This is a genomic window from Streptomyces sp. NBC_00572 (assembly GCF_026341815.1).
In the GTDB taxonomy this organism is placed as follows: Bacteria; Actinomycetota; Actinomycetes; order Streptomycetales; family Streptomycetaceae; genus Streptomyces.
Genome location: NZ_JAPENX010000001.1, coordinates 1,480,083 through 1,537,753 on the forward strand (window position 1 = coordinate 1,480,083; position 57,671 = coordinate 1,537,753).

At 72.5% G+C, this 57,671-nt stretch carries 47 protein-coding genes (2 of these 47 cut by a window edge); 28 read left to right on the top strand and 19 right to left on the bottom strand.

Annotated features, from left to right (window positions below):
* Positions 1-281 carry the 3' portion of a GNAT family N-acetyltransferase gene (locus tag OG514_RS06800; RefSeq protein WP_266891896.1) on the top strand. Its footprint begins 949 nt before the window's first position, so 281 of the gene's 1,230 nt are visible here — the last part of the coding sequence; the start codon falls outside the window, past its left edge; the stop codon is at positions 279-281.
* Between the two features lie 31 nt (positions 282-312).
* On the opposite strand, the gene OG514_RS06805 is transcribed toward OG514_RS06800, so the two are convergent.
* Positions 313-1,122, bottom strand: a complete 810-nt coding sequence (locus OG514_RS06805; protein WP_266891898.1) for an Fpg/Nei family DNA glycosylase — start codon at positions 1,120-1,122, stop codon at positions 313-315.
* On the bottom strand, positions 1,122-1,616 hold the full coding sequence (locus tag OG514_RS06810) for a ribose-5-phosphate isomerase (RefSeq protein ID WP_266891900.1): 495 nt from the start codon (positions 1,614-1,616) through the stop codon (positions 1,122-1,124). Before OG514_RS06810 ends, OG514_RS06805 begins: the two co-directional genes overlap by 1 nt.
* A 196-nt stretch (positions 1,617-1,812) precedes the next feature.
* Between OG514_RS06810 and OG514_RS06815 the strand changes: the two genes are divergently transcribed.
* Positions 1,813-3,273: an amino acid permease gene (locus OG514_RS06815; protein WP_266891902.1), complete on the top strand. Its 1,461-nt coding sequence runs from the start codon at positions 1,813-1,815 to the stop codon at positions 3,271-3,273.
* Between the two features lie 74 nt (positions 3,274-3,347).
* Here the strand turns inward: OG514_RS06815 and OG514_RS06820 are convergent, their stop codons facing one another.
* The gene (locus tag OG514_RS06820; RefSeq protein WP_266891904.1) at positions 3,348-3,944 is read right to left on the bottom strand and encodes a biotin transporter BioY; all 597 of its coding nucleotides are present in this window, start codon (positions 3,942-3,944) and stop codon (positions 3,348-3,350) included.
* A gap of 255 nt (positions 3,945-4,199) precedes the next feature.
* Here OG514_RS06820 and OG514_RS06825 point away from each other — a divergent pair, with 255 nt between their 5' ends.
* The 3 genes from OG514_RS06825 (at position 4,200) to OG514_RS06835 (ending at position 7,937) form a co-directional block, all read left to right on the top strand.
* Complete coding sequence (locus OG514_RS06825; RefSeq protein WP_266891906.1) at positions 4,200-5,573, top strand: amino acid permease; 1,374 nt, start codon at positions 4,200-4,202, stop codon at positions 5,571-5,573.
* Between the two features lie 116 nt (positions 5,574-5,689).
* Positions 5,690-7,108, top strand: coding sequence for an amino acid permease (locus tag OG514_RS06830; protein ID WP_266891908.1), 1,419 nt, complete (start codon positions 5,690-5,692; stop codon positions 7,106-7,108).
* Positions 7,109-7,292: 184 nt separating this feature from the next.
* The gene (locus tag OG514_RS06835; RefSeq protein WP_266891910.1) at positions 7,293-7,937 is read left to right on the top strand and encodes a superoxide dismutase; all 645 of its coding nucleotides are present in this window, start codon (positions 7,293-7,295) and stop codon (positions 7,935-7,937) included.
* Between the two features lie 143 nt (positions 7,938-8,080).
* Here the strand turns inward: OG514_RS06835 and OG514_RS06840 are convergent, their stop codons facing one another.
* Complete coding sequence (locus tag OG514_RS06840) at positions 8,081-8,716, bottom strand: DsbA family protein (protein WP_266891912.1); 636 nt, start codon at positions 8,714-8,716, stop codon at positions 8,081-8,083.
* 172 nt (positions 8,717-8,888) lie between these two features.
* Here OG514_RS06840 and pepN (OG514_RS06845) point away from each other — a divergent pair, with 172 nt between their 5' ends.
* Both pepN (OG514_RS06845) and OG514_RS06850 read left to right on the top strand, forming a co-directional pair.
* Positions 8,889-11,450 carry an aminopeptidase N gene (gene pepN / locus OG514_RS06845; protein ID WP_266891914.1) on the top strand — a complete coding sequence of 854 codons (2,562 nt, stop codon included), beginning with the start codon at positions 8,889-8,891 and terminating at the stop codon, positions 11,448-11,450.
* Positions 11,451-11,629: 179 nt separating this feature from the next.
* A complete protein-coding gene (locus tag OG514_RS06850) occupies positions 11,630-12,634 on the top strand; it encodes a hypothetical protein (RefSeq protein ID WP_266891916.1) in 1,005 nt (334 codons plus the stop codon).
* Positions 12,635-12,650: 16 nt separating this feature from the next.
* Here the strand turns inward: OG514_RS06850 and OG514_RS06855 are convergent, their stop codons facing one another.
* The 5 genes from OG514_RS06855 to OG514_RS06875 form a co-directional block, all read right to left on the bottom strand.
* Entirely contained in the window at positions 12,651-13,802 is a 1,152-nt protein-coding gene (locus tag OG514_RS06855; protein WP_266891918.1) for a serine hydrolase, read from the bottom strand.
* A gap of 116 nt (positions 13,803-13,918) precedes the next feature.
* The gene (locus OG514_RS06860) at positions 13,919-14,386 is read right to left on the bottom strand and encodes an NUDIX hydrolase (RefSeq protein WP_266891919.1); all 468 of its coding nucleotides are present in this window, start codon (positions 14,384-14,386) and stop codon (positions 13,919-13,921) included.
* A gap of 9 nt (positions 14,387-14,395) precedes the next feature.
* The gene (locus OG514_RS06865) at positions 14,396-14,953 is read right to left on the bottom strand and encodes an HPP family protein (RefSeq protein WP_266891921.1); all 558 of its coding nucleotides are present in this window, start codon (positions 14,951-14,953) and stop codon (positions 14,396-14,398) included.
* Between the two features lie 72 nt (positions 14,954-15,025).
* Positions 15,026-15,931: a pyridoxamine 5'-phosphate oxidase family protein gene (locus tag OG514_RS06870; protein ID WP_266891923.1), complete on the bottom strand. Its 906-nt coding sequence runs from the start codon at positions 15,929-15,931 to the stop codon at positions 15,026-15,028.
* A 16-nt stretch (positions 15,932-15,947) separates the two neighbouring features.
* Positions 15,948-16,403 (bottom strand): VOC family protein, encoded by a 456-nt coding sequence (locus OG514_RS06875; RefSeq protein WP_266891925.1) that lies wholly within the window; start codon positions 16,401-16,403, stop codon positions 15,948-15,950.
* Between the two features lie 131 nt (positions 16,404-16,534).
* Here OG514_RS06875 and OG514_RS06880 point away from each other — a divergent pair, with 131 nt between their 5' ends.
* The 3 genes from OG514_RS06880 (at position 16,535) to pepN (OG514_RS06890) (ending at position 20,979) form a co-directional block, all read left to right on the top strand.
* A complete protein-coding gene (locus tag OG514_RS06880) occupies positions 16,535-17,077 on the top strand; it encodes a CGNR zinc finger domain-containing protein (protein ID WP_266891927.1) in 543 nt (180 codons plus the stop codon).
* Between the two features lie 103 nt (positions 17,078-17,180).
* Entirely contained in the window at positions 17,181-18,200 is a 1,020-nt protein-coding gene (locus OG514_RS06885; RefSeq protein ID WP_266891928.1) for an aspartate-semialdehyde dehydrogenase, read from the top strand.
* A 184-nt stretch (positions 18,201-18,384) separates the two neighbouring features.
* Entirely contained in the window at positions 18,385-20,979 is a 2,595-nt protein-coding gene (gene pepN, locus OG514_RS06890) for an aminopeptidase N (protein WP_266891930.1), read from the top strand.
* Positions 20,980-21,047: 68 nt separating this feature from the next.
* On the opposite strand, the gene OG514_RS06895 is transcribed toward pepN (OG514_RS06890), so the two are convergent.
* The 5 genes from OG514_RS06895 to OG514_RS06915 all read right to left on the bottom strand — a co-directional run bounded on the left by OG514_RS06895 (position 21,048) and on the right by OG514_RS06915 (position 26,901).
* Entirely contained in the window at positions 21,048-22,772 is a 1,725-nt protein-coding gene (locus OG514_RS06895; RefSeq protein ID WP_266891932.1) for a VCBS repeat-containing protein, read from the bottom strand.
* Between the two features lie 128 nt (positions 22,773-22,900).
* A complete protein-coding gene (gene alc / locus OG514_RS06900; RefSeq protein ID WP_266891934.1) occupies positions 22,901-24,031 on the bottom strand; it encodes an allantoicase in 1,131 nt (376 codons plus the stop codon).
* A 59-nt stretch (positions 24,032-24,090) separates the two neighbouring features.
* Complete coding sequence (locus OG514_RS06905; RefSeq protein WP_266891936.1) at positions 24,091-25,017, bottom strand: LysR family transcriptional regulator; 927 nt, start codon at positions 25,015-25,017, stop codon at positions 24,091-24,093.
* Between the two features lie 10 nt (positions 25,018-25,027).
* Positions 25,028-25,948, bottom strand: coding sequence for a DMT family transporter (locus OG514_RS06910; RefSeq protein ID WP_266900769.1), 921 nt, complete (start codon positions 25,946-25,948; stop codon positions 25,028-25,030).
* A gap of 11 nt (positions 25,949-25,959) precedes the next feature.
* Positions 25,960-26,901: an EamA family transporter gene (locus OG514_RS06915; protein ID WP_266891938.1), complete on the bottom strand. Its 942-nt coding sequence runs from the start codon at positions 26,899-26,901 to the stop codon at positions 25,960-25,962.
* A gap of 134 nt (positions 26,902-27,035) precedes the next feature.
* On the opposite strand from OG514_RS06915, the gene OG514_RS06920 reads away from it, so the two are divergent.
* Positions 27,036-27,554, top strand: a complete 519-nt coding sequence (locus tag OG514_RS06920) for a MarR family winged helix-turn-helix transcriptional regulator (protein WP_266891940.1) — start codon at positions 27,036-27,038, stop codon at positions 27,552-27,554.
* Positions 27,555-27,680: 126 nt separating this feature from the next.
* Here OG514_RS06920 and OG514_RS06925 read toward each other — a convergent pair whose 3' ends face one another.
* Genes OG514_RS06925 through OG514_RS06935 form a run of 3 tightly spaced genes read right to left on the bottom strand, consistent with a single transcriptional unit; the run spans position 27,681 to position 30,227 of the window.
* A complete protein-coding gene (locus OG514_RS06925) occupies positions 27,681-27,908 on the bottom strand; it encodes a hypothetical protein (protein WP_266891942.1) in 228 nt (75 codons plus the stop codon).
* Between the two features lie 20 nt (positions 27,909-27,928).
* Positions 27,929-30,028 carry a 4-alpha-glucanotransferase gene (gene malQ / locus OG514_RS06930; protein WP_266891944.1) on the bottom strand — a complete coding sequence of 700 codons (2,100 nt, stop codon included), beginning with the start codon at positions 30,026-30,028 and terminating at the stop codon, positions 27,929-27,931.
* 1 nt (position 30,029) lies between these two features.
* A complete protein-coding gene (locus tag OG514_RS06935; RefSeq protein WP_266891946.1) occupies positions 30,030-30,227 on the bottom strand; it encodes a hypothetical protein in 198 nt (65 codons plus the stop codon).
* A 237-nt stretch (positions 30,228-30,464) separates the two neighbouring features.
* On the opposite strand from OG514_RS06935, the gene OG514_RS06940 reads away from it, so the two are divergent.
* Positions 30,465-33,656: a beta-N-acetylglucosaminidase domain-containing protein gene (locus OG514_RS06940; RefSeq protein WP_266891948.1), complete on the top strand. Its 3,192-nt coding sequence runs from the start codon at positions 30,465-30,467 to the stop codon at positions 33,654-33,656.
* A gap of 76 nt (positions 33,657-33,732) precedes the next feature.
* On the opposite strand, the gene OG514_RS06945 is transcribed toward OG514_RS06940, so the two are convergent.
* Positions 33,733-34,296: an HNH endonuclease gene (locus tag OG514_RS06945; RefSeq protein WP_030325842.1), complete on the bottom strand. Its 564-nt coding sequence runs from the start codon at positions 34,294-34,296 to the stop codon at positions 33,733-33,735.
* Positions 34,297-34,551: 255 nt separating this feature from the next.
* Between OG514_RS06945 and OG514_RS06950 the strand changes: the two genes are divergently transcribed.
* The 14 genes from OG514_RS06950 (at position 34,552) to OG514_RS07015 (ending at position 53,711) form a co-directional block, all read left to right on the top strand.
* On the top strand, positions 34,552-35,613 hold the full coding sequence (locus tag OG514_RS06950) for a mechanosensitive ion channel family protein (protein WP_266891951.1): 1,062 nt from the start codon (positions 34,552-34,554) through the stop codon (positions 35,611-35,613).
* 237 nt (positions 35,614-35,850) lie between these two features.
* A complete protein-coding gene (locus OG514_RS06955) occupies positions 35,851-37,065 on the top strand; it encodes an ROK family transcriptional regulator (protein WP_266891953.1) in 1,215 nt (404 codons plus the stop codon).
* Between the two features lie 89 nt (positions 37,066-37,154).
* Positions 37,155-38,501, top strand: coding sequence for an ABC transporter substrate-binding protein (locus OG514_RS06960; protein ID WP_266891955.1), 1,347 nt, complete (start codon positions 37,155-37,157; stop codon positions 38,499-38,501).
* Between the two features lie 133 nt (positions 38,502-38,634).
* Positions 38,635-39,516: a carbohydrate ABC transporter permease gene (locus OG514_RS06965; RefSeq protein ID WP_266900770.1), complete on the top strand. Its 882-nt coding sequence runs from the start codon at positions 38,635-38,637 to the stop codon at positions 39,514-39,516.
* A 3-nt stretch (positions 39,517-39,519) separates the two neighbouring features.
* On the top strand, positions 39,520-40,410 hold the full coding sequence (locus OG514_RS06970; protein WP_266891956.1) for a carbohydrate ABC transporter permease: 891 nt from the start codon (positions 39,520-39,522) through the stop codon (positions 40,408-40,410).
* Between the two features lie 7 nt (positions 40,411-40,417).
* On the top strand, positions 40,418-41,683 hold the full coding sequence (locus tag OG514_RS06975; RefSeq protein WP_266891958.1) for a 6-phospho-beta-glucosidase: 1,266 nt from the start codon (positions 40,418-40,420) through the stop codon (positions 41,681-41,683).
* Entirely contained in the window at positions 41,674-42,663 is a 990-nt protein-coding gene (locus tag OG514_RS06980; protein ID WP_266891959.1) for an N-acetylglucosamine kinase, read from the top strand. The genes OG514_RS06975 and OG514_RS06980 overlap by 10 nt, the downstream gene beginning before the upstream one ends.
* A 257-nt stretch (positions 42,664-42,920) precedes the next feature.
* On the top strand, positions 42,921-44,348 hold the full coding sequence (locus OG514_RS06985) for a hypothetical protein (protein WP_266891961.1): 1,428 nt from the start codon (positions 42,921-42,923) through the stop codon (positions 44,346-44,348).
* A gap of 11 nt (positions 44,349-44,359) precedes the next feature.
* On the top strand, positions 44,360-45,391 hold the full coding sequence (locus OG514_RS06990; RefSeq protein ID WP_266891963.1) for a glutamate ABC transporter substrate-binding protein: 1,032 nt from the start codon (positions 44,360-44,362) through the stop codon (positions 45,389-45,391).
* 121 nt (positions 45,392-45,512) lie between these two features.
* A complete protein-coding gene (locus OG514_RS06995) occupies positions 45,513-46,790 on the top strand; it encodes a hypothetical protein (RefSeq protein ID WP_266891965.1) in 1,278 nt (425 codons plus the stop codon).
* Positions 46,791-46,866: 76 nt separating this feature from the next.
* Positions 46,867-49,371, top strand: coding sequence for a serine/threonine-protein kinase (locus tag OG514_RS07000; protein ID WP_266900771.1), 2,505 nt, complete (start codon positions 46,867-46,869; stop codon positions 49,369-49,371).
* 2 nt (positions 49,372-49,373) lie between these two features.
* Positions 49,374-50,801: a PP2C family serine/threonine-protein phosphatase gene (locus OG514_RS07005; protein WP_266891967.1), complete on the top strand. Its 1,428-nt coding sequence runs from the start codon at positions 49,374-49,376 to the stop codon at positions 50,799-50,801.
* Positions 50,802-50,862: 61 nt separating this feature from the next.
* Positions 50,863-52,194 (top strand): VWA domain-containing protein, encoded by a 1,332-nt coding sequence (locus OG514_RS07010; RefSeq protein WP_266891968.1) that lies wholly within the window; start codon positions 50,863-50,865, stop codon positions 52,192-52,194.
* A 41-nt stretch (positions 52,195-52,235) separates the two neighbouring features.
* Positions 52,236-53,711: an FHA domain-containing protein gene (locus OG514_RS07015; RefSeq protein WP_266891970.1), complete on the top strand. Its 1,476-nt coding sequence runs from the start codon at positions 52,236-52,238 to the stop codon at positions 53,709-53,711.
* On the opposite strand, the gene OG514_RS07020 is transcribed toward OG514_RS07015, so the two are convergent.
* The gene (locus OG514_RS07020) at positions 53,712-54,710 is read right to left on the bottom strand and encodes a methyltransferase domain-containing protein (protein ID WP_266891972.1); all 999 of its coding nucleotides are present in this window, start codon (positions 54,708-54,710) and stop codon (positions 53,712-53,714) included. It lies immediately after the preceding gene.
* 85 nt (positions 54,711-54,795) lie between these two features.
* Here OG514_RS07020 and OG514_RS07025 point away from each other — a divergent pair, with 85 nt between their 5' ends.
* Together OG514_RS07025 and OG514_RS07030 are read left to right on the top strand one after the other, a co-directional pair.
* The gene (locus tag OG514_RS07025) at positions 54,796-55,200 is read left to right on the top strand and encodes a globin (RefSeq protein ID WP_266891974.1); all 405 of its coding nucleotides are present in this window, start codon (positions 54,796-54,798) and stop codon (positions 55,198-55,200) included.
* Between the two features lie 360 nt (positions 55,201-55,560).
* A protein-coding gene (locus OG514_RS07030; RefSeq protein ID WP_266891976.1) for an FtsX-like permease family protein crosses the window boundary here: on the top strand, positions 55,561-57,671 show its 5' portion. 1,240 nt of this gene lie beyond the right edge of the window; the window shows 2,111 of its 3,351 coding nt (coding positions 1-2,111); its start codon is at positions 55,561-55,563; the stop codon falls past the right edge of the window.

The following is a 57,671-nucleotide window of genomic DNA, read 5'->3' on the forward strand; positions in this document are numbered from 1 at the left end:
CGGTGGACGTGGTGTTCGAGGTCGAGGACGCCTTCTGCCCCTGGAACGAGGGGCGTTGGCGGCTGACGGGTGACGCCAAGGGCGCGACCTGTGTCCGGACCTCGGATCCGGCGGACCTCGAACTGTCCGTACGGGAGCTGGGCGCGGCGTATCTGGGCGGAGTCTCCCTGATGTCGCTGGCGTCGGCCGGGCGGGTGCGGGAGCTACGGGAAGGCGCGTTGGTCGAGGCGTCGGTCGGCTTCGGCTCCCCCGTGGCCCCGTGGCTGCCGCACGGGTTCTAGGGCTTCTCCGCACCGGTCCTCCGGACAGGTCCTAGCGGGCCTGGCAGCCGGGGCACCAGAAGAGGTTGCGGGCGGCGAGGTCGGCGGTGCGGATCTCGTCGCCGCAGACCAGGCAGGGCTGGTGGGTCCTGCGGTAGACGTACACCTCGCCGCCGTGGTCGTCGACGCGCGGCGGGCGGCCCATCGCCTCGGGGGTGTGCTCGGGGCGGACGGTGTCGATGCGGTTGAGGCGGACGCCCTCGCGCATGAGCTCCACCAGGTCCGTCCAGATCGCGTCCCATTCCCGGCGCGTCAGGTCCTTGCCGGTGCGGTACGGATCGATGCCGTGCCGGAAGAGGACCTCGGCGCGGTAGACGTTGCCGACGCCCGCGATGACCTTCTGATCCATGAGCAGGGCGGCGATGGTGGTGCGGGACTTCGAGACGCGGCGCCAGGCCTTGTCGGGGTCGTCGTCCGCGCGGAGCGGGTCCGGGCCCAGGCGGTCGTGTATCGCCCGCTTCTCGGCGTCCGTGATCAGGGCGCAGGTGGTGGGGCCGCGCAGGTCGACGTACGACTCGGGGTTCGCGAGGCGCAGCCGGACCGTGTCGGTGGGCGGCGGGGCGGGCGCGTCGCCGAAGTTCACCTTGCCGAAGAGGCCCAGGTGGATGTGGACCCAGCCCATGCCGGCGAAGCCGAGGAAGAGGTGCTTGCCGTGGGCCTCGGTGGTGTCGAGCACCGCGCCGTCGAGCAGCGCCGCCGAGTCCGTGAACTTGCCCTGCGGGCTGGTCACCCGCGCGGACCGGCCGCCGAACCGTTCCCGGTGGTCGGCGGCCAGTCGGTGGATCGTGTGCCCCTCGGGCATCAGGCGGTCGGCTCCTGCGGGTGGTGGGCCGGGATCGGGGGGAGCTCGCCGGTGGTCTCGTACGCGGTGAGCATGTCGATCCGGCGGGTGTGACGCTCGTCACCGGAGTACGGGGTGTTCAGGAAGATCTCGACGAACTTGGTCGCCTCTTCCCGGGTGTGCATCCGGCCGCCGACGGAGATCACGTTGGCGTTGTTGTGCTCGCGGCCGAGGGCGGCGGTCTGCTCGCTCCAGGCGAGGGCGGCGCGCACCCCCTTCACCTTGTTCGCGGCGATCTGCTCGCCGTTGCCCGAACCGCCGATGACGACGCCCAGGCTGTCCGCGTCCGCGGCCGTCTTCTCGGCGGCACGCAGGCAGAACGGCGGGTAGTCGTCCAGGGCGTCGTAGATGTGGGGACCGCAGTCGACGGGCTCGTGGCCGTGAGCCGTGAGCCACTCGACGAGGTGGTTCTTGAGTTCAAAGCCGGCGTGGTCGGAACCGATGTAGACGCGCATGAAACCGAGTGTGGCATGTCACGGGCCGGGTAGCGGTCAGCGGGGTCGGGACCTTCACCCGGTCTGGTACGGACCTTCGACTCTCGCGAAGTGGTCCACACAACGATCCGGAATGAGGTCTTCCGATCACAGCCGTTCACGGTGTTCAATGCTCGGGCTCGCGACCCGAGCGCCCCCCACACGCAAGGAAGCGTTCATGAACACGCAACCGACCCTGACGAAGGACGGCGAGGAGACCGGAGCCCCCGGGGCCCCCGACTCCTCCGACGGCCTCAAGGCCGGTCTCAAGAACCGTCACCTGTCGATGATCGCCATCGGTGGCGTCATCGGTGCCGGTCTCTTCGTCGGCTCCGGCTCCGGCATCGCCGCCGCCGGTCCCGCGATCCTGCTGTCCTACGCGCTCGTCGGCGCCATGGTCGTCTTCGTCATGCGGATGCTCGGCGAGATGGCCGCCGCCCGGCCGTCCTCCGGCTCCTTCTCCGCCTACGCCGACCGTGCCCTCGGCCGCTGGGCCGGCTTCAGCATCGGCTGGCTCTACTGGTTCTTCTGGGTCGTCGTCCTCGCCGTCGAGGCGACCGCCGGCGCCAAGATCCTGGAGAGCTGGGTCCCGGCCGTTCCGCAATGGGGCTGGGCGCTCATCGTGATGGTGGTGCTGACCGCCACCAACCTCGGCTCCGTCGCCTCCTACGGCGAGTTCGAGTTCTGGTTCGCCGGCATCAAGGTCGTCGCCATCGGCGGCTTCGTCGTCATCGGCATGCTCGCCGTCTTCGGCGTGCTGCCCGGCTCGGACAACCCGGGCGCCGGATTCGCGCACCTCACCGACAGCGGGGGCTTCTTCCCGATGGGTGCGGGAGCGATCCTCACCGGTGTGCTGATGGTCGTCTTCTCCTTCATGGGCAGCGAGATCGTCACCCTGGCCGCCGGTGAGTCCGAGAACCCGCAGAAGGCCGTCACCAAGGCCACCAACAGCGTGATCTGGCGCATCGGCGTCTTCTACCTGGGCTCGATCTTCATCGTCCTGACCCTGCTGCCGTGGAACGACAAGTCGATCGTCGAGAAGGGCTCGTACGTCGCCGCCCTCGACTCCATCGGCATCGCGCACGCCGGTCAGATCATGAACGTGATCGTCCTCACCGCCGTGCTCTCCTGCCTGAACTCGGGTCTCTACACCGCCTCCCGCATGGCCTTCTCGCTCGGCCGGCGCGGTGACGCGCCCAAGGCCTTCGCCAAGGTCAACAAGCGGGGCGTGCCGACGGCGGCGATCCTCGGTTCGGTCGTCTTCGGCTTCGTCGCGGTCTTCTTCAACTACAAGTGGCCGGACACCGTCTTCGCGTTCCTGCTGAACTCCTCCGGCGCGGTGGCGCTCTTCGTCTGGCTGGTCATCTGCGTGACCCAGCTGCGGATGCGCGGCATCATCCTGCGCGAGACGCCGGAGAAGCTCGTCGTGAAGATGTGGCTCTTCCCGTACCTGACCTGGGCGACGATCGGCATGATCGTCTTCGTCCTCGGCTACATGCTCTACGACGGCGGCAGCGCCCGTGAGCAGGTCGTGCTCTCGCTGCTCGTGGCCGCGCTGGTGATCGCCATCGCGCTGGTCAAGGAACGAGTCACGAAGGCCTCGGCGAAGGATCCGGCCGAGCTCTCCGAGCGCGTCTAGCACTTGGGGCACCCACGCGAGAGGGCCCGCCGTTCCTCGGGGAACGACGGGCCCTCTTCGTCCGCGCGGACGGCTCAGCCCTTGCGGCCGCCGACCAGCTTCCAGGCGGCCGGCAGGGCGCCCATGGCGAGGGCCGCCTTGAGGGCGTCGCCGATGAGGAACGGGGTGAGGCCGGCCGCAACGGCCTGGCCGAGGCTCATGCCGGTCGCGAGCGCCAGGTAGGGCACGCCGACCGCGTAGATGATCGCGGAGCCCAGGACCATCACGCCGGCCGTGCGGAGCACCGAGCGGTCCGCGCCGCGGCGGGCGAGGGCGCCGACGACGGTCGAGGCGAGCAGCATGCCGAGGACATAACCGAAGGACGGCATCGCGTAGCCGGAGGAGGCCTGGGCGAACCACGGCACGCCCGCCATGCCGGCCACCGCGTACAGGGCCAGGGCGAGGAAGCCGCGGCGGGCGCCGAGCGCGGTGCCGACGAGCAGGGCGGCGAAGGTCTGGCCGGAGACCGGGACCGGGGAGCCGGGGACCGGGACGGAGAGCTGCGCGGCGAGGCCGGTGAGGGCGGCGCCGCCGACGACCAGCGCGATGTCGCGGGTGCGGCTCGCCGGGAGCAGGTCGGCGAGGACGGTGCCGGCACGGAGGGAACGGACGGGGGCGGCGGCGGTGCTCATCGGTACTCCGCGGGGGTGAGGGTGGGTGGGACGCCTTGACGGTATGCCAGGAGTGAACGCTCGATCACCGTCAGCCGCCGACAAAGCGACGGTCGACTGCTTCGTGGAGATCGAACAAACCCCGCCGATCACACCTCTCGCCACGTGACGCTTGTCACTGGGAACTCCTGCGCGGAGGTCCCTTTTGCGCCAGGGGTCGTTCACTGGAGAGACTGTGGGGTCTCCATAAACCGTCAGAGAGCACGAGCCCCCCACATGCACGACTCCCTCGCCTCCGAACCGGAGCCCCTCTCCCACGGTCTGAAGCAGCGTCATCTGACGATGCTGGGTCTCGGCGGCGTGATCGGCGCCGGACTGTTCGTCGGCTCGGGGGCGGGCATCGCCGTCGCCGGGCCCGGCATCGTGGTCTCGTATCTGATCGCCGGGGCGCTCGCGATGCTGGTGATGCGGATGCTCGGCGAGATGTCGGCGGCGATGCCCGCGTCGGGGGCCTTCTCGGTCCACGCGGAGCGGGCGCTCGGCCGGTGGGCCGGATTCTCGGTGGGCTGGCTGTACTGGTTCCTGCTCGTCGTCGTCCTCGCCGTGGAGGCGACGGGCGCGGCGCGGATCGCGCACGGCTGGGTGCCGGACGTCCCGCAGTGGGGCTGGGTGCTGATCTTCATGATCGTGTTCACCCTCGCCAACCTCGCGGCGGTGAAGAACTTCGGAGAGTTCGAGTTCTGGTTCGCGGCGCTGAAGGTCGGCGCGATCGTCCTCTTCCTGGTGCTCGGCGTCCTCGCGATCGTGGGCTGGCTGCCCGACACGGATCCGGTGGGGCTCGCGAACCTGACGGGTCAGGGCGGTTTCCTGCCCAACGGCTGGTCGGGAGTGATCTCCGGAGTCCTCGCGGTCGTCTTCGCGTTCGGCGGTCTGGAGGTCGTCACGATCGCGGCGGCCGAGTCCGACGACCCGGCACGGAACGTGGCGCGGGCGGTGCGCAGCGCGGTCTGGCGGATCCTCCTCTTCTACGTGGGTTCGATGCTGGTCATCGTGACGCTGCTGCCCTGGACCTCGATGAAGCCGGGCGAGTCGCCGTACGTCGCGGTCCTGGACTCCATCGGGGTGCCGGCGGCGGGCCAGATCATGAACGTGGTGGTGTTCGTGGCGCTGCTCTCGGCGCTCAACGCGAACCTGTACGGCTCCTCGCGGATGGTGTTCTCGCTCGCCGAGCGCGGAGAGGCGCCGAAGGGGCTGCTCCGGGTCTCCGGCGGAGGGGTGCCGCGCCGGGCGGTGCTCGCCTCGGTGGCCTTCGGCTTCGTCTCCGTACTGCTCAATCTGAAGTGGCCGGATTCCGTCTTCCTCTACATGCTCAACGCGGTCGGCGCGGTGCTGCTCTTCGTCTGGGCGCTGATCGCGGTCTCGCAGCTGCGGCTGCGGCGCCGGATCGAGCGGGAGGCGCCGGAGACGCTGAGCTTGAGGATGTGGGGCTTCCCGTGGCTGACCTGGGTGGCGCTCGCCGCGATGGGCGCGGTCCTGGTCCTGATGCTGACCGATGACGCGGCCCGGCCGCAGGTGCTGTGGTCGGGCGCGGCGACCGGGGCGGTGCTGCTGGTGGCCTGGGCCCGGGAACTGCGCACGAAGCGAGGTTAGATCTTCACCTTGTGTGAAGGTCGTGCCCGTATAGCGGACATCCGTTCCCAGTGAGCGGTGGTGGCCCACAGACTGTGGGCTCCCTCCCCGTCTCAGCTAGTGAACAGGGCTCGCCCATGTCTCGGACCACCGCGCCCGCGCCGGCCGACCGCAAGGACGGCGCGACCGCACCTGCCGAGGGCCTCACCCACGGCCTCAAGCAGCGCCATCTCTCGATGATCGCCCTCGGCGGCGTCATCGGTGCCGGGCTCTTCGTCGGCTCCGGCGCCGGCATCGCCGCCGCCGGGCCCTCGATCGTGATCGCCTACGCGATCTCCGGCATCCTCGTGATGCTGGTGATGCGGATGCTCGGCGAGATGTCCGCGGCGAACCCGGCCTCCGGCTCGTTCTCCGTGCACGCCGAGCGGGCCTTCGGCCCCTGGGCCGGCTTCACCGCCGGCTGGGCGTTCTGGTTCCTGCTCTGTGTCGCCGTCGGCCTTGAGGGCATCGGCGCCGCGAAGATCATGACCGGCTGGTTCCCCGGCAGCCCCGAGTGGGCCTGGGTCGCGCTCTTCATGCTGGTCTTCTGCGTCACCAACCTGGCGGCCGTGAAGAACTTCGGCGAGTTCGAGTTCTGGTTCGCCGCGCTCAAGGTCGGCGCGATCGTCCTCTTCCTCGGCATCGGCGTCCTCGCCATCGTCGGCGTCCTGCCCGGCACGGACGCCCCCGGCACCGCGAACCTCACCGGCGACGGCGGCTTCTTCCCGCACGGCTCCGAGGGCCTGATCGTGGGTCTGCTCGCCTCGGTCTTCGCGTACGGCGGTCTGGAGACGGTCACCATCGCGGCGGCCGAGTCGGAGCACCCGGTGCAGGGCGTCGCCAAGGCGGTCCGTACGGCGATGTGGCGGATCGCGCTCTTCTACATCGGCTCGATGGCGGTCATCGTCACCCTCGTCCCGTGGGGCGACAAGGCGGTCGTCGAGAAGGGCCCGTACGTCGCGACCCTCGACCACCTGGACATCCCGGCGGCCGGCCAGATCATGAACGTGGTCGTGCTCGTCGCCCTGCTGTCGGCGATGAACGCCAACATCTACGGCGCCTCCCGCATGGCCGGTTCGCTCGTCTCGCGCGGCCAGGGCCCGAAGGCGCTCGGCCGCACCTTCGGCGGGGTCCCCCGGCCGGCGGTGCTCGTCTCCTCCGTCTTCGGCTTCGCCTGTGTGCTGCTCAGCTACTGGCGTCCGGACGACATCTTCGTCTGGCTGCTCAACACGATCGGCGCGATCATCCTGGTCGTCTGGTTCTTCATCGCCGCCTCGCAGCTGGTGCTGCGCCGCCGCACCGAGCGCGAGGCGCCCGAGAAGCTGGTCGTGCGGATGTGGGCCTTCCCGGTGCTGACCTGGGTGGCGCTCGCCGGCATGGCGGCGATCTTCGTCCTGATGGCCCGTGAGGAGGGCACGCGGGTGCAGCTCTACTGGACGGGCGGCCTGACGCTCCTGCTCGCCGCCGTCGGCTTCGCCCGCCAGAAGCAGCGGGGGCCGGTGGCCGAGGAGGCCTGAGCCTCCCTCCCCCTTCCCGACACCACACCGCGCCCCGCCGAGCTCGATGCCCGGCGGGGCGCGGTGCTGTGTCCGCGATCGGGCGATCGGCCTAGGACCAAGGGCTGATCAACTTCTTCCGCACCTACTGCTAGCCTGCAGTTGCATATAGTTTGCAATAAGAGGTCAGGCGAAGGGCTCGGCAATGGCGATCTACACACTTCCGGAGCTGCCGTACGACTACGCGGCGCTGGAGCCGGTGATCAATCCGCAGATCATCGAGCTGCACCACGACAAGCACCACGCCGCGTACGTCAAGGGAGCGAACGACACCCTGGAGCAGCTGGAGGAGGCGCGCGACAAGGACCAGTGGGGCGCGATCAACGGCCTGGAGAAGAACCTGGCCTTCCACCTCTCCGGCCACATCCTCCACTCCATCTACTGGAACAACATGAACAGCCCGAAGGACGGGGGCGGCGGCGAGCCGCTGGCCGCCGACGGCGTCGGTGACCTCGCGGACGCGATCACCGAGTCCTTCGGCTCCTTCGCCAAGTTCAAGGCCCAGCTGACCAAGGCCTCCGCGACCACCCAGGGCTCTGGCTGGGGTGTCCTCGCGTACGAGCCGATCAGTGGCCGGCTCATCGTGGAGCAGGTCTACGACCACCAGGGCAACGTCGGCCAGGGCTCGGTCCCGGTCCTCGTCTTCGACGCCTGGGAGCACGCCTTCTACCTGCAGTACAAGAACCAGAAGGTGGACTTCATCGAGGCCATGTGGCAGGTCGTCGACTGGCAGGACGTGAGCAAGCGCTACCACGCCGCCAAGGCCTCCGTACCGCTGATCTCCTTCTGATCCGGAGCCTGCCGAGGCTCCCCCGTCGTCCTGCTCGTGATCGTCTTCTCAACCTTCACCTGCGGGCGGATGAAAGAAGAACCCCCGTGATGACGTGAATCACGGGGGTTCTTCCATGCCTCCGCAGAGACCGCGACGACTGACTAGATGAAGCTGGGCTCCGCGGTCCGGGTGCGCTTGATCTCGTAGAAGCCCGGCGTCGACGCCACGAGCAGCGTGCCGTCCCACAGCCGGGCCGCCGCCTCGCCGCGCGGGGTCGGGGTGACCACGGGACCGAAGAAGGCGACCTCGTCGCCGTCCGGGCCCGGGACCGCGATGACCGGGGTGCCGACGTCCTGGCCGACCTTCTCGATGCCCTCCGTGTGGGAGGCGCGCAGCTCGGCGTCGTACGTGTCCTTGTCGGCGTACGCGGCCAGGTCCTGCGGCAGACCGACATCGGCCAGGGCGCCTTCGATCGCCTCGCGGGTCGCACCCTCGCCGTTGTTGTGGAAGCGGGTGCCGAGCGCCGTGTAGAGCTTGCCGACGACCTCGTCGCCGTGCAGCTGCTGGGCGGCGATGACGACCCGGACGGGGCCCCAGGCCTGGGTCTCCAGCATCTCCCGGTACTCGGCCGGGACCTCGTCGAGCCGGTTCTCGTTGAGCACGGCCAGGCTCATCACCTTCCAGCGCACGTCGACCGGGCGGACCTGCTCCACCTCCAGCATCCAGCGGGAGGTCATCCAGGCCCAGGGGCACAGCGGGTCGAAGTAGAAGTCGGCGATGGTCCTGCTCTCGGACATGTCACTCCTCGGTGCGGCCGTGGGGAAAGACGGCGGAAAAGATGGCGCGAAGTAGAAGGCGGTACGCCGAAAGGAAGGAACCGACGAACGCGCGACGGCATTCCCGTGTCCCGGCCGACAGCCGCACATGGGAAGATCGGTGCTGTTTCGAACGTGCCACGAAGGAGTGACCGTGCCCGGTGAGAATCTGTCCCGCGACGAGGCCCACGAGCGGGCGGCGCTGCTGTCCGTCGACGGCTACGAGGTCGTCCTCGACCTGCGCTCGGCGGTCGGCGACTCGGCCGAGGCGGTGCGCACCTTCCGCTCGGAGACGACGATCCGCTTCCGCCGCACCGGCGAGGGCACGAGCACGTTCGTGGACCTGATCGCCCCGTCGGTGACCGCGGTCACCCTCAACGGGCGCTCCCTCGACCCGGCGGTCGTCTTCGACGGCTCCCGGATCGCCCTCGACGGCCTCGCCGACGAGAACACGCTCGTGGTGGACGCGCAGTGCGCCTACAGCCGGACCGGCGAGGGCATGCACCGCTTCGTCGACCCGGAGGACGGCGAGGTCTACCTCTACACGCAGTACGAGCCGGCCGACGCCCGCCGGGTGTACGCCGACTTCGAGCAGCCCGACCTCAAGGCCCCGTACCGCTTCTCGGTGACGGCGCCCGAGGGCTGGACGGTCTGGTCGAACGGCGTGGGCGAGCAGGACGCCGAGGGCGTGTGGCGGTTCGCGGAGACGGCGCCGATCTCCACGTACATCACCTGTGTCGTGGCGGGGCCGTACCACTACGTCACGGACACGTACACGCGGACGCTGGACGACGGGACCGAGCTGGAGATCCCGCTCGGCGCGATGTGCCGCAAGGGGCTCGCCAAGCACTTCGACGCGGACGACGTCTTCCTGATCACCAAGCAGGGCTTCGACTTCTTCCACGACAACTTCGACTACCCGTACCCCTTCGGGAAGTACGACCAGGCCTTCGTCCCCGAGTACAACCTCGGCGCGATGGAGAACCCGGGCATGGTGACCTTCCGCGAGGAGTACATCTACCGGGGCAAGGTGACGCAGGCGGCGTACGAGCGCCGGGCGAACGTCATCCTGCACGAGATGGCCCACATGTGGTTCGGCGACCTGGTCACCATGGTGTGGTGGGACGACCTGTGGCTGAAGGAGTCCTTCGCGGACTTCATGGGCTCCTTCTCGCTGGCCGAGGCGACCCGCTTCACCAACAGCTGGGTGACCTTCGCCAACAACCGCAAGGCCTGGGCGTACCGCGCCGACCAGCTGCCGTCCACCCACCCGATCACGGCCGACATCCGTGACCTGGAGGACGCCAAGCTCAACTTCGACGGCATCACGTACGCCAAGGGCGCGTCGGTGCTCAAGCAGCTCGTCGCGTACGCGGGCCGGGACGCCTTCCTCGAAGGTGCGCGCCGCTACTTCAAGCGCCACGCCTACGGGAACACCCGCCTCGCCGACCTCCTCGCGATCCTGGAGGAGACCTCCGGACGCGACATGAAGTCCTGGGCGAAGTCCTGGCTCCAGACCTCCGGCGTGAACACCATGACGCCGGCCGTCACCTACGACGCGGAGGGCCGGATCACCGAGCTCGCCGTCCTCCAGGAGGGCGACGAGCTGCGCCCCCACCGCGCCGCCGTCGGCCTCTACCGGCTCTCCGGCGGGGAGCTCGTCCGGTACGCGCGCGCCGAGGCCGACATCACCGGGGCCCGGACCGTCGTCGCCGACCTGGCGGGCGAGGAGAAGCCCGACCTGGTCCTCGTCAACGACGACGACCTCACCTACTGCAAGGTCCGCTTCGACGAGGGCTCGCTGGCCACCCTGCGCGCGCACCTCGGCGACATCACGGACCCCCTCGCGCGGGCCCTGTGCTGGTCGGCGCTGTGGAACCTGACCCGCGACGGGCTGATGCCCGCCCGGGACTTCGTCGCCGTCGTCCTCGCCTTCGCGGGCCGCGAGACCGACATCGGCGTCCTCCAGATGGTGCACGCCTGGGCCAAGTCGGCGGTCACCCTCTACGCGGCCCCCGAGTGGCGCGAGGAGGGCGGGCGGCTGCTCGCCGAGGGGGCCCTGCGCGAGCTGCGGGTGGCCGAGCCGGGCAGCGAACACCAGCTGACCTGGGCGCGGTTCCTCGCCGCGACGGCCTCCTCCGACGCCGACTTCCAGCTCCTTGAGGGGCTGCTCGACGGAACGGCGAAGATCGACGGGCTCGACGTCGACCAGGAGACGCGCTGGTCGCTGCTCTCGCCGCTCGCCGTGCACGGCCGCGCGGACGAGACCCGGATCGGCGAGGAGCTGGCCCGGGACGACACGGCCACGGGCAAGCGCCACCAGGTCCGCTGCCTGGCCTCGCGGCCCTCGGCCGCCGTCAAGGCGCAGGCCTGGGCGCAGGTCGTCGAGTCGGACACCCTGTCGAACGCGCTGGTCGAGGCGACCATCGCGGGCTTCGTCCAGCCCTCGCAGCGCGAACTGATCGCGCCGTACGCCGAGAAGTACTTCGCGGTGATCGAGCGGCTGTGGGCCGAGCGGTCGATCCAGATCGGCATGGACATCGTCCGGGGCCTGTTCCCGGGTCTCCAGGACGACGCGTCGACGCTGGCCGCGACGGACGCCTGGCTGTCGGCGCACAAGTCGGCCGCGCCGGCGCTGCGCCGTCTGGTCCTGGAGTCGCGGGACGACCTGGCGCGGGCGCTGCGGGCGCAGGACTGCGACCGTCTGGCGGCCTGACACCGTTCCCGAAGGGGGTCGCGGGCTTCGGCCCGCGGCCCCCTTCGGGCTTTCCGGAGCATCCGGGCGCGCCCCTCATCGGCATTCGAACGCGCGTACTTTAGGGCAGGCTTGTCCCTAATTGTCGACGAGCGTGTAACAGGGGTTAGGGGAACCTTCGGGAGCGGAAGATCCCCGGCATGAACCACAACACCCCCATCACCCCCCGCCCCCTCCCCCTCGCCTCCCCCACCGGGCGGGCACAACGCCTCGCGTCCGCCGACCAGTTGAGGACCCAGGGCATTCCCGCCGGCGAGGTCGCCGCACGCTGCCGGCCCGGCGGCTGGCAGCAGCTCCTTCCCGGCGTCTTCCTGCTCCAGCCGGGACCGCCCACCAGCGAGGACCGGCTCCACGCGGCACTCCTCTACGCCCGCAGGACCGGGGCCGTACCCCCGCAGGGCCCCGACGCGATGATCACCGGACTCGCCGCGCTGACCCTGCACCGCTTCTCCTCCGCTCCCCCGCTCACCGCCCTGGACCGGATCGACCTGCTCGTCCCGCGCACCCGGCGGCTGCGCTCCACCGGCTGGGTGCGGGTGGTGCGCGCCCCCGACTCCCCCGAGCCGGTGAAGCTGACGGGCGTGCCCGTCGCCCCGGTCGCCCGGGCCGTCGCCGACGCGGTGGCGGGGCTCTCGGACGCGGAGACCGTACGCCGGCTGCTCACCGAGGCGGTGAGCGGCGGTCACTGCGAACCGGGCGCGGTGGTACGCGAGTTGAGCCGGGCCCGACTGCTCACCCGGCCGCACGTGGTCGACGCGGTGGACGCGCTGCTCGCCGAGGGGCGGTCGCTCTCCGAGCAGCGGCTGTACGAGATGGTGCGGGAGTTCGCCCTGCCGGACCCGCTGTGGAACGTGGACCTGCGGCTTCCGGGCGGCCCGCACCTGGGCGGGGTGGACGCCTACTGGCCGGACCAGGCGGTCGCCGTCGAGCTGGACACCCGGGCGCCGCGGCAGGACGAGGACGCGCTCTGGTCCGAGTACACCCGCAAGCGGGAGCACCTGGAGCGGCTCGGCATCACGGTCGTCCACCTCACCCCGCGCAAGCTGCGCGAGGCGATGGACCAGCAGGCCACCGTGGTGCGTACGGCCCTGATGGCCTCGCCCGACCGGCAGCCCGCCGCGTATGTCGTCGTCCTGCCGCGGTGACGGCTCGCCGCGGGGGTTACTTCTTCGGCGTCGTGCCGCAGAACTCGGCCTCCACGACGGACTGGCTGTCGCCCGTCCAGTCGGCGTTGAAGTTCAGGGCGAGCGAGTGGCGTCCGTCCTTGGTGGTCACGGCCTCCGAGGAGGAGCCGTGGATGCCGCCGCCGTGACCCCAGAGCTCCTTGCCGCAGCTCAGCTTCTGCTTCATCAGCCCGAGTCCGTACCCCAGTCCGGGGAGTTCGGGCGACATCTCGACGGTGGTCGTCATCTCCTTCTGCTCGGCCTTCGGGAGGAGCCGGCCCTTGAGCAGGGCGCGGTAGAAGGTCTGGAGGTCGCGGGAGTCGGAGATCATCTCACCGGCCGCGTAGGCGAGGGTGGGACTCAGCCGGCTGACGTCGTGGACCGGCGCGTTCGGTCCGGCGTCGGGGGAGAGCGTGGACCAGGCGGGCGAGCTCGGCCTGGGCATCGTGACGTCGGTGCCGGGGACGCTGGTGGCGCGGAGCTTGAGAGGCTTGATGATGCGGTTCTCGACCGCCTTGCCGTACGGGCGGCCCGTGACCTTCTCGATCACCATGCCGGCCAGGACGTAGTTGGTGTTGGAGTAGTTCCAGTCGGTGCCGGGGGCGAAGTCCGGTGCATGGGTCATCGCGATGTCGACGAGCTGCTTCGGGGTCCAGCGGTCGTAGCGGTGCTCCAGGAAGCCGGGGCCGAAGATCTTCTCCTGGAAGCCGGCGTCGGAGGTGACGCTGTAGACGCCGCTGGTGTGGTTGAGCAGCTGGCGGACGGTGATCTTCCGGCCGTCGTGGCCGTTGCCCTGGACGACTCCGGGCAGCCACTTCTCGACCGGGTCGTCGAGGTCGAGGCGACCCTCGGCCTGGAGCTGGAGGAGGACGGTGGCGACGAAGGTCTTGGTGATGGAGCCGACGCGGTAGCGGTCGTTCCCCCCGCGCACTCCGGCGGTGCCGGTCCAGGACCCCCGGCCGTCCCGGGCCTGGGCGACGACGCCGGGCACGCCGGCGTCGACCGCGGCCTGGATCGCCTGCTGTGCGGCGGCGTGGTCGCCCTTCGCCGGCGCGGAGGCCGCCAGGGCGGGGGTGGCGAGCGCCGTGGCGGTGAGCCCCGCGACCAGGGCGGCGGCGAGGACGGTGCGGGTCGTGCGTACGGCTGACATTGCGGGCTCCCCTGTGCGTCTTCTGCTGTGCGTGTGCTGCGGTCGGCGGGGAGGACCACGGGGCCTGCGGGACGGTTGAGCGGGGTTGCGCCGGTTGAGCGGTTTCCGGCCGATCTTCAGCCGTTCGACGGATCGGCGAGCCGTGAGCGGCCGACGGGGGGCCGCTCCCGCCACAGGTCGAGGCCGATGTCGACGAGTTCGACCCGGGGCAGATCGGGTACGGCGTCCAGCGGATGCCAGGCGGCGAGGTCGGTGGAACCATCGGTCTCGTTGCGCAGCGCACCCCCGGTGACCTGCACCTCGTAGATGATCCGCAGGCCCTGGAAGTCGCCGGGGGCCGCGAGGCGGCGCAGCCAGGAGCGGCGGATGGAGTCGATGCCGAGGAGGGCGGTGGGCTCGGCGAGGTAGCCGGTCTCCTCCTCCACCTCCCGGACCACGGTCTGTACGGGTTCCTCGCCGTGGTCCATGCCGCCGCCCGGCAGCGTCCACCGCTTGGTGCCGTCGCGTGCCACCCAGCGGGCGAGCAGCACCTCGCCGTCCCGTACGCACACGGCGTAGGCCGCCACCCTCAACTCCTGCTTCATGAGCCGAGGTTAGAACCAGTACGCGGGGTACGTCCGGCCGGTGGCGCGGGCGGCCCCGAGACCGACGGCGACGAGGAGGAGGGAGGCGAGGGCGAGAAGGCCGAGAAACGACCAGAGGGGCGGGGCCTGGAGGCCGACGATCACGGCGGTCGCGGCAGCGGGCGAGTGCGGGGTGCGGGCCAGCATCATCACGCCCAGGGCGAGGCCGCCCGCGACGGCGGCGCCCCAGAGGCCGGGGCCGGCCACGGCCAGGACGGCGAAGCCGGTGAGGGCGGAGAGCAACTGCCCGCCGACGACCGAACGCGGCTGGGACAGCGGCAGATCGGGGGCGCCGGCGACCAGGGCCATGCTCGCGGCGAGCGGCGGGATGAGCAGGGGCTGGTCGAGCACGGTCCCGACGGCGACCAGGAGGAGAAGCGCGGCGACGCTCCCGGCGGTGGAGAGGAGGAGGATCCGGGGGCGGGGGCGCGGGGGCGGACCGGGCCTGGTTCCGGTCGCGGCCGGGGTCGGAGCCGGGATGGCTCCGGCGGTGGGCAGGGTGGCGTCGGGGGCCGGGGTGGTGGTCACGGGCGGTCCTCGGGTGTCGGCGTCCCGGCGCGGGCCGCGCCGGGGTGGGTCAGCGATCGGGTCGGGACGTGGTCAGGCCGCGGCCGGGTTGGCCGGGGAGTATTCCGGGGGCGACCAGCGCAGGGGGCTGGCGGCCGGGATCTCGGCAGTCCGCTCGACGCGGAAGCGGGTGACCCGCCCCTCGGGGCCGTACTCGGTGTGGGCGAGGCCGCTGAGCTGCAGGGTCGTCCCGGTCTCCCAGTCGAGGAAGAGCAGGCCCGCGCGGCCGTCCTCCTCCAGGTTCCCCAGGGTCAGGAACATCGCGTTGCCCGGGTAGTCGCGCCAGCTGAGCTCCCGGGACGCGTCGACCCGGACGAAGCCGGGGTTGCCGCCGCGGTGACTGGTGTCGACGCCGTCGGGGGCGACGGTGGCCACGAAGAAGGTGTCCGCCGCCCGGACGCGGCGCACCTGGTCGGGGGTGAGCTCCTCGCCGTGCCGGACGGTGCCGGTCCCGGGGCGGGTGTCCTCGGAGCCGTACCACTCCCTCTTCTGGAGGTATTTCGGGCAGTTGGAGAAGACCTGTTCGGCCTCGATCGTGAAGCCGCGCGCGCTGGGCCGGGCGATGCCGTTGAGGCGCATCCGGCGGCGGGTGCGGGGGTCGAGGGCGAGGGTGCCGACGGGCGTGCCGGCGGCGGTGATCGCGTCGGCGAGCGGGTCGGCGGCGGGGATGCCGCCGGCGACGGAGACGGTGTGCGGGCCGGTGGCGCGGGTGAAGCCGGGCGTGCCGGTGAGGAGGCTGCCCCAGACGCGGCCCGCGGGGTCCGCCGCGCCGATCATCAGCATCGGCTGGGCCTCCAGGAAGGCGGCGGCGACGGGGCGGATGCCGGGGGTGATGGAGCGGCCCACGTGGTCGGCGAGGTCCTGGACGCCGACTCTGGCCTGCACGGTTCGTGAGCCGTGGTGGTAGGCGGGCACGGGGTGCGGGGTCCGGGTTCCCATGGCGGGTCCTCCCGTTCTAGAAGAAGCCGCAGGTCGGGGCCGATTCCGAGGGGGCCTCCGCGCCCTCCGCGCCCTTGGGGACCGAGATTTCCAGGCGGGTGCCGTCGGGGTCGTGGAAGAAGATGCCGCCCGAGGCCGCGCCTTCGCGGTGGGCCACGACGCCCTCGTACGCGAAGGTGGCGCCGCGGGCGAGCAGCGCGGCCTCGGCGGCGCGGACGTGGTCGAGGGACTCGGCCTCGAAGGCCAGGTGGTGGAGGCCCGCGCGGCCGGGGGCGTAGTTCTCGTCGGCCTGCTGCCAGAGGGTGAGGACCAGGCGGCCGTCCCGGCCGAGGAACGCGAAGCGGCTGTCGCCCTCCTTGCCCTCGCCGAGGGTCTCGAAGCCGAGGACCTCTCCGTAGAAGGTGAGCGAGCGGTCCAGGTCGGTGACGTTGAGGCCGACGTGGTGGGTGGCGAGTGTGCCGATCGCGGTCATGACAGGTCCGTTCCCGGTGCGGCCAGCCCCCTCCGGACTAACCTCTTAATTCGACTTTAGAGGTTAGATACGACGGACGTCAACCGCTCACGTACCCTTGAGGGGTTAGTTCATCGAGGAGGGTTCCCGTCATGACCGCGATCGACCCACGGCCGCTCGTCGGCGAGCCCGTCTCCCTGGACCTCCTCAACACCCGCTGGAACGACGAGGGCGCCCGGCAGGACCTGCTCACCGGGGTCGAGGGGCTCGCCGTCTGGCTCGCCGCCAACGGTCTCGACGGGCGGTTCACCGCCGACGCCACCACCCTGCGCCACACCCTCACCGCCCGGGACGCCCTCGCCGCGCTCGTCGACCACCCCGGCGACCCCACGGCCGCCGCCCGCGTCGACACCGTCCTCGGCCACGGCCGCATCCGGGCCACGCTCACCGCAGACGGCCCGGGCGAGCGGCCCGAGTTCGCGGACCGGGCCTGGGGTCCCGGCTGGACCGCCGCCCGCGACTACCTCGACCTGCTGCGCACCGCCCCCGACCGCATCCGGGCCTGCGCGCACGAGGCGTGCATCCTGCACTTCTTCGACACCTCGCGGAACGGCACCCGCCGCTGGTGCTCGATGGCGATCTGCGGCAACCGCGCCAAGGCCTCCCGGCACTACGCCCGCACCAAGGAGAGCTGACCCTCTTTCGTCCCGTCCCTTGGACAATGGATTGGACAAGGCGACCCGGGACATACGCATCATGGACCGGCAGCAACCTGCACATACGTACGGAGGAGTCCCCGTGAAGGTCGGAATCGTCGGAGCCACCGGTCAGGTCGGCACAGTCATGCGCAGCATCCTGGCCGAGCGGAGCTTCCCCCTCGACGAGCTGCGGCTCTTCGCCTCCGCCCGCTCCGCCGGCACCGTCGTGGACGGCGTCACGGTCGAGGACGCCTCCACCGCCGACTACACCGGCCTGGACATTGTCCTGTTCTCCGCCGGCGGCGCCACCTCCCGCGCCCTCGCCGAGAAGGTCGCCTCCCAGGGCGCCGTCGTGATCGACAACTCCTCCGCCTGGCGCGGCGACCCCGAGGTCCCGCTGGTGGTCTCCGAGGTCAACGCGCACGCGATCAAGGACCGTCCCAAGGGCATCATCGCCAACCCGAACTGCACCACGATGGCCGCCATGCCGGTCCTCAAGCCGCTCCACCAGGAGGCCGGCCTCACCGCGCTGATCGCCACCACCTACCAGGCCGTCTCCGGCTCGGGCGTGGCCGGTGTCGCCGAGCTGCGCAACCAGGCGTGCGCCGTGGCCGAGACCGCCGACCAGCTGGCCTTCGACGGCGAGGCCGTCGAGTTCCCCGAGCCGGCCGTCTACAAGCGCCCGATCGCGTTCAACGTGGTCCCGCTGGCCGGTTCCATCGTCGACGACGGCTCCTTCGAGACCGACGAGGAGCAGAAGCTCCGCAACGAGTCCCGCAAGATCCTGGAGATCCCCGGCCTCAAGGTCTCCGGCACCTGCGTGCGCGTCCCGGTCTTCTCCGGCCACTCCCTCCAGGTGAACGTCCGCTTCGAGCGCCCGATCAGCGTCGAGCGCGCCTACGAGCTGCTCAAGGACGCCGAGGGCGTCGTGCTCTCCGAGATCCCGACCCCGCTCCAGGCGGCCGGCAAGGACGCCTCGTTCGTGGGCCGCATCCGCGTGGACGAGACCGTCGACAACGGTCTCGCGCTCTTCCTCTCCAACGACAACCTGCGCAAGGGCGCGGCGCTGAACGCCGTGCAGATCGCGGAGCTCGTCGCGGCGGAGCTCAAGGGCGCCTGACACCCGAAGCGGTACGAGGGCGGCCATCCGGGGACGGGTGGCCGCCCTCTCGCGTTCGCCCCGGAAAACGCCCGGCGTTCGCCCTGGGAAATCTCTCGCGTTCGCCCTGGGAAATGTCTCGTGCGTTGCCGACGCACCCCGTGGAAGGATGGGCCAAACATCACAAAACCGAGGAGTTGACCGGGTGCCTGGCACAAACCTGACCCGTGAAGAGGCGCAGCAGCGGGCGAAGCTGCTGACCGTGGACGCGTACGAGGTCGAACTCGACCTCTCCGGTGCGCAGGAGGGCGGCACCTACCGGTCCGTCACCACCGTCCGCTTCGATTCCGCCGAGGCCGGTGCCTCGACCTTCATCGACCTCGTCGCGCCCGCCGTCCACGAGGTCGTGCTGAACGGCCACGCGCTCGATGTCGCCGCCGTCTTCCGCGACTCGCGGATCGCGCTGGCCCACCTGGTCGCGGGCCGCAACGAGCTGAAGGTCGTCGCCGACTGCGCGTACACCAACACCGGTGAGGGCCTGCACCGCTTCGTCGACCCGGTCGACGACCAGGCCTATCTGTACACGCAGTTCGAGGTGCCGGACGCGCGTCGCGTCTTCGCCTCGTTCGAGCAGCCCGACCTCAAGGCGACCTTCCAGTTCACCGTGAAGGCGCCGGCCGGGTGGAAGGTCATCTCCAACAGCCCCACGCCGGAGCCGAAGGACGACGTGTGGGTCTTCGAGCCCACCCCCCGCATCTCCACGTACATCACCGCGCTGATCGTCGGCCCGTACTACTCGGTGCACTCCTCGTACGAGAAGGACGGACAGTCGGTCCCGCTGGGCATCTACTGCCGTCCGTCGCTCGCCGAGTTCCTCGACGCGGACCACATCTTCGACGTGACCCGTCAGGGCTTCGACTGGTTCCAGGAGAAGTTCGCGTACGACTACCCGTTCGCGAAGTACGACCAGCTCTTCGTGCCGGAGTTCAACGCGGGCGCGATGGAGAACGCGGGCGCGGTCACCATCCGCGACCAGTACGTCTTCCGCTCGAAGGTGACGGACGCGGCGTACGAGCGGCGCGCCGAGACCATCCTGCACGAGCTCGCCCACATGTGGTTCGGCGACCTCGTCACCATGGAGTGGTGGAACGACCTCTGGCTGAACGAGTCGTTCGCCACCTACACCTCCGTCGCCTGCCAGGCCTCGGTGGCGGGCACCCGCTGGCCCAACGCCTGGACGACCTTCGCCAACGCGGAGAAGACCTGGGCCTACCGCCAGGACCAGCTGCCGTCGACGCACCCGATCATGGCCGAGATCAACGACCTGGAGGACGTGCTCGTCAACTTCGACGGGATCACGTACGCCAAGGGCGCGAGCGTCCTGAAGCAGCTCGTGGCCTATGTCGGCCAGGACGAGTTCTTCAAGGGCGTCCAGGCCTACTTCCAGGCCCACGCCTTCGGCAACACGCGCCTGTCCGACCTCCTCGGCGCCCTGGAGGAGACCTCCGGCCGTGACCTGAAGACCTGGTCGAAGGCATGGCTGGAGACGGCCGGCATCAACATCCTCCGTCCGGAGATCGAGACCGACGAGAACGGCGCCATCACCGCCTTCGCCGTCAAGCAGGAGGCCCCCGCGCTGCCCGCCGGCGCCAAGGGCGAGGCCGTCCTGCGCCCGCACCGGATCGCGATCGGCTTCTACGACCTCGACGCGGCCGGCAAGCTGGTCCGCACCGAGCGCCTCGAACTCGACATCGAGGCCGCCGGGCTGACCGCCGTACCGCAGCTCGTGGGCAAGTCCCGCCCGTCGGTCGTCCTCCTCAACGACGACGACCTGTCGTACGCCAAGGTCCGCCTCGACGAGGTGTCCCTGCAGAACGTCACCGCGCACCTCGGCGACTTCGCCGAGTCGCTGCCGCGCGCCCTGTGCTGGGCCTCGGCCTGGGACATGACCCGCGACGGCGAGCTGGCCACCCGCGACTACCTGGAGCTCGTGCTCTCCGGTGTCGCCAAGGAGTCGGACATCGGCGTGGTCCAGTCGCTCCAGGGCCAGGTCAGGGCCGCCCTTGAGCTGTACGCGGCGCCCGAGTGGCGGGCCACCGGGCTCGCGCGCTGGGGCACCTTCGCCCAGGAGCAGCTGCGCGCCGCCGACGGCGGCAGCGACCACCAGCTGGCGTGGGCGCGGGCCTTCGCGGCGACCGCCCGTACGGACGCGGAGCTCGACGTGCTCGCGGGGCTGCTCGACGGCTCCGAGGTCATCGAGGGTCTGGCCGTCGACACCGAGCTGCGCTGGGCGTTCGTGCAGCGCCTCGCGGCCACCGGCCGCTTCGACGAGGCGGAGATCGCCGCCGAGCTGGAGCGCGACCGTACGGCTGCGGGCGAGCGGCACGCGGCCACCGCGCGCGCGGCCCGTCCGACGGAGGCTGCGAAGGCGGAGGCCTGGGCCTCGGTCGTCGAGGACGACAAGCTGGCGAACGCCGTGCAGGAGGCCGTCATCGGCGGCTTCGTCCAGTACGACCAGCGCGAGCTGCTCGCCCCGTTCACGGCGAAGTACTTCGCGTCGATCAAGGGCATCTCGGAGACCCGCAGCCACGAGATCGTCCAGCAGATCGTGGTCGGTCTCTACCCGTCGCTCCAGGTCTCGCAGGAGACCCTGGACGCGACGGACGCGTGGATCGCCGAGCACAACCCGGCGCCGGCGCTGCGGCGTCTGGTGACCGAGAGCCGCGCGGGCGTCGAGCGTGCGCTCCGGGCGCAGGCGGCGGACGCGGCCGCGGCCGCGGCCGCGGCCGCGGCGAAGTAACCACCTGTCGGAGGGGCCCCGGACCGACGCGGTCCGGGGCCCCTTCGGCGTATCGGCGTTCCGGTGGATCAGCCCAGGGCCTTCATCCACTGCCAGCCGCCGGTGCCGACGGTCGTCGGGCTGCCGAGACCGGTGGGCGTGCCCGGGAGGAACTCCAGGTTCTCGGCGGTGCCCGCGGTCCGGGTCGTCCACACGTCGGGCGTGCCGTCACCGTTCACGTCGCCCGAGGTCACGGCGAGACGCCGGTCGACCGGCGTCAGCGGTCCGCCGTCGAGGGTGCGGACCTCGACGAGGTCCTGGGCGCCTTCGGAGCGGTACTCCTTGACGGCGCCGGTGGCACGGTCGCGCGCCCAGAGGTCGGCCCGGCCGTCGCGGTCGACATCGCCGGGGACGAGCACGTCGTACCCCGCCCACTCCCCCTTGCCGATCGCGACGGCGGCGCGGGGTGCGAAGGTCGGCGCGCCGTCGACGGCCACCCCGCCACGGTGCAGCCACAGTCCGGTGGTGCTCCTGACCACGACGTCCGGCAGTCCGTCGCGGTCGACGTCGCCGGCGCTGATCGGGGTGAGGTTCGTCCAGCCGGTGGGCCGGCCGCCCATGGCGATCCGGGTGCCGAGCTCGCCGCTCCCGGTGTTGGGGTAGACCCAGAGGGCGTCGCCGATCCGGGCGACGACGTCCTCGCGGCCGTCGCCGGTCCAGTCGCCGCGGTGGCTGATCACCGCGTCGGCCCAGCCGCCGGTGCCGATCTGGCGCTGGACGCCGACACCGCCGCCGCCGGTGCCGGAGTAGAGGCGCAGGCTGCCGTCGTCCTTGGCGGCGAGGAAGTCCGGGCGGCCGTCGCCGGTGAGGTCGCCGCCGGTGCCGGAGCCCGCCCGGGTCTCGGGGTGGGCGGCGGCGCGCAGCAGCTTGTGGTCGGAGAGCGGCTTGGTGCCGGGCGACTCGGGTTCGAGCGCGTCGGCCCGTACGGTGTGGAAGTCGCCCGCGGTGAGGAAGACGTGGTCGAACTTCCTGCCGCTGGCCACCGTGGCCTCGCCGGAACGGCAGGAGGTGGCGCCGCTCGTGACGCACTCTTCGGTGAAGAACTCCCGGTCGTTCTCGTCGGCCTCGGCGAACGGTCCGGTGCCGGGACCGCCGCGCCGTATCGGGTCCAAAGCGGGGTCGTAGACCGGTTCCGTGCCCGCGTTGAGGTCGGTGCCCAGGATCACCGGGACTCCCGCGGCCCAGGTGTCGATCTTCGCGATCGCCTGCGCGGAGCCGTTGTCCGGCTTGATGTACTGGGCGAGGTGGGTGGTGCAGGCCAGGGTCGTACGGCCGTCGACCGGACCGCGCGCGCAGAGCACCGCGCGGGCCTCCGTGTTCGCCGGGACGGTCAGGTTCGCCGCGTACCGCTCCACGGCGGGGGCCTTGACGAAGACGCCGAGGCCGAACCGGGTGTCGGTGGGCGACCACTTGGCGCAGTCGGAGTCGGTCGTGGTGGAGGTCCACACGCCGCTGTAGCCGGGGAGGGCGTCGCGCAGGGCGGCCCACTGGCCGAAGCACAACTCCTGGAGCATGAGGGCGTCCGTGTCCCAGGCAAGGGTCTGGTCGCGGAGTTCGGCCGTCCAGGTGGCCAGGTCGAGGTCGCTCTGGCAGTCGTGCGCGCCGCAGACGTTGTACGTGATCGTGCGCACCGGCGGCGCGGTGGCCGGGTCCACGGTGTCGGCCGCGGCCACGGTCACCGTGCCGGCGAGCAGCGCCAGGACGGCGGTGAGCCGAACTCCCCAGCGCAGGGCGGCTCTTCGAAGTCGAGTCATTCGGATCACCCTACTGATCATCATGACGCGTACCGATCATCGAGAACCGGCCGTGAGGTCCGCCCGGCGGGCGGGCGTCGGCGCGCGGCCGCGCCGCCGGGCGGAAGTCCTGTGGCTCTCGGCCGCGCTCAGCCGCCGAGCGCGGTGAACCGGGCGCGCAGATCGGCCGCGCCCTGCTCCGTCAGCGCCCCGTGCAGCCGCATCCGGGCGACGCCGCCGTCGGGGAAGGCGTCGAGGCGGACGTGGGTGACGACGGCCTGGGCGGGCAGCTTGAAGCGGTGGAGGGTGTCGGGCTGGAGCTTGGTCCGGGGGATGATCTCGAACCACTCTGCGCTTCCCGAGGGATCGCCGTTGCGGCCCTGGAGGGCGATCCAGCCGGCCGAGTTGCCCTTGAGGTAGGCGGTGTCGATCTCGACGGCGCGGACGGCGCCCTGCGCGGCGAGCCGGAAGCGCACCCAGTCGTTGGTGCCGCGCACCCGGCGGCGGCGGTTCTCCCAGCCGTCGTCCATCTTGCGGGAGGTGCCGGGCAGGATGATCTGGGTCGGCGAGGAGTAGAACTTGTCCGAGGCGTCCTCGTACGAACCGCCGTTGAGTACGGAGATCAGGTCGAGCGTGCCGAGCAGCTCCAGCCACTCGGGGTCGGGCACGACCTCGCCGTGGACGCGGAGGCGGGCGATGCCGCCGTCGGGGTGCTGGCAGACCCGGAGGTGGGTCCAGCGGCGCTCGGCGGTGATGGTGAAGCCGTTGGCGGCGTGGCCCCGGACGGGGGTCGGCGGGACGAGCTCCTCCCACTTGGCGTCGAGCAGTTCCTCGGGGCTGGGCGAGCCCTCCACCGAGGTGGCCTGGATGCTCACGCGCTGCGGGTAGTTGCCGCGGAAGTGGGCGGTGTCGACGATGATGCCGCGGATGACGCCGGGGGCGCCGAGCCGGACGATCGCCCAGTCATGGTCCTCGGGGGCGGGGAAGACGTTCTCGGCGTCGGCGCCACGACGGCGGCGGGTCTCCCAGCCGTCCATGATCTTGCCCTTGTGGCCGAAGTGCTCCGGGTCGAAGACGGCCCGCTCACGGACGAGGAGGTTCTCCCGCTCGGCGAAGAACTCGTCGTTCGCGGCGACGACCCCGGCGCCGAGGCGCCGGTCCGCGAGGTCGACGAGCTCGGTGAAGGGGAAGTCACCGGTCCGGTAGTCGGCGTACGGGTCGCCGCCGGAGTAGGGGGCGGCGTCGTTGGCGTGCGGGTCCTGGCTCGGCTCGAAGGTCATGTCCCGACTGTGCGCCCGCAGGACCTGGTCGGTCCATCGAATGTTTTCGACAGGCCTGTTCAGTTCTGCTGAACGGTTTCGCGCTGGGCCGCCGCCTGCCGGAGTGCGGCGAGCACCCGGGCCACCGCCGGGCCCTCCTCAGCCCCGCGCCGCACCGCCGCGACGACATGGCGGCGCGGCTGGTCGGCGGCGAGGACGCGCATGACGACCCCGGCGCCGCCGCGGCGCTCCGCGGAGGCCATCCGGGGCACCAGGGCGACGCCCATCCCGGCCTCGACCATGGCGAGGATCGCGGTCCAGCCGGAGGCGCTGTGAGCCTGCTCGGGCACGAAGCCGGCGGCCTCGCAGGCGGCGGTGGTGATCTCCGACCAGGGGCCGGAGCCGCCGAAGATCCACGGCTCGGCGGCGAGGTCGGCGAGCCGCAGTCCCGGCGCGTCGGCCTGCGGGTGCCCGGCGGGCAGGGCCACGTCGAGGGGGTCGGCGAGCAGCGGGACCCGGCTGAACTTGGGGTCGCGCACGGAGGGGGCGTGGGCGGCGAGCGAGAGTGCCAGATCGACCTCGCCGGCCGAGAGCAGTTCGTACGCCTCCGCCGCCTCGGCCTCCCGGATCCGGACGTCGAGCCCGGGGTGCGCGCTCCGCAACTGCCGTACGGCGGGCACGAGGAGGGCGGGCACGGACGTCGAGAACGCCGCCACCCGCACCTGTCCGGCCTCGCCCCGCAGATAGCCGTCGAGTTCGGCGTCGGCGCGCTCCAGCTGGGCGAAGACCACCTCCGCGTGCCGCAGCACCAGATGGGCGGCGTCGGTGAGCCGGACCCGGCGGCCCTGGGCCTCCAGGAGCCGTACGCCGAGCTGTTTGGCGAGATTGGTGAGCTGCTGCGACACGGCCGAGGGGGTCATGAGCAGCGCCTCCGCGGTCGCGGTGACGGTGCCGCGGTCACGGAGGGTGCGGAGGATCTGGAGCTTCTTGATGTCCCACTCGGTCATGGGGCGCAACCTATCGGGCGGAGCTCAGTGCCACTCCGCCGAGGATGAAGGCCATGCTCGCGCCGCCGAGGAGGCCGAGCTGCTCGCCGAGGAGGGCGTACGAGAGGAGGGCGACGCAGACGGGCTGGAGGTAGTAGACGATCCCGGCGCGGGCGGCGCCGATGAGGCCGATGGCCTTGTTCCAGGCGAAGAAGGCGACGGCGGAGGAGAACACGCCGACGTAGACGAGCGGGCCGACGGTGCCGGTCGTGGGCGCGAAGCCGCCCTGGGTCGCGAGGCTGACCGCGTACACCGGAAGCAGCATCAGGGCGCCGAGGAGGAAGGTCGCGTAGAGGAAGACGACCCCGCCGAGTCCGTCCGGACGGCGCTTGAGCAGGGCGCTGTACGAGGCGAAGCTGAGGGCCGCGGCGAACATCCACAGGTCTCCGGCGCCGAGCCGTACCGGAAGCGCGCCCTTGCCGACCAGGAGCAGCACTCCGGCGCAGGCGATCACCATGCCCGTCACGCGGCGGGCTCCGAGCCGGGCGCCGCCGAACCGCTCGTACAACGCCATGACCACCGGCGAGGCGGCCATGATCATGCCCATGTTGCCGGCGGAGGTGGTGAGTCCGGCCTGGTTGACGAGGGTGTTGTAGACGGTGATGCCGAGCAGCGAGGCGAGGGCGACGAAGCCGAGGTGGCGGCGGACCAGGTGCCGCTGTCGCCAGGTGGCGCGGGCGGCGAGGGGGGTGACGACGAGGATCGCCACGATCCAGCGCCAGAAGGCGGCCTGGACGGGCGGGACGGTGTCGTGCAGGGCGCGGGCGGCGACGAAGCTGCCGGACCAGACGACGGTGGCGAGCAGGGCGAGGAGCACGCCGAAGCCGGCGCCTCGGACGGGCGCCGGCTTCCGGGTGGCGGTTGCGGTCGGGTGACGTGCGGCGGTGATCAGGCTCATGCCGCCTACCGTCGCACCCCCGAAACCTCCAGGTCCATCGAAACTTCCTGACCGTTCCTTTCAGCTGCGCTGAACGATTCCGGCGCCTTCGGAGTGCGGGTGCCCAGCTGGCCCGCCAGGGAGGCACCGAAGGCGATCGCCATGCCGAGCAGCTGCACCGGGCCGAGCGCCTGACCGAGCGCGGCCCAGCCGATGATCGCGGCGGTGATCGGCGAGAGCGGGCCGAGGAGGGTGACGGAGGAGGCGCTGAGCCGCTCGATGCCGCGGAACCAGAGGAAGTACGAGATCGCGGTGTTGCCGAGGGCGAGGTAGGCGTAGCCGGCCAGATTGGTGCCGGTCAGGGCCGGCGGGGCGCCCTCGATCAGGAAGGCGATCGGCAGGATGACCAGGCCGCCGGCGGTGAGCTGCCAGCCGGTGAGCGCGAGGGCTCCGACACCCTCGGGGCGGCCCCAGCGCTTGGTGAAGACGACACCCGCCGACATCGACAGGGCGGAGAGCAGTCCGGCGAGCACACCGACCGCGTCGAAGGCCGCCCCGGCCTTGAGGACCACCAGGCTGACACCGAAGGCGGCGGCGATGGCGGTGAGCAGGGTCTTCGCCGTGGGCTTCTCGCCGAGGAAGAGGGCGGCGAGGCCGACGACGAAGAGCGGGCCGACCGAGCCGACGACGGCGGCGATGCCGCCGGGGAGCCGGTAGGCGGCGAGGAAGAGCAGCGGGAAGAAGGCGCCGATGTTGAGGGCTCCGAGGACGGCGGACTTCCACCACCAGGCGCCCTGCGGGAGCTTGCGGGTGAGCGCCAGGAGCATCAGGCCGGCGGGCAGGGCGCGCATCAGGCCGGTGAAGAGCGGCCGGTCGGGCGGCAGGAACTCCGTGGTGACGAAGTAGGTGGAGCCCCAGGAGACCGGGGCGAGGGCGGTCAGTGCGACGACGGCGGCCTTGCGGGACATGACGGTTTCCCCCTTGATGCGGGTGCCGGTGCGGTGAGCCCGTACTGGCTTGGCGGTGATTAACTTACCACTAAGCTACTTACTTGCAAGTGGCTTTCTTGCCATCGAGTCATGAGGAAGGGGAGACTGGCCGCATGGAGACGAAGAACCCCGGCCCCGGCCCCGCCCACGACGCCGTCGACGCCATCGCCGACCAGTGGGCGGCCGTCCGCCCCGACCTGGACACCGTGCCGATGGCCGTCTTCGGACGGATCTACCGGCTCTCGAACGCCATGCGCGGCCGGGTGGACAAGGCGTACGCGCCCTACGGCCTGGCGCTCGGGGAGTTCGACGTGCTCGCGACCCTGCGCCGCTCCGGGGAGCCGTACACGCTCTCACCCCGCGAACTGACCGCCACGCTGATGATCACCACCGGCGGGATGACCGGCCGGCTCGACAAGCTGGAGAAGGCCGGACTGCTGACCCGCAGCCCCGACCCGAACGACCGCCGCGGGCTGCGGGTCACCCTCAGCGAGCGCGGCAAGGAGCTGGTGGACCAGGCGGTCGGGGCCGGCCTCGGAGAGCAGCGGGCGGCCCTGGAAGGCGCGCTCACCGGGGAAGAGGCGGAGCAGCTGGCCGGGCTGCTGCGCAAACTGCTCGCGACCACGGCGTGAGGCCTTCCGGGGCCCGAACGGGCCCCGGAGGCCGCTGGGCACGCTCTGAAAGCGCTCAACGCACGCAAGGGCGCCGCACGGTACGAGTACCGTGCGGCGCCCTCGGCGAAGCGGAGGAGAAGGCGGTCAGACCTTCTTGGACTTGTCGAGCACCATGACCAGTCCGATGATCACCAGGAACAGCGCCAGCGGTGCGGCCACGAACAGGCCGAGGGTCTCGATGACCGACAGCTTGGGAGCCGGGTCGTCGCCGTCGTCGCGGGTGAGCGCGAGCGCGGGGGACGACATGAGCAGCATCATCAGCGTCGTACCAGCCGCGAGCGAGCCGGCGCGCAGTGCGTTCTTCTTGTCCACGGTGCAAACGTAGCGAACACCTAATCGGACCGCGCGCCCGGGGGTGCCGTACGGGCGTCGGGGCCGCTCGTCCGCGCGTGCAGTTCGCGCAGCAGGGCGTGCGCCCGGGGCGAGGCCGCGAGCCGCTCCAGGGTGATCGGCTGTCCGTCCGCGTCCGCGAGCGGCAGCCGCCAGTTGGGGTACTCGTCCCAGGTGCCGGGCAGGTTCTGCGGTCTGCGGTCCCCCACCGTGTCCGGCAGCCACACCCCGACCATCCGGGCGGGGGTGTCGAGGAGGAACCGGTGGACGGCCCTGATCTCGGCCTCCTCACCCCCCGGGCCCTCCGGGAGCAGCCCGCGCCGCTGGAACAGGGCCAGCCACTCGGCGGTCCCGGCCGCGTCCGCCGCCCGCTCGCGCTCCAGGTCTCCGGAGAGCAGGCCGAGGCGGTGCCGCAGGGTGACGTGGTCGCCGGAGAGCCGGGCCGCGGTCGAGGGCAGGTCGTGGGTGGTGGCGGTGGCCACGCACGCGGCGCGCCACTCGTCCGGGTCCAGCGGGCGGCCGGTGCCCGCCCAGTCCCGCTCGAACCAGAGCACCGAGGTGCCGAACACCCCGCGCGCGGCCAGCTCCTCCCGTACGCCCGGCTCGACCGTGCCGAGGTCCTCGCCGATGACGAGGGCGCCCGCCCGGTGGGCCTCCAGGACCAGGACGGCGAGCATCGCCTCAGCGTCGTACCGGACGTACGTGCCCTCGGTGGGCTCGCTGCCCTCCGGCACCCACCAGAGCCGGAACAGGCCCATCACGTGGTCGATGCGCAGCGCGCCCGCGTGGCGCAGGAGTTCGCGCAGGAGTCCGCGGTACGGGGCGTAGCCGGCGGCGGCGAGGGCATCGGGCCGCCAGGGCGGCAGGCCCCAGTCCTGGCCCCGGGAGTTGAAGGCGTCGGGCGGGGCGCCGACCGACATGCCGGCCGCGAAGGCGTCCTGCTGGGCCCACGTGTCGGAGCCCTCCGGGTGGACGCCGACCGCCAGGTCGTGGACGATCCCGACCGTCATCCCGGCCTCGCGGGCGGCGGCCGCGGCGTCGGCGAGCTGCCGGTCCGTCAACCAGGCGAGCCGGCAGTGGAAGTCGACCCGGGCGGCGAGGACCAGGTCGTCGCGCACGGCGGCCTCGGCGGCGCACGGGGTACGCAGCTCCTCGGGCCAGGTGCGCCAGTGGTGGCCGTGCCGCTCGGCGAGGGCCTGGTAGGTGGCGTGGTCCTCCAGGGCGCGGCCGCGGGCGGCGAGGAAGTCGTGGAAGTCGGCGCGCCGCCCGGGGCCGGGCTCCACGCCGCCGACGACGAGTTCGAGGGCGCGCCGCTTGACCTCCCACACCGCGTCCCGGTCGATCGCCGCGCCCTTGCCGAGGACCCGCTCGCGCAGGTCCGCGGCCTCGGCGAGGATCCGGTCGAGCTCCTCGCGGCGCTCGGGGCCGATCAGGGCGTACTCGGGGATCTCCTCGATCCGCAGATGGACCGGGTCGGGGAAGCGCCGCGAGGACGGGCGGTACGGGGAGGGGTCGCTCGGAGCCCCGGGCACGCCCGCGTGGAGCGGGTTGACCTGGATGAAACCGGCGCCGTGCGTGCGGCCGGCCCAGCCGGCGAGTTCGCGCAGGTCGCCGAGGTCGCCCATGCCCCAGGAGCGGGTGGAGAGCAGCGAGTAGAGCTGGACGAGCAGCCCGTACGCGCGCCGCTCGGGGGCGGGCACGCGCGCGGGGCTGACGATCAGGGTGGCGGTGGCGGCGCGCCCGTCGGGGGCCTGTGCCCGGACGGTGTGGACGCCGAGGGGAAGGCACCCCCAGTCCTGGCCGGTGAAGGCGTCGCCGTCCTCGGTGGTGACCCGGAGCCGGGTGCCGGGCGGTAGGTCCGCCGGCGGGCGGGCGGGTTCCTCGCCGCGCCACCGGACCAGGGTCGGGGGCAACAGGCGCTCCCGGTCGGCCCGTTCGGCCGCGTCGAGGGCGGCGGCGACCCCTTCCGGTGTCGTCGCGTCCACGCCGAGGGCGCCGAGGACGGCCACCACGGTCGCGTCCGGCACGGGCACGGTGACGCCCGCGGAGGGGCTGTGGGCGGTGGCGACGCCGTGACGGGCGGCGAGACGGGCCAGGGTCACTTCACACTCCGGGGGACTCCGTGCCCGCACTTCCTGGGGCGGTGGGTTCGCTGGTGAGGGGGGCCGCCACGGTCAGGGGCGGTTCGCTGGTGAGGGGCGCGGCGTCGGGGAGCGGCGGTTCGCTGGTCAGCGGTTCGCCGACCGGGGCGGGCTGCTGCGGAATCCGTATCCGTCCGAGGTGGCGGGCGGTCGTGGTCACGGGGGTCTCCCGATTCGTCTCGACAGGTGGGACCTGGGTAACGACTGAGCCCTACCCACCGCACCTCGTTTTACCGGCGGAAAGTGGCGAAGTGACGTCACCTCGCCGACGGCTCGCCGGGCAAAGCCGACACATCGGCCACGCGCATTGACACCTCAGTGCGACGGGTGGTGGGCTCGTGACCCACTCGTGACCAAACAGGCGAGCGGCCGGCGGCCCCGGCCGAAGGGAGACTTCGTGCACCTCGGGCACCTCGGGCGCAGGAAACGCACCGCGACGGCCGTCGCCGCCGCCGTCATCGGAGGCCTCCTCGGCGGCGCGGTGCCGGGCTCGGCGCAGGCGGTCCCGAAGGCGGGCCCGCTCGCCCCGACGGCGCCGCGGGCACCGCTCGCTCCGGGGGACCCGGCCACACCGACAGGTCCGGCCACACCGACGGCCCCCTCGCCCACGGCCTCCTCCTCCACCACGGCGGACGCCGTCACCCCGCGCGTGCCCGCCGTCTGGCCGCGCCCGCAGTCCCTGACCGGCTCCGGGCCCGCCGTACGCCTCGGGGACGAGGTGACGCTGCTCGCGGACGCCGACGCCGATCCGTACGCCCTCGCCGCCCTGCGCGAGCTGCTGCGGGCCGCCGGGGTGCGGACCGTCCACACCGGACTCCCGGGCCGGGGGCCGCTCTTCCGGGTCGCCGGGCCCTCCGGCGAGGCCGCCGAGGACGCGCTGAGCGCCCTGCGGGTGCCCGACCGGATCGATCTGCCGCGCGGCGGCTACCGACTCGCCACGGGCCGCCTCCAGGGCCGGGACACGGTCGTCCTGGACGGGGTGGGCGAGGACGGCCTGTTCCACGCCGTGCAGACCCTGCGTCAGCTCCTCGGCACCGGCCGGGAGATTCCCGGAGTCGTCGTGCGCGACTGGCCGGGCACGGTCGAGCGGGGGATCACCGAGGGCTTCTACGGGACTCCCTGGACCGCCGAGCAGCGCCTCGACCAGATCGACTTCCTGGGCCGGACCAAGCAGAACCGCTATCTGTACGCGCCCGGCGACGACCCGTACCGCGGTGCACAGTGGCGCGAGCCCTACCCGCCCGCCCAGCAGGCCGAGTTCCGCGCCCTCGCGGAGCGGGCCCGCGCCAACCACGTGACGCTCGGCTGGGCCGTGGCGCCCGCCCAGTCCATGTGTCTGTCCTCGGCCGGGGACGTGGCGGCGCTGACGCGGAAGCTGGACGAGATGGGGGAGCTGGGGGTGCGCTCCTTCCAGCTCCAGTTCCAGGACGCCTCGTACGACGAGTGGCACTGCGACCGGGACGCCGACACCTTCGGGCGCGGTCCCGAGGCCGCGGCCGCCGCCCACGCGCGCGTCGCGAACACCGTCGCCCGGCACCTGGCCGAACGGCACCCGGACGCCGAGCCGCTGACGGTGATGCCGACGGAGTACTACCAGGACGGCACCACCGCGTACCGCACCGCGTTCGCCCGGGCGCTCGACACGGACGTGCGGGTGGCGTGGACCGGCGTCGGCGTCGTGCCCCGCACGATCACCGGCGGCGAACTGGCCACGGCCCGGGGCGCCCTGCGCCATCCGCTGGTCACCATGGACAACTACCCGGTCAACGACTACGCGCAGGACCGGCTGTTCCTCGGTCCCGCCACGGGCCGGGAGCCGGCCGTGGCCGCCGGGTCCGTCGCCTTCCTCGCGCTCGCGATGGAGCAGCCCGCGGCCTCCCGCGTCCCGCTCTTCACCACCGCCGACTACGCCTGGAACCCGCGCGGCTACCGGCCGCGGGAGTCCTGGCAGGCGGCGGTCGACGACCTCGCGGGCCCGGAGCCCGCCGCCCGTGAGGCGCTGCGGGCGCTCGCCGGGAACGGCGCCTCCTCGATCCTCGACCCGGCGGGTGAATCGGCGTACCTGAAGCCGCTCCTGGCGGCCTTCTGGGCCTCCCGTACGAGCGCGGGCGCGGGCACCGGCGCGGACGCCCGGCGGGACGAGGCGGCGCGGGCGCTGCGGGCCGCGTTCACCGTGATGCGCGAGGCACCCGGCCGGCTCTCCGGCACCGCCGGCGGCACCCTCGACGACGAGACCGGCCCCTGGCTGGAGCAGCTCTCCCGGTACGGCCGGGCGGGCGAGGCGGCGGTCGACATGCTGGTCGCCCAGGCGGCCGGTGACGGTGCGGCGGCCTGGCGGGCGCAGCTGCGCCTCGAAGAGCTGCGCAAGGAGCTGAAGGGGAGCCTGGTGACGGTCGGCGCGGGAGTGCTCGATCCGTTCCTCACGCGGGCGGTGGAGCGGGCGAAGGCCTGGACCGGCGCCGACCGGACCCCGGCGGCCCGTCCCGACCGTGCCACCGACTCGTACACCGTGCGGCTCGACCGGGCGCGGCCCGTGGAGGCGCTGACGGTGATGACGGAGCCGGGCACCGGGGCCGTGGGCGACGCGCGCGTGGAGGCGTACGTCCCGGGCGAGGGCTGGCGGGCGCTCGGCCCGCTGTCGGCGTCCGGCTGGACGCAGGCCGAACTCAAGGGGCTGCGGGCCGAGGCGCTGCGGGTGGTGTGGAGCGGCGGCGGGCCGGCGCCCGAGGTGCGTTCGCTGGTGCCGTGGTTCGCGGACGGGCCGCGCGCGGGACTCGACCTGGCGCGTACGGAGACGGACGCGGAGATCGGCGGCCCGGCCCAGCGGGTGGACGTGGAGCTGTCGGGCCTGCGCGCGGGCGAGGTGCGCGGGCCGCTGACGGCGAAGGCCCCCAAGGGGATCGCGGTCGCGCTGCCGAAGCAGGCGGTGGTCGAACGCGGCGCGCGGACGACCGTTCCCCTGGAGGTGTCGGTGGCGCCGGACGCGCCCGCGGGCACGTACCGGGTGCCGGTGTCCTTCGCGGGCGAGGAGCGGGTGCTGACCGTGCGTGCCTTCCCCCGTACGGCGGGCCCCGATCTGACACGGACGGCGACGGCCTCCTCCTCGGGCGACGAGACCGCGGACTTCCCTGCCTCCTCGGCGGCGGACGGCGATCCGGCCACCCGCTGGTCCTCCCCGGCGGAGGACGGCGCCTGGTGGCAGATGGAGCTTCCCGAGCCGGCCCGGATAGGGCAGGTGGTGCTGCACTGGCAGGACGCGTACGCCTCCCGCTACCGGGTCCAGGTCTCGGCCGACGGGCGCGTGTGGCGCACGGCGGCGACGGTCGCGGACGGCAAGGGCGGCCGGGAGTCGGTCCGGATGGACGCGGCGGACACGCGCTTCCTGCGGGTGCAGGGGGAGACCCGGGCGACGCGGTACGGCTATTCGCTCTGGTCGGTGGAGACATACGCGGTGGCCCCGAAGGACCCACCGAAGGACGCGCCGGAGAAGCCCGCGGACGAGCCGACCGGCGAGCCGACCGCGGATCCGACGCAACCGGGGACGGACACGCCGGAGACGGGCACGCCGGAGGAGCGGCCCGCCCCCTGAGGGGCCCGCCGCTCCCGTGCCGGTGCCCGCCCCGTGTACGCGCGCCAGTCCCGCGCGCGTACGCGAAAGGCCCGGCTCAACCCGTCGTCAGCGCCCTCACGGGGGCGTCGGCGACGGAGTCGATCCGGGCCATCACATCCTCGGCTCCGTACGGCTGGAGGTACGGCAGCCAGCGGGGGTCCCGGTGTCCGGTCCCGATGATCCGCCAGGCCAGGCCGGTCGGCGGGGCCGGTTGGTGGCGCAGCCGCCAGCCGATCTCGCGCAGGTGCCGGTCGGCCTTGACGTGGTTGCAGCGGCGGCAGGCCGCCACCACGTTCTCCCAGGCGTGCGTACCCCCGCGGCTGCGCGGGATGACGTGGTCGACGCTGGTCGCGACACCCCCGCAGTACATGCATCGCCCGCCGTCACGGGCGAAGAGGGCTCTGCGGGTCAAGGGAACGGGCCCCCGGTAGGGGACCCGCACGAAGCGCTTCAGTCGCACCACGCTGGGCGCGGGGACGACTTGGGTCTCGCTGTGCAGGAAGGCGCCGGATTCCTCGAGGCAGAGAGCCTTGTTCTCCAGGACGAGGACGAGTGCGCGGCGGAGCGGTACGACGCCGAGCGGCTCGTACGACGCGTTGAGGACCAGGACATGCGGCACGGATGCCTCCTATGACGCCGGCGGCGCGTGGCTCGCGCCGGGACGAACTGCTCTCAGTCTCTCCTCATGCCTGGTCGGAACGCCACCACGTACCGGGATCGGGGTGACGGGCCCGGCGTGTTCTCGACCACATCGGCATGTCTCCTTCTCTTTGCCCGGGTGAGGTCCGTCTCTCCCTCGAACAGGGCTACGGGACCACGTCCGACGCCCCGTTACTGTGGATGTTCTGCGTACGCGATGCCTGGAGGTTGTCCCGTGTCTTGGTCCGCCCTAGCGGCTGCCGGCGAACCCGAGCCCATTCCGGTGACCCTCGACGAGGCGGCGGAGAAGGCCACGAACGCGGCGAGCTGGGTGGAGGAGAACTGGTCCACCTGGCTGAACACCGGCCTGCGCATCCTGCTGATCCTGATCGTCGCGCTGCTCCTGCGGATGGCCGTCCGCCGTGCCCTGACGAAGCTGATCGAGCGGATGAACCGTTCGGCGCAGGCGGTGGAGGGGACGGCCCTCGGCGGTCTCCTCGTCAACACCGAGCGGCGGCGGCAGCGCTCGGAGGCGATCGGCTCGGTCCTGCGTTCGGTGGCGTCGTTCCTGATCCTGGGCACGGCCGGGCTGATGATCCTGGGCGCCTTCAAGATCGACCTGGCACCGCTGCTCGCCTCGGCCGGTGTGGCCGGTGTGGCGATCGGTTTCGGCGCCCGGAACCTGGTGACGGACTTCCTGTCGGGCGTCTTCATGATCCTGGAGGACCAGTACGGCGTCGGTGACTCGATCGACGCGGGCGTGGCCTCCGGCGAGGTCGTGGAGGTCGGCCTGCGGGTGACGAAGCTGCGGGGCGTGGACGGCGAGATCTGGTACGTGCGCAACGGCGAGATCAAGCGGATAGGGAACCTCAGCCAGGGCTGGGCGACGGCGGGCGTGGACGTGACCGTCCGGCCGACGGAGGACCTGGATCGGGTGAAGTCCGTGATCGTCGAGGCGGCGGACTCCATGGCGAAGGAGGAGCCGTGGAACGAGCGCCTGTGGGGTCCGGTGGAGGTGCTCGGTCTGAACGAGGTGCTCCTCGACTCGATGACCGTCCGCGTCTCGGCGAAGACGATGCCGGGCAAGGCGCTGGGCGTGGAGCGCGAGCTGCGCTGGCGGATCAAGCGGGGCCTGGACGAGGCCGGCATCCGGATCGTGGGCGGGGTCCCGGCGCAGGCCGAGGAGTCGGCCGCCGATCCGACCGCGGGCATGGCGGCCCCTTCGGCGTTCGCCTCGACGACCTCGCCGCAGTCGGCGGCGGCGACCCCGCTGCCGAGGACGGACCTCACCAAGTAGCGGCACGCGTACGGGAACGACAGGCGGAAGCACGCCTGCGTACGGGGACGACGCGTACGAGGACGAGCAGAAGCACGCGCGCGTGGAGACGCCCCCGCAGGTAACGCTTTGGTTGCCTTCGGGGGCGTCTCGCGTGCCCGGGTATTGACGCTTACGTGACGGCCGCCTTATTTTCCTTCCCACCGAATAGGAAACTTTCCTAACAGTGCTTCACCGTACGAGGGCAGGTGCGACCTCATGGCCGGTACGACTCCGGGAACCCCCGGCACGCCGCGCGTGCTGCGCGCCATGAACGACCGCGCCGCCCTCGACCTGCTCCTGGAGCACGGCCCGCTCTCGCGGACCCGGATCGGCAAGCTCACCGGCCTGTCCAAGCCGACCGCCTCCCAGCTGCTCGCCCGCCTCGAAGCGGCCGGGCTCGTCGTCGCCACCGGCACCACCGCGGGCAGGCCCGGACCGAACGCCCAGCTCTACGCGGTCAACGCGCGGGCCGCGTACGCCGCCGGACTCGACGTCGACCAGCACCGCATCCACGCCGCCGTCGCCGACATCACGGGCGAGATCGTCGGCGAGTACGAGCTCCGCACCCCCGGCCGCGCCGCCTCCGGCGTCGTCCGCCAGGTCACCGACGCCCTCGACGGGGCCGTCAAGGCGGCCGGGATCGACCGCGAGGACGTCCGGCGCCTGGTCATCGGCACCCCCGGCGCCTTCGACCCGGCCACCGGGCGCCTGCGGTACGCCTCCCACCTGCCCGGCTGGCACTCCCCCACCCTGCTGGAGGAGTTGGCCGCCGTCCTGCCGATGCCGTTCGAGTACGAGAACGACGTCAACCTCGTCGCCGTCGCCGAGCAGCGCCTGGGCGCCGCCCGGGGCCACGACAACTTCGCCCTGCTGTGGAACGAGGGGGGCCTCGGCGCCGCCCTCGTCCTCGGCGGGCGGCTGCACCGCGGCTTCACCGGGGGCGCCGGCGAACTCGGCTTCCTGCCCGTGCCCGGCACCCCGCTCGTACGGCAGGTCACCAAGGCCAACTCCGGCGGATTCCAGGAGCTCGCGGGCATCCAGTCCGTGCCCCGGATCGCACGCGCCGCCGGCATCGAGACCCCCGACCACCCGTACGTACCGGTGGTGACCGGGCTGCTCACGCACGCCGCCGAGGCGCACGGCGACGACCCCCGGTACGCGGAGCTGCTCGACCGGTACGCCGAGCGTCTCGCCACCGGGCTCGCCTCCCTCGTGGCCGTCCTCGACCCCGAACTGATCGTGCTGTCCGGAGACGCCCTCGTCACCGGCGGCGAACCCCTGCGCGCGCGGGTGCAGTCCGAACTCGCCGACCTCGCCCCTTCCCGACCGCGGCTCGTCCTCTCCGCCGTGCGCCGGAGACCCGTGCTGCGCGGCGCCCTCGAAAGCGCCCTCGCCACCACGCGCGACGAGGTCTTCGACACCTCGCGCTGACCCACCGAGCTTCACCCCGCCTGCACCATCGCCCGTTCGCCCGTTCGCCCGTTCGCCCCATCGCCCCTTCGCCACCGGGAGACACCGTCATGCCCGTACGTCCGCGCAGAGCCGCCGCCGCGCTCGCCGCCACCGCCTCGATCGCCCTCTTCGCCTCCGCCTGTACGGGCTCCGCGAACAACGCGGCCTCCGACGACCCCAAGGCCGAGACCACCATCACCTTCTGGCACGGCTGGGCGGCGCCCGCCGAGGTCAAGGCGATCGAGGACAACATCGCCCGCTTCGAGAAGGCCCACCCGAACATCAAGGTGAAGGTCGTCGGCGGCATCAACGACGACAAGCTGGGCCAGGCGCTGCGCGCGGGCGGTTCGAACGGCCCGGACGTCGTCTCCTCCTTCACGACGGCCAACGTCGGCAAGTTCTGCGCCTCGGGCGCGCTCGCCGACCTCAAGCCCTTCATAGAGAAGGACAAGCTGGACCTGGACAAGATCTTCCCGAAGGTCCTCCAGTCGTACACGCAGTTCGAGGGCAAGCGCTGCTCCCTGCCGCTGCTCTCCGACGCCTACGGCCTCTTCTACAACAAGGACGCCTTCAAGGCGGCCGGTCTCGACCCCGAGGCCCCGCCGAAGACCTGGTCCCAGTTCACCCAGGTCGCCAAGGCGCTCACCAAGGCCAAGGGCGACTCCTACGAGCAGCTCGGCGTCATGCCGAACTACCTCGGCTACGAGACCGTCGTCTCCCACTACATGTCGCAGTGGAAGCACAACGGGTACTTCGACGCGGACGGCAAGTCGAACATCGCCAAGGACCCGGCGTTCGCCGAGATGATGACGTACCAGAAGTCCCTGGTCGACGCCCTGGGCGGGTTCCGGAAGCTCGACAAGTACCGCACCACCTTCGGTGACGAGTGGGGCTCCAAGCACCCCTTCCAGACCGGCCATGTCGCCATGCAGCTGGACGGCGAGTGGCGGCTGAACTTCGTCAAGAACGCCAAGGTCGACTTCGAGGTCGGCGTCGCACCGCTGCCCGTCGCCGACGACGAGATCGCCGAGTACGGCAAGGGCTACCTCTCCGGCACGATCATGGGCATCGCCCCGCAGAGCCAGAAGCAGAACGCGGCCTGGGAGCTGGTCAAGTACATGACCACGGACACCGACGCCGTGGTCGGCTTCGCCAACGACATCGGCAACGTGCCCTCCACGCTGGAGGCGCTGAAGTCCCCGAAGCTGAAGTTCGACCCGCGCTTCAAGACCTTCCTGGACATCGCCCGGCACCCCGAGTCCACCACGTCGGACGGCGCGGTCAACGGCTCCGCCTACCAGGACACCCTTCAGAAGTTCGCCCAGCAGTACGAGAAGGGCCAGGTCACGGACCTGAAGAAGGGTCTCGCCGACACCGCGGCCCAGATCGACCGCGACATCGCCGCGGCGAAGTGACGGCCGGAACCCACCCATGAGCACGGACACCCTGCCCGCGAAGGAGGCGGCCGCCCCGGCCGCCCCCTCCCCCGGGGGACGGAACACGCTGCGGTCGAGGCGCCGGCGCAACGCCCTCCTCACCCTGGCGTTCATGTCGCCCTGGCTGATCGGATTCGGCTTCTTCTTCGCCTATCCGCTCCTCTCCACGCTGTACTTCTCCTTCATGAAGTACGACGGCCTCAACCCGCCGGAATGGCGGGGCACGGGGAACTGGACGTACGTCTTCTCCGACTTCCCCCAGTTCTGGCCGGCCCTGCGGAACACCCTCTGGCTCGGCGTCGTCATGGTCGCCTGCCGGGTGCTCTTCGGCCTCGGCATCGGCATGCTGATCACCAAGATCAAGCACGGGGCCGGTGTCTACCGCACCCTCTTCTACCTGCCGTACCTGGCGCCGCCGGTGGCCGCCACGCTGGCCTTCGTCTTCCTGCTCAACCCCGGCACCGGCCCGGTCAACTCGTTCCTGGAGGCGGTCGGCATCCCCGCCCCCTCCTGGTTCAACGACGCCGACTGGTCCAAGCCCGCGCTGACCGTCCTCGCCGTGTGGGGCGTCGGCGACCTCATGGTCATCTTCATGGCCGCCCTGCTCGACGTACCGAAGGAGCAGTACGAGGCCGCCGAACTCGACGGCGCGTCCCCCTGGCAGCGGTTCCGCTTCATCACGCTGCCGAACATCTCGCCGATCGTGCTCTTCGCGGTCGTCACCGGGGTCATCGGCGCGATGCAGTACTACACGCAGCCGATCGTGGCCGCGAAGGTCGCCTCGGGGAAGATGGGCGGCTCCGGCGAGGTCTTCGTCCCCGGCTACCCGGACGACTCCACGCTGACCCTCCCGCAGCTGGTCTACAACCTCGGCTTCAGCCAGTTCAACTACGGGGCCGCCTGCGTCGTGGCGCTGGTGCTCTTCGCCTTCTCCATGGCCTTCACCGCGCTCCTGATGCGCCGGCGCGGCGGCCTGATCGGCTCGGGTGACTGACACATGACGACCGCAACCGCTCCCGCCCCGGCCCGCCTTGTGGCGACCTCCGCCGAGAAGAAGGCCCGCCGCAGGTCGCTGCTGCACTGGATCGCCGTGCACTCGCTCGGCATCGCCGCGGCCCTGTTCTTCGTGCTCCCGTTCGTCTTCGTCTTCCTGACCTCCCTGATGAGCGACCAGCAGGCGCTCACCCGGGACCTGACGCCGAACTCCTGGCACTGGGACAACTACGTCCGGGTCTTCGACACCCCCGGCTTCCTCACCTGGTGGAAGAACTCGCTGCTGTACGCGGGGCTCGGCACCGTCCTCGTCGTGGTGTCCTCGATACCCGTGGCGTACGCGCTCGCCAAGTTCCGCTTCCGCGGCCGGCACCTGTCGCTGCTGCTGGTCATCTCGATGATGATGCTGCCGCCGCAGGTCGTGATCATCCCGATGTACCTGTTCTGGGCCAAGCAGATGGACCTCTCCGGCACGCTGTGGCCGCTGATCATCCCGATGGCCTTCGGCGACGCCTTCGCCATCTTCCTGCTGCGCCAGTTCCTGCTGACCATCCCGAACGAGTACATCGAGGCCGCGAAGATCGACGGGTGCGGCGAGTTCCGCACCCTGATCCGGGTCGTCCTCCCGATGGCGAAGCCGGGCATCGCCGCCGTCGCCCTGTTCCAGTTCTTCTACTGCTGGAACGACTACTTCGGGCCGCAGATCTACGCCTCGGAGAACCCGGGTGCCTGGACGCTCAGTTACGGCCTGGAGTCCTTCAAGGGCGCGCACCACACCGACTGGAATCTGACCATGGCCGCGACCGTCCTGGTCATGGCCCCTGTGATCCTCGTCTTCTTCTTCGCCCAGAAGGCGTTCGTCGAGGGAGTCACACTGACCGGAGTGAAGGGCTGAACACACGATGAAGCTCACTGTCGTGGGGGGCGGTTCCACCTACACCCCCGAACTGATCGACGGCTTCGCGCGGCTGCGCGACACCCTGCCCATCACCGAACTCGTCCTCGTCGACCCCGCCGCCGACCGGCTCGACCTGGTCGGCGGACTCGCCCGCCGCATCTTCGCCAAGCAGGACCACGCGGGGAAGATCGTCACCACCACCGACCTCGACGCCGGGGTCGAGGGCGCCGACGCCGTCCTGCTCCAACTGCGGGTCGGCGGACAGGCCGCCCGCCAGCAGGACGAGACCTGGCCGCTGGAGTGCGGCTGCGTCGGCCAGGAGACCACCGGCGCCGGCGGTCTCGCCAAGGCCCTCCGGACGGTCCCGGTGGTCCTGGACATCGCCGAGCGGGTCCGGCGCACCAACCCGGACGCCTGGATCATCGACTTCACCAACCCCGTCGGCATCGTCACGCGCGCGCTGCTCCAGGCCGGGCACAAGGCCGTCGGCCTGTGCAACGTCGCCATCGGCTTCCAGCGGAAGTTCGCCGCGCTCCTCGGTGTGACCCCGTCCGAGGTCCACCTGGACCACGTCGGGCTCAACCACCTGACCTGGGAGCGGGCCGTACGCGTCGGGGGCCCCGAGGGCGAGAACGTACTGCCCCGGCTGCTCGCCGAGCACGGCGACGCGATCGCCGACGACCTGCGGCTGCCGCGCCCGGTCCTGGACCGGCTCGGCGTCGTCCCCTCGTACTACCTGCGCTACTTCTACGCGCACGACGAGGTCGTCCGGGAGCTCGGCAGCAAGCCCTCGCGGGCCGCCGAGGTCGCCGCGATGGAGAAGGAACTCCTGGAGATGTACGGGGACCCGGCGCTCGACGAGAAGCCGGCCCTGCTCGCCAAGCGCGGCGGCGCCTTCTACTCGGAGGCGGCCGTGGACCTGGCCGCGTCCCTGCTGGGCGGCGGAGGCTCGCCGTACCAGGTGGTCAACACGTACAACAACGGCACCCTGCCGTTCCTGCCGGACGACGCCGTCATCGAGACGCAGGCCGCGGTCGGCGCGCACGGCGCGGCGCCGCTGCCGGTCGCGCCGGTGGACCCGCTGTACGCCGGTCTGATCGCGAACGTCACGGCCTACGAGGACCTGGCGCTCGAAGCGGCGCTGCGCGGTGGCCGGGACCGGGTGTTCAAGGCGCTGCTCGCACATCCGCTGGTGGGGCAGTACGCGTACGCCGACGGGCTCACCGACCGGCTGATCGCGCACAACCGGGAGCACCTCGCGTGGGCGTGAACCCGAACGACGTCCTCCTCGCGGTCGACGCGGGGAACAGCAAGACCGACGTCGCTGTCCTCGGCCGGGACGGCACCGTCCTGGGCGCGGCCCGCGGCGGCGGGTTCCAGCCGCCGGTGGTGGGCGTGGAGACGGCCGTCGACTCCCTGGCGGAGATCGTCGGGCGGGCGTGGACGGAGGCCGGTGGCACCGGCTCCTCCCCCGCGTTCGCCCATGTCTCGGCCTGTCTCGCCAACGCCGATCTGCCCGTCGAGGAGACCGCCCTCCAGGCCGAACTCCTGCGCAGGGACTGGAGCCGGTCGGTGCGGGTGCACAACGACACCTTCGCGATACTGCGGGCCGGGCTCGACGAGCCGCGCGGTGTGGCGGTGGTGTGCGGGGCGGGGATCAACTGCGTCGGGATGACCCCGGACGGGCGGACCGCGCGCTTCCCCGCGATCGGGAAGATCTCCGGGGACTGGGGCGGCGGCAGCGGCATGGCCGAGGAGGCGCTCTGGTTCGGGGCGCGCGCCGAGGACGGGCGCGGCGAGCCGTCCGAGCTGGCGCGCGCGCTGCCCGCGCACTTCGGTCTGGAGACGATGTACGCGCTGATCGAGGCGCTGCACCTGGGTCTCGTGCCCTTCGAGCGGCGGCACGAGCTGACGCCCGTGCTGTTCCGGGTGAGCGCGGACGGCGACCCGGTCGCGCTCTCGCTCGTGCACCGGCTCGCCGAGGAGGTCGTCGCGCTGTCGGCGGTCGCGCTCGGGCGGCTCGGCCTGCTCGACGAGGAGGCGCCGGTGATGCTGGGCGGCAGCGTGCTCGCCGCCCGCCATCCGCAGCTGGAGGAGAAGATCCGTGAACTCCTCGCCGAGCGGGCGCCGAAGGCCGTCGTCGGCTTCGTGACGGCGCCGCCGGTCCTCGGGGCGGGGCTGCTCGCCCTGGACGAGGTGGCGGCCGGCCCGGAGGCGTCGGCCCGGCTGCGGGAGCACTACGGGGCCTGAGGACAGGGGCAGTTCGCGGGGCGTCTCTTCAATGCGAAGAGGCGCCCCGCGACCATGTTCACCTGTTCGAGCGATGCCCCGAACGGAACCGATCACGGCCCGGAGACGTATTCAGAGTGAGGGGTTCGCCCGCGGATGTGCCGGGGGCATGCGGCACGATAAGAACAAGATCCAGTCAATCCCGGTGTGCGAACGGCCCCCTGAGGCCATACTGCAGGCCGGACCGGCCGAAGTCAGCGACCCCAGGGGGAGGTCAAGTGACACACCCGCCGAACGCGCCCGCCGCCCCGGCGGCGCGGAGCGCGGCGCACCCGCCCGCACGCCCGGCAGGCGTGCCCGCGCAGCCGTCGCCCGCACCCGGCGCCGCCCCGCCCGCGGGGCGTGGCGCCTGGGCCGTGGGCCGGGAGCGGCTGCGGGTCGCCACCACGACCGAGCCCGGCCGGCTCCAGATCCTCGGGGCCGTCCTCGCGCTGCTCGTCGTCGCGTTCGGCGCCGTCACCGCCCTGCAGGTCGACGACCGGGCCACCGCCGCCGACGACGTCGTCAGCCGCAGCCAGCCGCTGTCCGCCGACGCCGCCGCGATCTACCGCTCCCTCGCCGACGCGGACACCACCGCCGCCGGCGGCTTCCTCGCGGGCACCCTGGAGCCCGCGGAGTCCCGCGCGCGGTACGACCGGGACATCGCCACCGCCGCTCGGCTGCTCGTCAAGGCCGCCGCGAGCACGGAGAGTTCGGGCGAGTCGGCCCGGGAGATCGCCACCCTCAACGAACAGCTCCCGCGCTACACGGGCCTGATAGAGCGCGCGCGGGCCGCCAACCGGCAGGGCCTTCCGCTGGGCGGGGCCTATCTGCGGTACGCCAACCAGCAGATGACCAGTACGCTGCTGCCCGCCGCCGAGCGGCTGTACGCGGCCGAGACGGTACGGCTCCACAAGGACGACGAGTCGGCCCGCACCTGGCCGTTCCTCTCCCTCGGTCTCGGACTGCTCACCCTCGCCGTCCTCGGCTGGGCCCAGCGCCGCAACTACGCCAGGACGAACCGGGTCTTCAACCACGGACTGCTCGCCGCCACCGCCGCCACGGTGATCGTCGTCCTCTGGCTCCTCGCCGCGCACACCGTCGCCCGCACCGGGCTCGACAACGCGCGCAAGCACGGACAGGAGTCCCTCCAGGCCCTCAACACGGCCCGGATCGGCTCGCTCACGGCCCGCGCCAACGAGCTCCTGACCCTGGTCGCCCGGGGCGCCGTCCTCACCGAGGACGGCAAGAACGACAAGTACGAGGCCGAGTACACGTCGAGCACCGGCGCCCTGACGGACGCGCTCGCCACGGCAAGGGAGCTGGCCGACGACGACGCCGGCCGTTCCCCCGTCGACGAGGCCGCCTCCCGTACGGGCGAGTGGAAGCAGCGCCACACGGACGCTCGCGCCAAGGACGACGCCGGCGACTTCGAGGGCGCCCTCGGCCGGATCGTCGGCTCCGAGGAAACGACCGGCCAGTCCTTCGACCAGGTCGACGCGGCTCTGGAGCGCGCCCTCGCGCACGAGCAGGCCGAGTTCACCCGCTCCGCCGGGGACGCCAGGGACGCGCTGACGGCGCTGCCCCTGGGCGCGGCGGCCCTCGGGATCCTGGGCGCGGCCGGCGCCGTGCTCGGCATCAACCGCAGACTGTCGGAGTACCGGTGAGAGGGGGCGGGATGCCGAACGGCACGTACCCGCTGGTGCGGCGGACGGCGCAGCGGTTCCGGGGCTGGGGCGGGGTGGCCGCCATGGCCGTGGCCTGCGGGCTCACCGCCTCGCTCACCCTGCTCCCGCTGGCCCACGACGGCGGCGACGCCGCGGCCGCACCCGGCACGCACGGTCCCGGCGTCGGCACCGGCGTCCAGATCAAGGCGGACACCTGCGAGAAGCCCTGGGCCTCCCTCACGCCCTCGTCGGCGGACGGCCCGTCGATCGAGGCGATCAAGAAGCGCGGGAAGCTCGTCGTCGGCGTCGACCAGTCCAGCTACCGCTGGGGCTACCGGAACCCGGAGACCCGCGCCCTCGAAGGCTTCGACATCGATCTGGCGCGGGAGATCGCCAGGAACATCCTGGGCAGCGAGGACGCCGTCATCTTCCGGGCGGTCCCCACGAACCAGCGGATCGCCGCCCTGGACAGCGGCAAGGTCGACCTCGTCGTGCGCACCATGACGATCAACTGCAAGCGGATCCAACAGGTCGCCTTCTCCACCGCCTACTTCCAGGCCGGACAGCAGGTCCTCGCGCCCAAGCTGGCCAAGGACATCACCGGCTACGACACCTCGCTGAAGGGCAAGCGGGTCTGCACCGCCGAGGGCTCCACGGCCTACGAGGCCCTGGAGGAGAACTCCTTCGGCGCGCTCTTCAAGGACGAGGCCGACGGCACCAAGGACGACAAGGACCTGCTGACCGTCCCCAACCAGCTGGACTGCCTGGCCAGGCTCCAGATGGGCGAGGTCGACGCCGTCGTCACCGACAACGCCCTGGCGGCCGGCCAGGCCGCACAGGACCCCGCGGTCGAGCTGAAGGGCCGCCCGTTCACCACCGAGTACTACGGAGTGGCCGCCAAGCTCGGCAACGACGACCTGGTCCGCCGGGTCAACCAGGTCCTGGTCGGCTACCGGCAGGGCCCCTGGCAGCAGGCGTACAAGGACTGGCTGGAGAAGGACCTGCCCGGGATAACCGGCCCGCCCCCTCCGCTGTACAAGTAGCACTGCCCCGTACGACCAAGCCTGTACGACCGAGCCAAGACCACCGGCCCCGCACGACGAGCCCTGTACGACGAGCCCTGTACGACGACCAACCCGGTACACGGAGAGGAAGAGGTGACCGATGGGCGTCACGGGACCCCCCGGGCCGGTGATGGACCGGGACGAGGCGGACCGTGCGCTGGCGCGGCTCGGCGCCGAGCACAAGGCGGTCGAGGACTCGCTCCTCGCACTCCAGGACCACGCGGGCCGCAGGCTGCTCGAAGGGGCCGAGCTGACCGGCACGACCCGGGACCGCTGGGCGGCGACCGAGCGGACCATCACCCTGCTCTGGACCTGTTTCGACGTGTACACCGGCGCCCTGCGGGACGCCCGTGAGGTGCGCGCCCGGCGCCGTTGGCCCGGCCGTGAGGAGCTGGTGGAGCTGACCGACCGGCTGCGCGGCGAGAGCGTGCACGTCGCGGGCGGGGCGGGCGAGCAGGGGCTGCTCGCCGAGCGGTTCACCCTGGAGGGCCTCGTCCGGCGGATGAACGAGCTGTACGCGTCCTCGCTCGACATGGTGGTCACCGCAGACGCCGTCTGGTCGGCGCTGCCCGCCCGGATAGACCTCCTCGCCGCCGAGCTGGGCCGGACGCGTTCGCTCGCGCACTCGGTCGGTGTACGGCCCGGGGAGCACCCGGCAGGCGACGAGCTGGAGGACATCACCGCCGAGCTGACCTTGCTGCGCTCCCAGGTCGTGACCGATCCGCTGGCCTTCTGGCGGCCGGCGGCGGGGAGTTCGGCGCCCGGCGGGGGCCGGCCCGACACCGGGCGGTACGACCGGGCGGCGCTCGCCCTGGAGGACATCCGGCGGGAGATCGAGGCGGTGCTCGCGGTCCGGCAGGACTCCGAGGACCGGCTGCTCCGGCTGCGGGACGTGCTCTCGCGGGCGGACCGTACGCTCGCCGAGGCGCGGGCCGCGCGCGGCGAGGTCCTCGCGAAGATCGCCGCCTCCGAGGTGCCGGCCGTCAGCGGGCCGCCGATCGTGCTCCAGGAGCGGCTCGTGGCCGCCGCCGAGTACCGCAGGCACGCCCAGTGGCACCGGCTCTCCCCGCTCCTGGAGTCCCTGGAGCGGGACGCGGAGGACGAACTGCTGCGGGCCCGGGAGTCGCTGACCGCGGTCACGGCCCCGCTCGCGGTCCGGGCGGAGCTGCGCGGCCGGCTCGACGCGTACAAGGCGAAGGTGGCGCGGCTCGGCGCGGCGGAGGACCCGCTGCTCGTGGAGCGGTACGACGCGGCCCGCCGGATGCTGTGGAGCGCGCCGTGCGACCTGCGGGTCGCGGAACAGGCCGTGCTGCGCTATCAGCAGGCGGCGGCGGACGTACTGTCCGGCCCGAGAGACGCGGGAGGACGACAGTGGTGAGCGGGGAACAGTGGTGAGCGGGGAGACGGGCGTGGGGAGCTGTCAGCGGCCTTCGTGCGAGGGTTCGTACGAGGACATGGGAGGCGGCGAGCTGTACTGCGACACCTGCGGGCTCGCCCCGGTGGTCGCACCCGGCGGGCTCATCGGCTCGACGCCGACCGGGATGGCCGTGCCCGGCAGAGGGACGGGTACGAGCAGCGGTGTCGGGGCGCCGGACTCCAGCTCCTCGCGGAGCAGTTCGCTGGCGTCCTCGCGGGCCTCGTCGCGCTCGTCGACCTCCCGCCGTTCGGTCTCCGGGCGGCTCTCGCGCTCGCTCTCCGGGGCCTCCACGTCCCGCTCGGTGTCGGTGCGCAGCTCGGGGACGTCGACCGGTCAGTCGGCCCGCAACCGGCTGGGCGCCGGCCTGGTGTCGATCCCCGAGGTGCCGCGCCCCGACCCGCGGGCGGCGGTCATGGAGAACCCCGAGGTTCCCGAGCGGAAGCGTTTCTGCTCCCGCTCGGACTGCGGGGCCCCGGTGGGCCGTTCGCGGGGTGACCGGCCGGGCCGCACGGAAGGCTTCTGCACCAAGTGCGGACACCCGTACTCCTTCGTGCCGAAGCTGCGCGGCGGGGACATCGTCCACGGCCAGTACGAGGTCGCGGGCTGTCTCGCGCACGGCGGCCTCGGCTGGATCTATCTCGCCGTCGACCGGGCCGTCTCCGACCGGTGGGTCGTCCTCAAGGGCCTCCTCGACACCGGTGACCAGGACGCCATGGCCGCCGCGATCTCCGAGCGCCGCTTCCTCGCCGAGATCGAGCACTCCAACATCGTCCGCATCTACAACTTCGTCGAGCACCTCGACCAGCGCACCGGCTCCATGGACGGCTACATCGTCATGGAGTACGTCGGCGGCAAGTCCCTCAAGGAGATCGCCAACGACCGGCGCACCCCGGACGGCCGCCGCGATCCGCTGCCGGTCGAGCAGGCCTGCGCGTACGGGATCGAAGCCCTTGAGGCGCTCGGGCACCTGCACAGCCGGAACCTGCTCTACTGCGACTTCAAGGTCGACAACGCCATCCAGTCCGAGGATCAGCTCAAGCTCATCGACATGGGCGCGGTCCGGCGGATGGACGACGACGAGTCCGCGATCTACGGCACCGTCGGCTACCAGGCGCCGGAGGTGGCCGAGGTCGGGCCCTCGGTGGCGAGCGACCTGTACACGGTGGCGCGCACCCTCGCGGTGATGACCTTCGACTTCCAGGGCTACACGAACGTCTTCGTGGACTCGCTGCCCGACCCGGACAACATCGCGGTCTTCCGGACGTACGAGTCGTTCTACCGCTTCCTGGTCCGCGCCACCGACCCGGACCCGGCCCGCCGGTTCGCCTCCGCGCAGGAGATGGCCGAGCAGCTGACGGGTGTGCTGCGGGAGGTCGTGGCGCTCCAGTCGGGGCGGCCGCGGCCCGCGCTTTCGACGCTGTTCGGTACGGAGGTACGGGTCACGGACACGGCCCTGTTCGCCGAACTGACGGAGGACGTGTCGCTGCTCGGGGCACGGCGGGGGCGGAAACGGCCCGCGCTGCCCGGTGCTGTGCCGGGCACCGTGCCCGATGCCGCACTGCCCGCCGGGCCGGGGGCTGAGGCACCCGCCGCCGCGCCCGGGCTCGGGGCGCTGCTCGCGCCGCTCGACACGCCCGCCACCGCGCTCGCGCTGCCCGTGCCGCGCGTCGACACGGGCGACCCCAACGCCGGCTTCCTCGCCGGTCTCGCGGCCGCCGCGCCCGGCGAGCTGCTCGCCGCGCTCCAGGCGGCGCCCGCGCCCTCCGCCGAGCTGCGGCTGCGTACCCTGCGGGCACATCTGGAGCTCGGCGACCTGCCGTCGGCCGTCCGGACCCTGGCCGGCCTCGAGGAGCGGGACCCGGACGACTGGCGGGTCGTCTGGTACCGGGGCGTCGCCTCCCTGGTCACCGGCGACCACGAGCACGCGGCGCTCGCCTTCGACGCGGTGTACGACGCCTTCCCGGGCGAGCCGTCGCCGAAGCTGGCCCTCGGGATCTGCGCCGAGGTGCTCGGCCAGCTGGACAACGCCGCCGAGTACTACCGTCTGGTGTGGGCCACCGACCCCAGCTTCGTCAGCGCGGCCTTCGGGCTCGCCCGGGTGCAGCTCGCGGCCGGGGACCGGATCGGAGCCGTACAGACGCTGGAATCCGTACCGGAGGCCTCGATCCACTACACGGCGGCCCGGGTGGCGACCGTCCGGGCGCGGCTGCGGCGGCGCCCGGCGCGGGAACCGCTCGGCGCCGATCTGACGGCGGCCGCGGCGCAGGTCTCGGCGCTCCAGGGCTTCGGTCTGGACGCGGTGCGGCGGGAGCAGTTGTCGACGGAGGTCCTCGGGACGGCCCTCGACTGGGTACTCTCCGGGAGTCCCGGTGCGGAACCGGGCGGCGGCGCGCTGCTGCTCGGAAGTGAACTGGACGAGCGCGGACTGCGCTTCGGCCTCGAACGCTCGTACCGGGTGCTGGCCCGGCTCGCCCAGCAGGGCGAGGAGAGGATCGAACTGGTGGAGCGGGCCAACCGCTTCCGCCCCCGGACGTGGGTGTGAGGATGTCCCAGAAGCCGAAGCCGTCGCACGGTCTCATCGCCTGCCCGGACTGCGCGGAGCCCCTTGAGTCGGGTGACCGGTTCTGCGGGGCGTGCGGTCACGACCTGATGGCCGTGCCCGCCGCCGGGGCCGAGCCGGACCGCCCGACCGTGGTCATCGGCACCCCCGTGGCCTGGCCGGACGCCCCTCCCCGGGACCCCGGTTCGCTGTCGACCGCGACCCAGCACCCGGGCGACCTGCCGGGCACCGACTCCGGTGGCCACGACCTGCCCACGATGGCGGTCCGCACGGACGGGCCGGTGCCGCCCGGCGCGTCCGGGGAGACCACGACGGGCAGCGGTGACTTCGAGCTGGCGGCCCCGGACCCGCGCGCGGCGGTACGGGCGGACCCGGCGCCGCCCCCCACCCCGGCCCCGGCCGCTGCTCCGGCCCCCGCACCCGCACCGGCCCCCGCCGCTGCCACGTCCTCCGCACCGGCCCCCGCCACTGCCGCTGTGCCCACCGCTGCCGCCCTGTGCGTGGCGTGCCGGGCCGGACGGGTGGACACCGACGGCTACTGCGAGAACTGCGGGCACGCGCAGCCCCGCGAGCGCGACCACATGGAGCGGGAGCTCGGCAGCGTCGCCGCCGTCTCCGACCGGGGGCTGCGCCATCACCGCAACGAGGACGCGTTCGCCGTCTCCGCGACGACGCTCCCCGACGGTTCCCCCGCCACCCTCGCGATCGTCTGCGACGGCGTGTCCTCGGCGACCCGGCCCGACGAGGCCTCCGCCGCCGCCGCGGAGGCGGCCGGCGCCTCGCTGCTCGCCGCGCTCCCCCGGGGAACGCACCCGCAGCAGGCGATGCACGAGGCGATCGTGGCCGCCGCCGAGGCCGTCAACTCCCTCGCGGAGGAGCCCGGTCAGGACGGTGCCGAGCACGACCCGCACCGCCACCGCAACGCCCCGGCCTGCACCATCGTGGGCTCCGTCGTCGCCGACGGCCTGCTCGTCGTGGGCTGGGTCGGCGACAGCCGCGTCTACTGGGTGCCGGACGACCGGGCCACCCCGGCCGCCCGGCTCACCGAGGACGACTCGTGGGCCGCGCAGATGGTCGCGGCGGGTCTGATGAACGAGGCGGAGGCGTACGCGGACGAGCGCGCCCACGCGATCACCGGCTGGCTGGGCGCCGACGCGTACGAACTGGAGCCGCACACGGCCGCGTTCAAGCCTGACCGGTCCGGTGTGGTCGTGGTCTGCACGGACGGCCTGTGGAACTACGCCGAGGGCGCCGATGACATGGCCAGGGTCGTCCCGGCCGACGCGTCCGACCGCCCGCTGCACAGCGCCCAGGTGCTGGTCGGCCACGCCCTGGACGGCGGAGGCCACGACAACATCACGGTCGCGCTCGTGCCGTTCACCGTCACTCCCCAAGGGGCAGGATCCGCCTGAGCGGCCGCCGATCCCCTGTCCCTTCACCGTTTGACCGTTGTTGCCCGAGGAGCCGTAACAGATGGCGAACTTCTCCAAGTCGACCGTGCCGCAGTTCTCGGTGGACGTCTACCAGAACGAGTTCCTGCCCGAGGGCGGCCGGGACGTCAGCGCGATCGTCACGGTCACCTCGACCGGGGGCGGCACCAGCGGCCGACACCCGCTCGCCCCGATGGGCGGCGGCGCGGCCGGTGTCGTGATCATGGTCGACTGCTCCGGTTCGATGGACTACCCCGCCACCAAGATGCGCGGCGCGCGCGAGGCGACCGCCGCCGCCGTCGACACCCTGCGCGACGGCACTGCGTTCGCCGTGGTCGCCGGCACGCACGTGGCGAAGGAGGTCTACCCGGGGAACGGCCGCCTCGCCGTCGCCGACGCAAGGACCCGGGCCGAGGCCAAGGAGTCGCTGCGGCGGCTGAGCGCGGGCGGCGGTACGGCGATCGGCACCTGGCTGCGGCTCGCGGACCGGCTGCTGTCCTCCGCCGACCTCACCATCCGGCACGGCATCCTGCTCACCGACGGCCGCAACGAGCACGAGACTCCTGAGGAGCTGCGGGCCGCGCTCGACGCCTGCGCGGGCCGCTTCACCTGTGACGCGCGCGGCGTGGGCACCGACTGGGAGGTCAAGGAGGTCACCGGGATCGCCTCTGCACTCCTCGGCACCGCCGACATCGTCGCCGACCCGTCCGCCCTCGCCGACGACTTCACGTCGATGATGGGGAACGCGATGGGCAAGGGCGTGGCCGACGTCGCGCTACGCCTGTGGACCCCGGTCGGGGTGGAGATCAGCTTCGTGAAGCAGGTGGCGCCGACGGTCGAGGACCTGACCGGGCGGCGTACGGAGGCCGGGCCGCGCGCCGGGGACTACCCGACGGGCTCGTGGGGCGACGAGTCCCGCGACTACCACGTGAGCGTGCGGGTCCCACAGGCCGCCGTGGGCCAGGAGATGCTGGCCGCCCGGGTCTCCCTGATCGCGCCGGACCCGCTGGGCGGCGACCCCAGGCCGCTGTCCCAAGGACTGGTACGGGCGGTGTGGACGGACGACCTGGCGATGTCGACGTCGATCAACCCGCAGGTCGCGCACTACACGGGCCAGGCCGAGCTGGCGGACGTCATCCAGCAGGGGTTGGATGCCCGCAAATCGGGCGATCACGACGGCGCGACGGCGAAATTGGGCCGCGCCGTGCAGCTCGCGGCGGCCTCCGGCAACGCGGATACGGCGAAACTGCTTTCGAAGGTGGTCGACGTCGTCGATGCGGCGACCGGTACTGTGCGTTTGAAGGCGAAGGTCGCGGAAGCGGACGAGATGACACTCGAAACCCGCTCCACCAAGACCGTTCGCGTCAAGAGGTAGCCCGGCCAGCGGGCCGGACGACGAGAGGGGGAAGCACCGACATGCCTACCTGCCCGAACGGACACCAGTCGGTCTCCGACGACTGGTGCGAGGTCTGCGGCCATCGCATGGCCGGGGCGGGTGCGCCGACGGGTGCCGTACCGCCGCCTCCCCCGCCGCCACCCCCCGCGTACGGATATCCCGGCCCCGGCGGCCCTGGCCAGCCCCCGGCGGGCCCGCCGACCGGCGCCCCCGGCGGGTACGGCGGCCCTGACGGCCCCGGTGGCTACGGCGGTCCCGAAGGTCCCGGTACTCCCGGCGGCTACGGCGGCCCCGGTGGCCCCGGTGGCTATGGTGCTCCCTCCGCCCCCGGTGGCTTCGGCCCCGGTGGCGACCCGAACGCGACGGCCCAGGCGGAGCTCTGCCCGCAGTGCCGTACCCCGCGCGAGCACATGGCACCGTTCTGTGAGGAGTGCCGCTGGAACTTCCTCACGAACACGGCGACCTCGTACACGCCGGTGGCCCCGCAGAACATCCCGTCGCCGCAGCGCCAGCAGGGCCCGCCGCCCGGTCTGAACCTGCCGCCGGGCTTCCAGTCCACGCCGCCGCCCCCGCAGGGACAGCAGCCGGGACAGCCGCAGCCGCAGGACCCCTTCGGTTACCAGGGCTCGCGGCCCTCGCAGGTGAACCGTCCCGCCGAACCGCTGGGCGGCGACGCCACCCACCACCAGGCCCCGCCGCAGCGCCCGCCGGCGCAGCAGCAGCCCGGTCCGGCGGGTCAGGGCGACCCCTTCGGTCCTCCCGGTCAGGGTGACCCCTTCGGTCCTCCCGGTCAGCAGCCGCCCGCGCCTCCGGCGTACCTCCAGACCCCGTCCGCACCGCCGGCCGCTCCGGTCCAGGCCCCGGCGCCGCCCGCGCCGCCGCAGCCGCGCGCGGACGACGACTGGGTGCTTTCGCCGCCGTCGCAGCATCAGGCACCTCCGCAGCCTCCGCAGCACCAGGGGCCCCCGCCGCACATGGCGCCCCCGCCGCCGCACCAGGGGCAGTACGAGGCTCCCCAGCACCAGGCCCCGCCGCCCCCGCCCCAGCACCAGGCGCCTCCGCAGCAGCAGTTCCAGCCGCCGCGGCAGCCACTGTCCTGGACCGCGGTGATCGGCCCGGACCGCGAGTACTTCATGGCGATGATGCAGCGCAGCGGTCCGGAGGCCGGGGGCCTGAACCTGCCCGCGTACTCCCCGGACAAGCACCTGCCGCTCCAGGGCAACCAGATCTCCATCGGCCGCCGCCGGCACTCCACCGGCGAGTCCCCGGACATCGACCTCTCGGTGCCGCCGGAGGACCCGGGCGTCTCCCACCAGCACGCCGTGCTGGTGCAGCAGCCGGACGGTTCGTGGGCGGTGGTGGACCAGAACTCCACCAACGGCACCACGATCAACGGCGGCGAGGAGCCGATCCAGCCCTACGTCCCCGTCCAGCTCCAGGACGGCGACCGGGTGCACGTCGGCGCCTGGACGACGATCACGATCCGCGTGGGCTGATCAGAGCCCTTCCGAGGGCCGGTGCCGGCCCGGCCCGGGTCCTCGTGCGGCCTCGGGCAGGGACCAGGCGTACGGCCCTCCGGGGTCGTCCAGCCAGGCCCACTGCCGGTCGCCGCTGACCGTCACACCGAAGCGCTCCCGCTCCGGCCGCCCCTCGCGCAGCCAGAGCGAGAGCGCTTCGCGTCTGTCCAGGGCCTGGTCGACCAGGCCCCAGAAGAAGCGGAAGCGTTCGTCCCCGGCGGGGCCGTGGCGCGGGACGCGGCCGGCGACGCCCCGGAGCGCCACGAAGTACGCCGAGGTCGCGAGGAACCGTCCCTCCGCGTGGGAATCGTCGTGCACCCGCAGCAGGACGAGCCCGGTGGAGAGTGGGGCGAGCACGAGGGCGCCGGTCCTGCACTGGGCGAGCCAGGGGTACGGGATCGAGGGCATCGCGCAGGTCGCCACGATCCGGTCGAAGGGGGCGCGCTCGGGACAGCCGCGGGCCCCGTCGGCGGCGACGACGGTGGGCCGGTATCCGGCGGCGGCCAGATGGGTCCGGGCGGACTCGGCGATCTCCTCGTCCAGATCGACGGTGGTGACGTGCTCCGCGCCGAGGCGGTGGCAGAGCAGGGCGGCGTGATAGCCGGTCCCGGCGCCGATCTCCAGGACGTCGTCCCCGTCGCGTACGTCGAGGGCGTGGAGCATGAGGGCCATCAGGGAGGGCTGGCTGGCGGAGGAGACCAGTTCCCCGTCCCGTACGCGGGTGGCGATCGCGGTGTTCGCGTAGGCCCCGCGCAGCCAGCGGTCCCGCCGCTCGGGCTCGGGGTCGCCGGACCAGAGCCGCTCGTAGCCGCCGGTGCCGGGGACGTAGTAGTAGGGCACGAAGAGATGGCGCGGGACCTGACAGAAGGCGTCCCGCCAGACGGCATCGGTGAGCTCGCCCTCCGCCTCGATCTCCCGCACGAGGGCCCGTCGCGCCGACGCGCCGGCCTCGGCGAACTCGTCCCGCCGCTCACCCATGCCTCCACTCTCCCGCCGCCCGGGGGCCCCGGCGAGCGGTCCTGGGCCTCACGTCCTAGGACCGGTCATCTGAGACGATGGAACGGTGAACGAGATTCCCGGGGAAACAGTGCAGGAGCAGACCTTCTACGAGCAGGTCGGCGGCGAGGCGACCTTCCGCCGCCTGGTCCACCGCTTCTACGAGGGCGTCGCCGAGGACCCGGTGCTCCGCCCGATGTACCCCGAGGAGGACCTCGGCCCGGCGGAGGAGCGCCTCGTGCTCTTCCTGATGCAGTACTGGGGCGGCCCCCGCACCTACAGCGACCACCGCGGCCACCCCCGCCTCCGCATGCGCCACGCCCCGTTCACCGTGGACCAGGCGGCCCACGACGCCTGGCTCCTCCACATGCGCACGGCCCTCGACGAGCTCGCCCTGGCCCCCGAGCACGAGCACGAGCTGTGGCGCTACCTCACCTACGCGGCGGCCTCGATGGTGAACACGGCCGGCTGACGGCCCCCGGGTCACTCCAGACGAGGCTCGATTCGCGTCGGCAATCGCACGATTCCGGTCAACGGCCCGAATCACGGTGCAGTTCATCGGCCACGGTGGCCGGCGGGTGGCTCGCCGCCCGGTTCACGCACCGCTGAGTGCCGCACGAGGACTGACGAAGCACGGCCCGGATCACCCCCACCACCCACGGACGGACACATTCCGGAGTCGGAACCCCGAATAACGGTCACGATCGCATCAAGGTGGGCCCGTAAGCGGTTTCCAGCGGCATACGCACTCTGAAAGCATCCGAGAGAAGTTTCGGGAGCGTTCGGAACGTGTTCGACGTGCGCACCGTGATCAGGGTGGCCAGGGGGATGGGTGACGGGGTTCGTATTTCTGCGCGTCAGGGCACACCGGCTGCTGCTCTCCGCGGCACTGCTCGCCGTGCTCCTGACGACCTCGGTGCTCGCCACCCTCGCCTCGTTCTCCGGGGCGATCGGGGACGCCGCGCTCCAGGCGGGGCTGCGGGGGCGGTCTGCCGCCGCGGCTTCGCTCCTGGTGAGCGGGCAGGTGCCGGCCGCCAAGCGGGAAGGGGCGGAGAAGGCCGTACGGGAGGGGATGCGGAAGACCTTCGACGGGCTGCCCGTGACCGTACGGCGGCTCGAACGCTCGGGGCCGTACGCGCTGCCCCGGAGTCTCCAGCCGCCCGCCGCCCGTAAGGGCGACCCCGACCTCACCCACTTCACCGCGCTCGACCGCTCACGGCTCTCCCTCGTCAAGGGCGCCTGGCCCTCGGCCGCACGGCCGGCCGGAGTGGTCGAGACGGCCGTGCCCGAGGAGGCCGCGCGACGGCTGAAGATCGGCCCCGGGAGCGTGCTCGACCTGACCGACCGGCTCGACAACCGGAGACTGAAGGCCCGGATCACCGGCGTCTACCGGCCCGTCGACACCGCCGACCTCTACTGGCAGCTGGATCCGGCCGGTGGCCGGGGTGTGCGGACGGTCGCGTTCACGACGTACGGGCCGCTGCTCGTCGACCCTGCCGTCGTCGCCTCCGGGGCGCTGAGCCCCGGCGAGACGTCCTGGCTCGGCTCCGCCGACTTCACCGGCTTCACCACCGACCGTATCGACGCCCTGCGCGCCACCGCGACCGAGGGCCCGAAGGCGCTGGCCGACGCCCCCGACCGCTTCGGCACGACGATCTCCGCGTCCACCGCGCTCCCGACCGTCCTGGATCAGACCCAGCGGGCCCTGCTCGTCTCCCGCTCCACCCTGCTGATCGTCGCCGTACAGCTGGTGCTGCTCGCCGCGTACGCGCTGCTGCTCGTCGCCCGGCTGCTCAGCACCGAGCGCTCCGGTGAGACCGCGCTGCTGCGGGCCCGCGGCGGTTCGCGGCGCCGGATCGCCGGTCTCGCCGCCGCCGAGGCGCTGCTCCTCGCCCTGCCGGCCGCGATCGCCGCCCCGCTCCTCTCGGGGCCGCTGACCCGGCTCTTCGCCGAGCGGTCCGCGCTCTCCTCGCTCGGCGTACGGCTCGACACCACCCCCTCGCTCCAGGTGTGGCTGGTCGCCGCCGCCGTCGCCCTGTGCTGCGCCGCGGCCGTCGTCGCGCCCGCGCTGGCCGCCGGGGACGGCTCCACGGTCTCGCTGCGCAAGGCCCGCTCGGCCTCCCTGCCCGGCCCCGTACGGGCCGGGGCCGACCTCGGACTCCTCGCCATCGCCGCCGTCGCGTTCTGGCAACTGCAGCGGCCCGCCGCCGCGGGCGGCACCCTCGGTGCCGACGGGGACGGCGGCGGCTCCATCGACCCGGTGCTCGTCGCCGCGCCCGCCCTCGCCCTGCTCGCCGGCACCGTCCTGACGCTGCGTCTGCTGCCGCCCGCCGCCAAGCTGGCGGAACGGCGCGCGGCCGGCGGGCGCGGCCTCTCCGCCGCCCTCGCCGGCTGGCAGTTCAGCCGCCGTCCGCTGCGCGGCGCCGGCCCGGTCCTGCTCCTCGTCCTCGCCGTGGCGATGGGCATGCTGGCCATCGGACAGAGCGGCTCGTGGGAGCGTTCGCAGCGGGACCAGGCCGACTTCCGCGTCGGCTCGGCCGTCCGCGTCCTCAGCGCCGGCCCCGGCGAGCCCACCGAGACCGAACAGCTGGGCAAGGTGCCCGGCGTCCGCGCGGTGGCTCCGGTGCACCGCACCACCATGGACGTGGCCGGGAAGAGCGCGACCGTCCTGGCCGTGGACACCCGCAACGCCGGTGGAGTACTGCTCCGCTCCGACCTCGCCGACGTCCCCGTCCGCTCCCTGCTCTCCCCGCTGGCCCCCGAGGCCACCACCCGCCCCGGCCTCCCGCTGCCCGCCGGCACCCGCACCCTCGACGCCGACCTCCGGCTCGCCGGGCCGAAGGGCGCCGCCCAGGTCACGGCGGTCCTTGAGGACCCGAACGGCGTCCCGTACCGGCAGACCCTGGGGCCGCTGCCCGACGACGGCCGGACGCACCGGCTGAC

What these genes read in the sequence shown, in the direction of transcription:
- OG514_RS07015 (WP_266891970.1), top strand. Translation starts at nt 52,236, where the DNA reads ATGCCTACCTGCCCGAACGGACACCAGTCGGTCTCCGACGACTGGTGC.
- OG514_RS06850 (WP_266891916.1), top strand. Translation starts at nt 11,630, where the DNA reads ATGAACCACAACACCCCCATCACCCCCCGCCCCCTCCCCCTCGCCTCC.
- alc (WP_266891934.1), bottom strand. Translation starts at nt 24,031, where the DNA reads ATGACCTTCGAGCCGAGCCAGGACCCGCACGCCAACGACGCCGCCCCC.
- OG514_RS06835 (WP_266891910.1), top strand. Translation starts at nt 7,293, where the DNA reads ATGGCGATCTACACACTTCCGGAGCTGCCGTACGACTACGCGGCGCTG.
- OG514_RS06855 (WP_266891918.1), bottom strand. Translation starts at nt 13,802, where the DNA reads ATGTCAGCCGTACGCACGACCCGCACCGTCCTCGCCGCCGCCCTGGTC.
- OG514_RS06840 (WP_266891912.1), bottom strand. Translation starts at nt 8,716, where the DNA reads ATGTCCGAGAGCAGGACCATCGCCGACTTCTACTTCGACCCGCTGTGC.
- OG514_RS06875 (WP_266891925.1), bottom strand. Translation starts at nt 16,403, where the DNA reads ATGACCGCGATCGGCACACTCGCCACCCACCACGTCGGCCTCAACGTC.
- OG514_RS06970 (WP_266891956.1), top strand. Translation starts at nt 39,520, where the DNA reads ATGACGACCGCAACCGCTCCCGCCCCGGCCCGCCTTGTGGCGACCTCC.
- OG514_RS07010 (WP_266891968.1), top strand. Translation starts at nt 50,863, where the DNA reads ATGGCGAACTTCTCCAAGTCGACCGTGCCGCAGTTCTCGGTGGACGTC.
- OG514_RS06810 (WP_266891900.1), bottom strand. Translation starts at nt 1,616, where the DNA reads ATGCGCGTCTACATCGGTTCCGACCACGCCGGCTTTGAACTCAAGAAC.
- OG514_RS06830 (WP_266891908.1), top strand. Translation starts at nt 5,690, where the DNA reads ATGTCTCGGACCACCGCGCCCGCGCCGGCCGACCGCAAGGACGGCGCG.
- OG514_RS06820 (WP_266891904.1), bottom strand. Translation starts at nt 3,944, where the DNA reads ATGAGCACCGCCGCCGCCCCCGTCCGTTCCCTCCGTGCCGGCACCGTC.
- OG514_RS06955 (WP_266891953.1), top strand. Translation starts at nt 35,851, where the DNA reads ATGGCCGGTACGACTCCGGGAACCCCCGGCACGCCGCGCGTGCTGCGC.
- OG514_RS06905 (WP_266891936.1), bottom strand. Translation starts at nt 25,017, where the DNA reads ATGACCGAGTGGGACATCAAGAAGCTCCAGATCCTCCGCACCCTCCGT.
- OG514_RS06990 (WP_266891963.1), top strand. Translation starts at nt 44,360, where the DNA reads ATGCCGAACGGCACGTACCCGCTGGTGCGGCGGACGGCGCAGCGGTTC.
- OG514_RS07005 (WP_266891967.1), top strand. Translation starts at nt 49,374, where the DNA reads ATGTCCCAGAAGCCGAAGCCGTCGCACGGTCTCATCGCCTGCCCGGAC.
- OG514_RS06960 (WP_266891955.1), top strand. Translation starts at nt 37,155, where the DNA reads ATGCCCGTACGTCCGCGCAGAGCCGCCGCCGCGCTCGCCGCCACCGCC.
- OG514_RS07020 (WP_266891972.1), bottom strand. Translation starts at nt 54,710, where the DNA reads ATGGGTGAGCGGCGGGACGAGTTCGCCGAGGCCGGCGCGTCGGCGCGA.
- OG514_RS06995 (WP_266891965.1), top strand. Translation starts at nt 45,513, where the DNA reads ATGGGCGTCACGGGACCCCCCGGGCCGGTGATGGACCGGGACGAGGCG.
- OG514_RS06860 (WP_266891919.1), bottom strand. Translation starts at nt 14,386, where the DNA reads ATGAAGCAGGAGTTGAGGGTGGCGGCCTACGCCGTGTGCGTACGGGAC.
- OG514_RS06975 (WP_266891958.1), top strand. Translation starts at nt 40,418, where the DNA reads ATGAAGCTCACTGTCGTGGGGGGCGGTTCCACCTACACCCCCGAACTG.
- OG514_RS06825 (WP_266891906.1), top strand. Translation starts at nt 4,200, where the DNA reads ATGCACGACTCCCTCGCCTCCGAACCGGAGCCCCTCTCCCACGGTCTG.
- OG514_RS06815 (WP_266891902.1), top strand. Translation starts at nt 1,813, where the DNA reads ATGAACACGCAACCGACCCTGACGAAGGACGGCGAGGAGACCGGAGCC.
- OG514_RS06915 (WP_266891938.1), bottom strand. Translation starts at nt 26,901, where the DNA reads ATGTCCCGCAAGGCCGCCGTCGTCGCACTGACCGCCCTCGCCCCGGTC.
- OG514_RS06880 (WP_266891927.1), top strand. Translation starts at nt 16,535, where the DNA reads ATGACCGCGATCGACCCACGGCCGCTCGTCGGCGAGCCCGTCTCCCTG.
- OG514_RS06805 (WP_266891898.1), bottom strand. Translation starts at nt 1,122, where the DNA reads ATGCCCGAGGGGCACACGATCCACCGACTGGCCGCCGACCACCGGGAA.
- OG514_RS06870 (WP_266891923.1), bottom strand. Translation starts at nt 15,931, where the DNA reads ATGGGAACCCGGACCCCGCACCCCGTGCCCGCCTACCACCACGGCTCA.
- OG514_RS06965 (WP_266900770.1), top strand. Translation starts at nt 38,635, where the DNA reads ATGTCGCCCTGGCTGATCGGATTCGGCTTCTTCTTCGCCTATCCGCTC.
- OG514_RS07000 (WP_266900771.1), top strand. Translation starts at nt 46,867, where the DNA reads ATGGGAGGCGGCGAGCTGTACTGCGACACCTGCGGGCTCGCCCCGGTG.
- OG514_RS06920 (WP_266891940.1), top strand. Translation starts at nt 27,036, where the DNA reads ATGGAGACGAAGAACCCCGGCCCCGGCCCCGCCCACGACGCCGTCGAC.
- OG514_RS06895 (WP_266891932.1), bottom strand. Translation starts at nt 22,772, where the DNA reads ATGACTCGACTTCGAAGAGCCGCCCTGCGCTGGGGAGTTCGGCTCACC.